Consider the following 57,671-nt stretch of genomic DNA (forward strand, 5'->3'; position numbering starts at 1 on the left):
CAGGTGAGAACGGTCCGGTATTGCTGGAGGACGTGCATCTGATCGAAAAACTGGCCTCTTTTGACCGTGAGCGCATACCTGAGCGCGTGGTGCATGCCCGCGGTGCCGGTGCCTACGGCGAGTTCGAGAGTTACGGCGATTTCTCCCAATTTACCAAAGCTTCCCTGTTCAACGGCAAAGGCAAGAAAACCCCACTTTTCATACGCTTCTCTACGGTGGTGCACGAGCAGGGCTCCCCTGAAACCTTGCGTGACCCGCGTGGCTTCGCCGTGAAGTTCTACACCGACCAAGGCAACTACGACCTCGTAGGCAATAACCTGCCAGTGTTCTTTATCCGCGACGCCATCAAGTTTCCGGACATGGTGCACTCTTTCAAGCCGTCGCCTATCTACAACAAGCAGGACCAGGAGCGCGTGTTCGACTTTTTGTCGCACCAGCCGGAGTCTACCAATATGCTGACTTACCTGTACTCTAACCTGGGCACGCCAGCCAGTTACCGCGAAATGGATGGCTTTGGGGTACACGCCTTTAAGTGGGTGAACGCACAGGGCGAGGTTACTTACGTGAAGTACAACTGGAAATCGCTGCAGGGCGTGCGAAGCCTGACAGCGGCTGAGGCGTCGCAGGTGCAGGCCAAAGACCATACGCACGCCACCACCGACCTGTATGAGCAAATCGGCAAAGGCAACTTCCCGAGCTGGGAACTCACCGTGCAGATGATGAAGCCGGAAGATTTGGACAAGTTCGATTTCAATCCGCTGGATCCAACCAAGATCTGGCCTGAGTCCGTGGCGCCGAGCATCAAGATCGGTAAAATGACCCTGAACCGCGTGCCGGGCAACTTCTTCGAAGAAGTGGAGCAATCGGCTTTCTCGCCGGCTACGCTGGTGCCAGGTATAGAGCCTTCCGAAGACAGGCTGTTGCAGGGCCGCGTATTCTCTTACTTCGATACGCAGCGTTACCGCCTGGGTGCTAATTTCCAGCGCATCGAGGTGAACGCGCCGAAGGTAGAGGTGAACAGCAACAACCAGAACGGGGCCTTCAGCAACCGTGGCAAAAACTCCAACATCAACTACGAGCCAAGCGTGACCAAGCAGGGCACTTACGTGGACAGCAAGCAGCACGAATACGCTACCCGCAAGATCGACGCCGAGACCATGCAGCGCGCCATCAGCAAGCAGAACAATTTTGCGCAGGCTGGTGAGCTGTACCGCTCACTTTCCGAAGCTGACAAAAAGCACCTGATCAGCAACCTGGCAGGTGACCTGGGCCAGATCCGCAACAAAGTGATCGTGCACAAAATGGTCAGCCATTTCTACCAGGCGGATGCCGACTACGGCACCCGCCTGATGAAAGCGCTTAAACTGAACAAAAACGACGTGATGGCCCTGGTGGCAAGCAAGTAATAACAGGAACAGGCTGGGTACAAAAGGCTCAGCCTGCTTTCCCTGAACCCTGGCTGTTTGCAGAGCAGTCAGTAGATCAAATCACCCCGGTAAAACCCTTTCCCATGAAGCATACGCTACAAGTTATCTCCATTTCACACCAAACTGCCACACTCGAACAGCGGCAGGCGCTGCAATTGAGCAGAGAAGAGGCCACAGCCTTTATGCAGGAGCTGAAAGCGGCGGGACTGGTAGAGGGCGTGCTGGTGCTGACGACCTGCAACCGCACCGAGGTTTACTATGAAACAACAGCAACCGAAACTGCCGCTGTACAGCAGGCGCTACTTCGGTTTAAAGATTTAAACGCAGCTGCCTTCGCACCGCTCTTTACCTACCACAGCTACAGCGAAAGCACCCTGTACTACCTCCTGGAGGTGGGCCTTGGCTTGCGCTCGCGGGTGCTGGGTGATAGGCAGATCATTGGGCAGCTGAAGGACAGCTACCGCCTGACCAACGACCTTAAACTGGGGAGCCCTTTGCTGCACCAGGCGCTGCAAACGCTGTTCCGGGCGCACAAGCGGGTACACAACGAAACCGATTTCCGGGTAGGAGCTGCCTCGGTGGGCTATGCTGCCTTAGAGCGCCTCACAGATTTCTTTCCCAGAAAGGACTTCGCAGCCAAACGCATGCTGATCATTGGCACGGGGCAAATGGGCACCGACATCGCCCGCTATGCCAGCTCCTTTGGCTTTAAAGACATCGTGCTGACGAACCGTACCGATGCCCGCGCCGAATTACTGGCGCAGGAACTGGGTGTGCAGCACATTGCCTTCAGAAACTACACACAGGAGCTGAACAGCTTTGATGTGGTGGTGAGTTGTGTGGGTGGCGGAGCACAGTTACAGGCGGCGGCTTTCGGCGAAGCAAAAGGCAAGCGCGTGCTCCTCGACTTATCGGTGCCGCAAGGTATAGCGCCTGAAGCAGGGCAGTTGACCAACACCACCCTGGTGAACATCGACCAGATCAGCCGCCGCACGCAGGCAGTATTGGTGACGCGGCAGGCTGCCATTGCGGCAGTGGAGCAGATTATAGCTGAAGAAACAGAAGTTTTTTCCCTGTGGCTGCAGGACCAGCCCGTGGCGCAGGCCATCGGCGAACTGAAAACCTTTTTTGCAGAAGTATTGGGCAGCGAGCTCCAGAAGCACATTAGTCCTGCCGACAACGCAGCGGCACAGGCCATTGCCAAGGCCACGCTTGATCGACTGATCCGGCGCCCGGCAGGCGCCCTGCGCACCTCCGAAGGTATAGCCCGTGAGCAACTTTTGCAGGCCATGCAGCAATTGTTCAGAACGGCACCTTCCGATAAGCAAATAACAGTTTAACACGAGCTTAACCGCTGGCTATACCTACGCATGCGGCGGCCTGTAACATATACCATTTAACCCATAACTTATACCTGAATACCATGTTCAAATCATTCATTTTCAACTTACTCTTCTTACTTATACCTGCCACCATTTTCGCGCAGACCACCGACCTGATCGGGGCTGCCAGGGCAGGCGATGTGGCGGTGATACGCGAGCACCTGCAAAGCAAAGCCGACGTGAATGCGGCCGACCAACGCGGCTTCACACCGCTGATTATCGCCGTGTATGGCGGTCACCATGAGGCAGTGGAAGTGCTACTGGAAGCTGGTGCGAATGTGAACCAGCAGGATGCCTCGGGCAATACCGCCCTGATGGGAACAGCCTTTAAAGGATACTCGGCGCTGGCGGAGCTGCTCATCAGCAAAGGGGCCGATGTGAATGTGCAGAACGGCAACGGCGGCACCGCCCTGATGTTTGCCAGCATGTTCGGCCGCAATGACCTGATCGGGCTGCTGGTGAAGCATGGCGCCGATAAAAGCCTGAAAGACCAGCGCGGCCTCACTGCCCTTGACCTGGCCAGGCAGCAGGGCAACGAAGAAGGCATTAAGCTGTTGCAATAGTTTTATAGTTGCGTTTAAGGTGAGTGGCCTGTGCTGTGAGAGCGGCACAGGCTTTCGCTTGACTAGCCCTTTACAGGTATAGCCGGTGCGTGCCTTTTTGCGCAGGTATAAACATTCTTAAGGCTTTTCCTGTACTTTTGCTACGTATACCTGTTGGTGTTTACTGATAACTGTTTACTGATCACTGTGACTATGAATTATTTCGAGTTTTACCATATACCTGAGAGTTTCCTGCCCGACGAGAAAGCGATCAAAAGTCGCTACTACGAGCTGAGCCGCGAGTACCACCCCGACTTTTACGCGAACGAGGACCTGGGCACGCAGCAGAAGATCCTGGAGCTCTCCACGCTCAATACCAACGCCTACCGCACCCTCAGCGATGCCGACCTGCGCATGCAGTACATCCTGAAAGAGCACGGCCTGCTGGAAGAGGGCAAAAACGAGCTGCCGGGCGATTTCCTGATGGAGATGATGGAGATCAACGAGGAACTGATGGAGCTGGAGTTCGATTTTGACGCCGCCAAACTACACGAGATAGGGGAGAAGAGCTCGGGCACCATGGCTGCTTTAGAAAATGATATCCTGCCGGTGCTGCAGCGATACCCTGAGCTTCATGGAGTTACCAAAGAAGAGGCCTTGCAGGAGGTAAAAACCTACTATTTGAAGAAAAAATATTTGTTGCGTATTCAGGAAACTTTATCTAAGTTTGCAACCCGTTCCTGATAGTCGATCAGGAACAAAAGTTCGACTCCGGCCCAGGGTGCTATACCTGAAACCAGATAGAACAAAATGCCTTGGTGGCGGAATTGGTAGACGCGTTGGTCTCAAACACCAATGAGGTTACACTCGTGCCGGTTCGACTCCGGCCCAAGGTACAAAAACGAAAAAACCCACTGAAATTCAGTGGGTTTTTTCGTTTATAGATAGCAGAAACGATGGCAAAATCTCTATGATTTTACATTTTTTAAATTTTCTGCTTTTTGACGCCATTGATCCGCAAGATCTTTATCCTTTCTAACACCTTTGCCCCCCTTTTCATAAAGATTCGCTAAATACAGCATCCCTTTAATGTTTCCCATTTCAGCTGCTTTTTGAAACCACTCTAAAGCAACTATATAGTTTTTCTTCACACCATTACCTTCGACATGGAGTACCCCCATGTTCACCATTGAATCTGCATTGCCCTTTTCTGCTGCTTGTAAAAACCAATTTCTTGCCTTTTTATAATTCCTTCTTCCTGCTTTGCCATCTGAATATATGTAACCAACTGCATGCATAGATTTATCTTCACCCAAGGCAGCACTCTTTTTATACCACGTAAGACCTTCACAGTAGTCAACACTTACACCGAGTCCTTTAACATACATTGATGCAATGTTATGCATAGCTACCGCTTTTCCTTGTTCAGCTGCTTCTAAATACCAATTCATAGCGACACTTTGATCCTCTGTGACACCTGGGCCACCTCTTGAGTATATGTTACCCAAGTTAATCATCGAATCAGCAAATCCCTCCGCTGCAGCCTTTTCATACCACTCAATTGCTTTTGTATAGTCTCTATCAACTCCTAATCCGTTAGCATAAAGAACCCCTAGGTTATGGTATGCTCCTACTTCACCATTATTGGATGCAAGCAAAGACCATTTTAAAGCTTCATTGTAGTTGACTGCAGTACCACGGCCCATTAAGTATGCGATTCCTAAATTAGCCATAGCACTACCGTTGCCTTTTTCTGCGGCCCTTCTAAACCATCTTAATCCTTCAGAAGTATCTGTCTCTATGCCAATACCTCTACTGTACCATATTCCTACAATAAACATTGCATCTGAATTACCATTTTCTGCTGCTTTAAGAAACCACTTGAATCCCTGTTTAGCGTTTTGATCTACGCCTAAACCTTCAGAATACAACCGGCCAATTTGAAGCATTGCGTTTGATATTCCCATTTCAGCAGCTTTAAAGTAATACTGCATCGCTTCTCCATACATCTCTTCAGTTTTGGCAGAGTTACCTTTGATATATATCGGAAGTGCTTTTAGTGCTGCATTAAGCTGAAAAATACCCTGCTGATTTTCTTTTTCGCCTCTGTTAAACTTGATGTACCTATCTACTTCGAATAGTAAGGAATTATTGAGAGTACTATCTACATAGTCATTACTTTGAGTGAGATTGTGAAGTGCATGTATTTTCACTAAAGCAACTTCGGGATTCCATTTTTTCAACAGCCTTTCTGCTGCGATTGCTTTTTCAAAAGCTTTAGAATACTCAGCATTTTCTAATGCGAGCTGCGCTTCACTATAGTTATCTTCCCAAGAGTCAGACTTGGTTTCACTTTGCGCATTTGCATTTAATACTGCTATAAAAAAAATAAACAGGAGCACTATGATACTTCTCATACTATATAGATTTCTTAGTGGTTCTACTAAATATATATAAATTCTAATAAAGTTTTATGGTACTATAGTCTCTAATATAAAGACGTACTCATGATGAGGATCATGTTAGTAGTAGTAAATTAGGTGGTAGAACATCAGTTAGAATCTGTTGATATTAATAAAATTATATTAACACGTCACTATACACCCTGCAAAAGCATGTTTCAAACCACAAGCAGCTATCAAGAACTTTTTAATGTCCGGCCCAAGGTTTAAGTAAACTAAAAACGCCCTGCAGATGCTAATCTGCAGGGCGTTTTTGTGCGTTTTTAAAAGAGTACTTTCACTCCAAACTCCGTTTCATCACATAGTAGGTACAACTACTTCCTTCATGAACCCTGGGATAGGTATCGACTAATTTCCAGCCTTTGCTATTCATGTAGTTCAGAGCAGCCATAGGGGATATGAAATCAATGTTATTTCCTTGAGTATCTTTCAAGACCTCTTCACCGTTGCCGAAATCAACGTGCGCATGCACTTTAGTACTGAAAAGAGCTTTCACAAAGAACCTGAGCTCGCAGTACTCTTCAGTTCGTTGAGCAGTAGTTGTAACAAGAGAGGCAGGTACTGCCTGTGCATAACTCCAGGTACATGCCAGGATAGTAAGTGCGAACACGAGGGATAATTTTTTCATAGGTATAACGCATAAGGTTCTGTTAAATATTAGCAAAAACCTATCCAATTGAATGGCTGGGTATACCTGTAACCGCTGGAACCTTCAAGTTTTTGCTCTACACATTTGTGCAGCGTGTCTTCCTCTAAACAGCTGAGGTCCCATTGGCTGCTACTCGTCCGATGGGCTCGACAGTATTATAGTCTTCATCCCGTAGCTTCACAGCACAAAAGCAAAAGTGTTTCAGATATTCATTTTATATATTTTTCAAAGAATAATTTAAAGGACTTGATTCTGAGTTTATTGGAGGTTGACAGGAGGGGGAAAGAAGCGTTAGCCGTAATTTCTTTGTTAAAACATCATTGAAGTGCTTTTTAAAGTATACCTGGTTTTTGATAAGTATTAATACTTATGGATTAATACTTTATGATAGAATAAAACCACCAGGTTTTCAGATTATAATTTTCCATTATGATCAATATATAGTTAACAACCTATATATCAACTTCATAAATTTGCTGGTATAACATCGGATTTTCATTGATAAAATTCTACCAACCAGTCAATTTATGAAACCCAGTATTGCTTTCTCCGGCTCGACAAGAAGCGGGATTGGCTATGACGTTTTCAAAACTTATTTGAAAAGGCTGTCATTGCTTCTTTTCTTTTTAGGGGGGCTCGCTTTATCGCATGTTGCCCATGCCCAAACCCAGTATACTCACGATTTCTCCACCCCTGCAGCTCTAAGCGGTAAAGAAGAAAATGGATTCTACAACACAAAGGCTATTATTAATATTGGCGGGGTAGAGTATGAACTGTCAGGTATAATAAATGGTAATTGGGAAAATAGAAGTAACGGAGGTGCCAACAATAGCGGCAGCTTATACTTTAGTACCGCTGCGACAACCGGCTTTACTATAAAGCGTAAAGACGGCCAACGATTCAAATTTTATGGACTCTGGCTAAGCTATGACTGCTTCAGTGATGCAACATATTATCCACCGCCACACCTTACCGTAACTTATACAGGGAGCAGTCTGCCGCAGGAGATATTTAATGATCGAAACCGACAGGGGTTGGTGCTTTCAAAAGATGTAGAAGTTAGCTCAGTAACATTCTACTTTTCAGGTCTCCATACCTTAAACCTCGACAACCTGGTAGTTGGTCCTGCTGGCGCTCCCTTGTCCGGTAATGCCAACCTCTCCAACCTGACCCTCTCAGGCACTACGTTGTCACCGGCATTTAATGCCAATACAGTTAGCTACACGGCAAGTGTAGCCAATACCGTAGCCTCGGTTACAGTCACTCCAACCAAAGCAGATGCCAATGCTACTGTGAGTATCAACGGAACCGTGCTGGCCAGTGGCGTGACCTCCAGAGCAGTTAATTTGAATGTTGGCTCCAACTCAATTCCTGTTGTCGTAACAGCGCAGAACGGGACCACTAAAACCTATACTGTAAACGTAACACGGGCTGCACCTACCGTATCAGCTCCCCCTGTGGCTGGGTATGTGAATGCGCTTCAGTTCGACGGTGTAAATGATTATGTGGAGATTCCGTCCCAACCTTCCAACCAGTTCGATTCTGAAACAGAGTTTACTGTTTCGCTTTGGTTCAAGGCAAACAGTATGAATAGAGCCGGTCTTTTCAGCAGACCTTCAGGTGGTGGCGATATGCAGTTCTGGCTGAGTGCAGAAAACGGTACATTTACCCACGGAATCGACAAGCATGGAACTGGCTGGACCTGGCTCAGTACCGGAACAGCTTATAAACTGGGAGAGTGGGTACAGGTAACCACTGTAAGGCGCAATGTTGGTGGCGAGCGCAGAATGGAAATCTATGCCAACGGCGTTTTAATTGGTTCAGATAGAGTAAACTACACATCTTCAGCATCCAATGCATCCATACGCATTGGTACTGTCATTAATGCAGATGAGAGCTTTGCCAACGGGCAGATAGACAACGTGTCGCTTTGGAAAAAGGCGCTGACTGCAGAAGAAATCAAAACACTTGGAGCCACTACCCTGAGCGGCAACGAAGCGGGGCTAGCAGGTTACTGGCGCTTTGATGAGACATCGGGCACTACAGCGTATGATGCAACAGCAAACGCAAACCATGGCACACTCAGAAATATGGATCTGGCAACTGCCAGAGTTAGATCAACGGCAGGTGATATCATTACCAAAAAGAATGTAGCCTACGCTGGTAAACTGACTGGTAGTGACCCCGAGAGTAAGCTTTTGAGCTATGGCATAGTTACCAGTCCATCTAAAGGCACGCTCTCACTTAATCCCAATACAGGAGCCTTTACCTATACACCAAATACTGATGCGGTTGGTACTGATAATTTCTCTTACAGGGTCAGCAACGGAACAACCACCTCAAATACAGCTACTATCAATGTAACGATCGTTGAGCTGGCCGCCCCTTCAGTTCCGGACCTGCTCAGCTCCAGCGATACTGGTATAAGCAACAGCGATAACATCACGAACGATAACACGCCAACTTTTTCCGGAACGGCGACGGCTGGTTATACCGTCACCCTGTATTCCGGTGGTAGTGCGGTTGGAACTGCTCAGGCTGATGCCTCTGGTAAGTGGACAATAACAAGCAGTAGCCTGGCAGATGGAGCCCACAGTATGACGGCAATAACGGTGGACGGAACAGGAAGTCAAAGCCCCGCTTCAGCCGCCTTAACTGTAGTGATTGATACAACGGCTCCTAACACTACCATAACCGCTAGCCCTGCTGCTGCTACAAACGCCACCAGCGCTACCTTTACCTTCACAAGCGACGAAACTGTCAGTACCTTCCAGGCAAGCGTGGATGGCAGTCCGTTTACCATTGCTGCTTCGCCGCTTACACTGACGGGCTTGAGCGAAGGCACGCACACCGTACAGATACAGGCCATGGATGCAGCCGGAAATCTGGATCCTACGCCGGCCTCCTATACCTGGACGGTAGACGCAACGGCTCCGGCCGTAACGGGCATCACCCGCCACAATCCAGCAACAGCAACCACCAACGTGACCTCGGTTACCTTCCTGGTTTCCTTCAGCGAGGGAGTTACAAGTGTTGATGCAGACGATTTCTCTTTGGCAACTACAGGGGGGGTAACAGGCACCGTTTCAGGCGTAAGTGGTGCGGGAACTAGATACGAGATAACAGTCTCTAACATCAGTGGAAGCGGCACCCTGCGTCTGGATGTAATGGCAAGTGGAACCGGGATCACAGATGCAGTCGGGAGCGGGCTCAGCGGAGGGTATACCGCTGGTCAGACATATACAATAGACACCACCAGTCCGGTTATCACCTCCGTTTCTGTACCTGCCAATGCTACGTACAGCGCAGGTCAGCACCTGGACTTCACGGTTAACTTCAGTGAAGCCGTGACTGTAGCTACCGAAAACGGTACCCCAATGCTCGGCCTTACCATAGGCGCTGCTTCCCGGCAGGCAGTTTATCAGAGCGGCTCGGGCACAACTGCGCTGACCTACCGCTATACCGTGCAGCCAGGCGAGATTGATACGGATGGTATTGCGCTGGCAGTTGGTATTACCCTGAATGGCGGAACAATAACCGACGCGATCGGCAATGCAGCTGTCTTGTCGCTGAACGGGGTGGCCTCAACAGCCGGTGTTCTGGTAGATGCTGTTGCGCCAACCATCACGTCTATCACCCTACCCAACGACGGCACTTACAACCTGGAGCGGGAGCGCTACTTGCTGTTCAGTGTAGAATTCAGCAAAAACATGCAGCGCACGCAGGGCTCATACCTTGAGCTACGTGTCGGCACACAAATCCGCAAGGCTACCTTGGACTGGGCTTATGAAAGTTCTGCTTATTATGCCTATTCGGTGCAGGAAGGCGAGCAGGGGGCAGGCCTGGAAGTGCTGGCCCTGAAATCGGACGCTACAATGCCAACCGATATGCAGGGCAATGTACTGAGCACAGGCTCAACGTTTCCTGTCACGCGCAGCAATGTGCGTGTAGACGGTATTCGTCCTCTTATCACAGGATTGACGGTGCCTGCCAATAAGATTTATAAGCAGGGCGAGCACCTGGACTTCACGGTGCGCTTCAGTGAGAAGGTAGAACTCCGCGAGGCAGGACCTATATTCGGTCCCCTGAGCGCCAGGGCTGCAAGCGAGCCGGAACTGGAGCTGCCAGCACCACCAGCGGACGGAAATCCTTTTATTCCGCTTAAGATAGGTGAAAAAGTAGTGCTGGCCCTGTACAACCAGGGAAGCGGCACCGAGCAGATCTCCTTCCGCTATACCGTGCAGGAGGGAGAACTGGACATGGATGGAATTGAGGTAGCGCCATTGATTATGACGGTGGATAACCTCATCCCCGGCCCAAGACCTATGGCAGGTAGCACGCCGCCTGCCGGAAATTTCACCATCACCGACCTGGCAGGTAACTACGCCGATGATCTGATGTTTGATGAGGTGCCTGTTACCACTGGGGTGCTGGTAGATGCCGTGGTTCCAACCCTGCAGTCTGTCAGCATAGCCTCTAAGAATAGCAATCCGGCCGTAGCAAAAGTTGGCGATGTGATCACGTTGCAATTCGTGGCCAGCGAAGCGATCCAGCTAACGGTGCTGATTGCCGGGAATGCGGCAACAGTAGTGAATGTTTCTGGTTCGGAGTATCGCGCGACCTACACCATGACTGCTGCCAGCAACGAAGGCAACGTACCATTCAGCATCAACTTCAGCGATCTAGCGGGCAATGCAGGTGCAGCTGTCAGCGCTACCACTAACAGCAGTAGCGTTACCTTCGACAAAACAGCGCCGACCGGAACGCTCGCCATCAACGGCGGGGCTACCCACATGGCCGCTACGGAAGTTACGCTGAGCATTTCGGCAACCGACGCCCTGACCGGCGTGGCCGACATGCGCTTCTCCAACGACAACACCACCTGGAGCGACTGGATGCCTTTCGCGACAAGTCAAGCCTGGACACTACCTGCTGTAAACGGCAACCGCCAGGTATACGCCCAACTGCGCGACGGTGCCGGCAACATCGGTACGGCGGAGGCGCAGATCATCCTGGACAATGTGCCGCTCACGCTCACACTCACCAGCGATGTGCAGGCTGCTACCAACAAGCCATTCGATGTAACCTTCACATTCAGCAAAGCCGCTACCGGTTTCACGATAGCAGACCTGACAGTGGTAAACGGCACGGCTTCCAACCTGGTGACCGCGGACAATAAGGTATACAAGGCGACCATAACCCCTGCTTCGGAAGGAGAAATAAGAATAAGTGTGGCAGCCGGTGTAGCAGTTGATGTAGCGGGCAATCTGAATGCCGCCTCCAATTCCATTACGACACTGTACGATACTACGCGACCTGCTGTGGTTGTCAGCACAAGCGCTTCCAGTCCTGTTAACAGCGCCTTCACAGTTACTTTTGAATACAGCGAAAACGTGTCAGGTCTTGCTGCGACAGGTATAGCCGTTAGCAACGGTACGCTTTCTCAATTCAGCCAGGTGGACGGTCGACGCTACAGTGCGCTGGTAACGCCTGTGACAGCCGGTGAAGTAGCCGTACAGGTGCCTGCCAATGCAGCGGGCGACGCGGCTTCAAACGGTAACTTGCCTTCCAGCACGCTCGCCGTGGTATATGATGCTGACCGTCCAACCGTGGTGTTGGCTAGTACTGCCCCGAACCCGATCAACAGGTCTTTCCAGGTAAGCGTTACGTTCTCCGAGCCTGTAACAGGATTTACAGCGCAGGATATAACAGTGGTAAACGCTACGCTCTCCGGCCTGACCACAACGGATAACCAGCACTATACCGTGGAGGTAAGCCCGCTGGCAGATGGACTGGTAACGGTTTCGGTGCCGGCTAATGTAGCCCAGGACGCGGCAGTCAATGGCAACACGGCTTCTGCAGTACTCTCCAGAACCTTCAATACTACCAGACCTACACTTGCCCTCTCCACTACTGCAACCAACCCAACCAACGCTGCTTTTGAGGTGAACTTCACTTTCAGCAAAGAAGTTAGTGGCTTTGAAGTAGGAGACATTGCAGTGAGCAACGGAGCGGCGGCTGCCTTCACGCAGGTTTCTGCTCAGGTATATACAGCCCGCATCATACCAACTGCGGAAGGCGAAGTAATTGTGAGTGTGGCAGAAAATGTGGCCCAGGACGCAGCCGGCAACGGCAATACGGCAGCCGCTGCATTGAAACTGAATATTGACAAGACACAGCCAACTGTTGTACTGGCTTCCAGTGCACCTGAGAAGCTGAACGCCGCCTTCGAGGTAACTGTCACCTTCAGCGAAGCGGTAACCGGATTCACTGCTGCTGATGTGACGGTTGTAAATGGTACGGTGACAGCCTTCGCGGCGAAAGGTGACAAGGAATATACCTTGCAAATCACACCGCAAGCGAATGGGGAAGTGCGCGTATCTATTGCTGCCGGTGTGGCGCAGGATGCAGCGGGTAACCTAAACCTGGTCTCCGATCAGCTTACCCGACTCTATGACACGACAAGGCCAGCCGTTATAGTGGCCACAGCGGTGACCAGCCCTGTCAATACCGCCTTTACCGCGCGCTTAACCTTCTCAGAGTCTGTGGAAGGCTTTGAGCTGAACAACATAACGGTAGAGAATGGAAGCGTTTCTAATCTAATTAAAGAAAGCGCTACGGTATACACAGCCCTGGTGACACCAAGTGCAAATGGTGTGGTGACAGTTTCCGTGGCTGAGAACGTGACGCGGGATGCGTTTGGTAACGGCAACCTGGCCTCCGACCGACTGCAGGTAAGCTACGATGTGAGCCAGCCAGTGCTGGTACTGTCCACGACGGGCGCGGATGTGGTGAATGGCCCATTCGAGGTAACCTTTACCTTCAGCAAAGCAGTGACAGGATTTGAGTTGCAGGATATCGCTGTGACTAACGGTGCTGCTTCTGCCTTTACGCAGGTGTCTGCGCAGGTATACACTGCCCTGGTAACACCACTGGCCGATGGCGAAGTAGGTATAGCGGTAGCAGCTGACGTAGCTCGCGATGCTGCCGGAAACGGTAACCTGAAGGCTGATGCTTTAACCAGAATGTACGATGCTACCAAGCCAACCTTGGTGCTGAGCACAGAAGCCAATAGTCCGATCAACGCTGCCGTCGAAGTCGTGTTTACGTTTAGCGAGCAGGTTTCTGGTTTTGCCCTGGCTGACGTAGCAGTGACTGGAGGAACTGTATCGAACCTTGCACCTGCCGCAGGCGGCAAGGTATACACCGCTACCATCACGCCATCTGCTGAAGGAGAAGTGTCCGTAAGCGTTGCTGCAGATGTGGTAGAAGATTTGGCCGGTAACGGCAATCTGGCCTCTAACACACTGCGCCTGCAGTATGACAAAACCCGTCCGGCAGTCACGCTGGCTACCACGGCTCCGGCCCTGACCAACGCCGCTATACCTGTCACGATCGAGTTCAGTGAAGTTGTAACCGGCTTAGATCTGGCTGACATCTCCGTCACCAACGGTACAGCTGCTGACCTGACGAAGATAAGTGAAACAAGGTACAGCGCCCTGGTGACACCAGCTGCTGACGGAGAAGTAAGCATCGTCCTTGCCGAAAACAAAGTAGCGGACGCAGCCACGAACGGCAATACAGCCTCTAACCAACTGACCCTGACTTATGATGGCAAGGCACCTGCTGGCTACGCCATCGCTTGGAGCGCTGACCGTGTGGATGTATCGAACCTGGAGGATATGGCGCTGCTGCTCACAGGTGCTGAACCGGGTACGACCTATACCTATCGCATCACCAGCGCCCAGGAAAACACAGAAGTTTCCGGTACGGGCGAGGTGACAGAGCAAAGCGTGCGCATCGAGAACCTTGACCTGGAGAAACTCCAAGATGGCACGTTGACCGTGCAGCTATACCTGACGGACAAGGCCGGAAACAAGGGAGCGGAAGTAACGGCGCAGGTAGTGAAGATTACCCGCAACATCGCTTCTGTGACGGAGCCAGCCATAATCGAGGTGCCGATCCGTACGAAATTCGAGCAGGTTTCGCTGCCGGCAACTGTAGCAGTTACCTACTCTACCGGCGAGACAGCGCAAGTGAAAGTACGCTGGGAAGCCGGTACCTACGATGGCACCAAAGCCGGACCTTATGTGCTGACCGGTATACTGGAACTGGCCGAGATGACGACCAACCTGGATAACCTGACTGCCAAAGTAACCGTGGAAGTGCAGCCGAACAAAGTGCCAACTGTACTTGCCTTCAGCGCCACCAACTTCAAACCAGATGCGACGGCAGCAGATGTGATCGGTACGCTGACTACCACTGACCCGGACGACACCGAGTTTGTCTATACCCTGGTAAGCGGCGAGGGCGATGTCCATAATGCACTCTTCGAGATCCGCAGCGACCAGGTATACCTGAAGTCGAACAACGGCCTGTCAGGTATGACTTCCTTCACCATCCGCGTACGCAGCACCGACCCATACCTGAACACGATCGAGCGCACCTTCACGCTGACCAAGCAGGCCTATGACCGCACCGTGGACCAGCTCAAGATCGTCAACGCTTTCTCTCCGAACGGCGACGGCATCAACGACAACTGGACCATCCCGGAGCTCCGCTTCTACAACCAGGTCTACATCCAGGTGTTCGACCGCTCGGGTGTGCGCGTGTTTGAGACTACTGATCCGGAGAAAGGCTGGGACGGACGCGGCCCGAACGGACAGATCCTGAAAGGTGCCTTCCTCTTCACGGTGGAGGTGAAGGATATCAACTGGGTGAAAAGAGGTGTGGTGACAATCCTTAGCAAGTAATCAACATGAAAAAGTTAATCCTATCTATACTATTCGTTGCTTCTGCTCTGGGCGTGAGTGCCCAGAACAGAAAGCACATTGCCAACTTTCAGCTGTTTCAGCAATACTACAATCCTTCGCTGACAGGTTACGAGGGTTCCATGCTCAAGGGCTTTCACCGCAACCAGTGGACCGGATTTGAGGGAGCGCCTCGCACCTACTTCGCCTCCGCGGAGCTGGACCTCGCGGACCTGACTGCCTGGCGAAAAAGTGACATGCTCCGAACCCGGCAGGATGATTACTATAACCGACAGGTTGGTGCCAAGCATGCTTTCGGTCTATCAGTGCTGCAGGATGAGTTCGGACCCTTCTCCGAAAGTCAGGTGCAGTTGGGCTATGCCTCGCGGGTGCGCCTTTCAGAAAGGCTGAGCCTGCGCTGGGGCGGTGCCATCGTTTACAATGCCCAGCGCCTGGACGGCAACAGGCTGACGGTGGACAACGAGAGCGACCCGGAGTTTCAGGGTGTGCTGGGGCAGCGCCTACGGCAGGGCAAGCTCGACCTGAACCTGGGCTGGACGCTCACGGCTGATAACTTCTACATCGGTTATGCGATGCAGGACGTGACCAAAGGGGGGATTGTGTCGGGTGGAGACGAGTTCCTGCAGGACCTCTATACCCGCAAGCACCTCGTGCAGGCGGGCTACCGCACGGCGATCTCCGATGAGTTTGGCTTGGTGGCCAATGCCATGTTCCAGTATGACAACAAGTTGAAAGAGAGCGCAGAGCTGCAACTTAAGGCCATCTTTCAGAACATGGTTTGGCTGGGAGGCAGCTACCGCCAGGACCTGGCCTGGAGCGCTACCGCCGGGTTGCGTCTGGATCAGTTCCGCATCGGCTATGCCTACGAGATTCCCATTCAGAATGCCCGCCACGTGAGCCGGAGCACGAACGAGATCTCCCTCACCTACAACCTGATCCCGGTTAAATATCCGAAGTACGGCAGACAAATAACCATCTGGTAAAGCGAAGTGAACATGAAGAAGATTGTATACACCATTGGATTGATTTTAGGGACCCTGACCGTAGGGCAAGCCCAAATAAAACTTCAGGAGACGAACGTTGAAATGGCCGGCGTAGCGCTGGTAGGAGAGGACATGCTGCTTGTGACCAAAAAAGAGGACGGCGGCCAGTACCTCTACACCGCCCGTCTCGGCGAGACGGAGACTACGGAGCGGGCCAATGCTCTTAATGCCGGCCACATCAATGCTGTGGTTGGCGGCAACCTGGCGGCGGGCGAAGTGTACGTCTACCATAAGTCGGGCAGGAGAGAGGAGCGAATCACAAAGTATACCTGGACAAACGGCGAGTTCGTAAAAGGCGAGGATATTCCTGTGCCACGTCTGCGCAACCACTCTTACAACCTGGGCCTATACCTGACCGAGGACCGGCGCCATCTCTATATCGCCGCCGAACTGGCAGGCTCACAGGGCTACGACGATCTATACCTGAGTGAGTGGAATGGCAAGTCGTGGTCACGCCCGCGCAACCTGGGCAAGCAGGTCAACTCAAACCTCGCGGAGTTCGCTCCTTTCGTACGCAACGATTCTTTGTATTTTTCCCGTCAGGAAGGCGAGACAGCCTACATCTACGGAGCCGCTTTGCGTGATGGTCAGCCAGGAGCGGCAGTGCGCTTAACTGGTATGGTGAACGAAAAGGAAACCTACAATGCCTACTTCAGGAAAAGCGCTGACCATACCTTATGGGTGACCGGCACTGCCAAGGAGCAGCCGCGCTATGTTGCTTACCTGCTGGGAGACCTGCCTGCTACTGCAGTCGCAGCGCCTGTTGAGGAGCCTGTTTCTGAACCACAGGTAGAAGTGGTGCCACAGCAGATCGCACTGGAGGAGGTTGCTCCAGCTGAGTCAGAAGTTATTGCTGAAGAGTCGGTGAAAGCTAAGCCTATGCGTGCCGCGACCCCATCGCTGGTACTCTATAACGAGTTTAACCGCGTGCACCTGAGCCTAAGCGAACTGGCTGGTTTGTCGCGCTTCCTGCGCCAGCAGCCAGACGGAACAAGTTTTGTCATCAAAGGCTATTCGGACGGCTACGGGGAGCCTGCGGCAAAGCAGCGGGTGAGCGAGCAGCGTGCGCAGAGTGTGAAGGAGTACATCCAGCGCTACTTTGGAGCCAAGGATTTCCAGGTAGAAATAGAGGGGGAAGTACTCCCGGGCAAGGGCAAAGCGCACCGTAAGACGGAGCTATACCTGGTGCAATAGTGCGATATTGTTTGTTGCTGGCAGGATAGGAATGCAGGAAGTTACTCTTAAAAGAAGTAGCTTCCTGCTTTTTTTATGTGGCACGGTTTGTCCCAAAAAGACTGTTCTTACGCGTAATCCTTCCAGTGCGCACTAGCAGGAAGTGTAAATTATTTCCGGGTCAGATTTATACTTGAAAAAACCTCTACCTGTAATTGACAACCTCTGCGCGTTGAAAACTTCAATTTACCCATTCTAAGACAGCAAAGCTTCGATATCTTATTTTTAATATATATAAAATATATGTATTTTGTAGTACTTTTTAGGTTGCCACTAGATCTGCGGTAATGTTTGTATGCAGATTTCCTGTCTGCCTGCAAAACAAACTTAACTTAGTTTCTATGAAGTACGTGCTGCTCTCAGGCCTGTTCCTGTTCTCGTTTTTTATTCCGGAACTGAAAGCTCAAAGCCAGAAAGGGGAATTAAAAGGCCTCCTCCTTGATGAAGCAACCAAAGGGGCTCTCCCTTACGCCACAGTCGCCGTGTATACAGCTGCAGACACCGTCATGGTAACATACAGGATGAGTGACGAGAAAGGCAGCTTCCGTGTACCCGGTCTTCCGCTGGATCAGCAGCTCCGGGTAGTAATTACTATGATGGGCTTTAAAGTATACAGAAAAGAATTCAAGCTCACACCGGACCAGGCATCTCTCGACCTTGGTGTCATCAACATGGAGCAGTCGTCTAACCTGCTCAATGAAGTGCTGATTGTAGCAGAAACTCCCCCGGTTCTGGTCAGGAACGATACACTTGAATTTAATGCCTCCTCCTTCAAAACCCTGCCCACCGCCTTAGTGGAAGACCTTTTACGCAAATTGCCAGGTGTTACTGTCGATCAACAGGGCAACATTATGGTGTATGGCAAGTCAGTACAGAAGATACTTGTGGATGGGAAAGAGTTCTTTGGCAGCGACCCTAAAATAGCCACACGCAACCTGCCGGCAAATGTGATCGACAAAGTACAGGTAATGAACGACCCGGAAGCACTACGCCGCGACCCCGATATGCCTTTTATGGAAATTCCGCAGGTAATTAACCTAACCTTTAAAAAAGGAATTAAGAAGGGGGCCTTTGGCAAACTATATGGCGGTGCAGGTACAAAAGAAAGATATGAAGTGGGGGGGATTGTCAATATGTTCCGCGACACCTCGCAGGTAAGTATTATTGGGTACTCCAATAACCTTAACAGGGCCAGTTTTGACTTTGCCGACATCAGGAGAATAGGAGGTTTTGCCCGTAGCGGCTTTAACAGTATTGGGATGAATAGTAATGGAGGAATCTCGGTTAATGGGATTTCTTTTGGAGGTATGGGCCAAGGTATACAGCAGTCTTCGGGTGGGGGCGCCAACTTTAACACGGTAACAAAGCGGGGTACTAAAGTGAACCTGCAGTACTTTTTTGGCGACAGCAGAGAAGATCTGAACCAGGTGGTTAATTCGGAGCAGTTTCTGAAAAGTGACACCCTCAACAGCCGCAGAAACAGAAGGCAAATCAGCAGAAGCGAAAGCCACCGCATTGGCGGAAAGATAGAGTGGAAACTCGGCCCCCTTACTACCTTAAGTATAAATCCAAGTGTTCAATTCTCTTACCATAACGCTAACCAAAACGCTTATACGAACACCTTCCGGCACAACGGAAACCGACTGAATGAAAGTACCAATGAAGAAAATATAAGCGGAGAGGGCATGGGCTTTGGGAACCTCCTTCAATTTGAACGCAGCTTCGAAAAGAAAGGAAGGCGACTGACACTATTCAGCAGAATGAACCAGTATTCTTCATTACAGGACCAAATTAACGAAGCGGAAAACATTTTTTACCAGCCCGACCCAACAGCAACGTTACTTGATCAGTTGCGGAATACCGATCAGAACGACTTCGAGGTATACAATACGCTCTCCTACACGGAGCCTCTCAATGAGGCCGTAAGCGCTACTTTCACGCTAAATTCAGAGTATTTCAATAATGACAATGTGTTAGCCACGTACCTGGCAGATCCCGAAACCGGAGCGTATGATACTATTGTGCCAGGGCTGTCGAACGGGCTCGATAGAAGCGGATGGCGAAACTATTTTACCTCAGGCCTTAGATGGAAGATTAAGGATGTAACGCTACAGCCCGGTATCCGCTTTACTGCATTAAACATCAACAACAGGTTTCAGACGATCCCAGACATTAAGCAGAATTACTTTTATGTATTTCCTAACCTCAATGTAAACTGGAAGCAATTAAATTTTAGCTATAATGTAAATCTGCAGGAACCCATGGCAACCTACCTGCAACCCGTAGTGGATAATACAAATCCGCTGTTTATTTCCTATGGAAACCCATCCCTAAAGCCCACGGTAGCCAATACGCTTAGCATGAACTACAGAAAATTCGACAACAAGAAGTCTATCAACTACAATGCGAACATGTATGGCACCGTCCGAAACAATTTCATAACCAGAGCCCGGACGATTGATGAAAACGGTGTGCAGACGAGCAGACCTGTTAACACAGACGGTAACTGGATGCTGAGTGGAAGAGGTGGTTTGATGAAAGATTTTAAGTATGACAAGAATAAGTTTTCGATCGGAGGCAACATGCAGGTTAACTATGATAGATCACTTATATTGTTAAACGGTTCTCAAAGCTTCAGCCAGAGCTGGAATTTCAGGCCTGGAATGGAGGCCAGGATGAACCTGGATGATAAGCTGGAATTGAGCCAATCTTTTGATGTGAGCCACAGACGTAGTACTTACGAAAACAATGCCTTTAATAACTTAAGCATCAGCACCCGAATCTCCAAATCGGAGATAGTGGTGCGAATGCCGAAAAGAATTGTTTGGGAAGCTACTTTCGACTACTGGTATAATTCTAACATGGCGCCTGGCCTGCAGAACAGCTATGGCAGACTGAACGCAGGGGTTACGTTGCTGTTCATGAAAAACGACCGTGCCCAACTGAAACTCTCAGTTTACGATCTGTTAGATCAGAATATTTCAGCCAACAGGCTTATAAGAGAAAACCTGATTGAGGATTATCAGACCGAAATGCTAACACGGCACGGAATGCTCACTTTTACCTATAACATCCGCAATTTTGGCGGCAAAGTCGGTGGTAGACAAAATTCTCTTTTCCGGTTCTAAGGTAAATAGCCAGCTCCAGCTAAAGCACCGCATTAAAAATCCTGCAGAATTATATTTTGCAGGATTTTTAATGCGGTGTTATAAAAGAATGAGCGTGCTGCAGCTTAAACTTCCAAAAGCCTCCTTTTCTATAACCAAGCCAGCTGTTGCCTTTTTTTTCAATATAACGGCTCTTCTATATTACAATCCGGGAGCTTTCTCCTAAATTACATACCTCCAAAAGACCGCTCCTGCGTGTAATTCGTAAAGAGTAGGCATTACACTTACCTTATAACAAAAACACAACCATGGCGACAGGACTTCTTGCGCTTTTAGACGACGTAGCAGCACTGGTAAAAGTCAGTGCGGCAAGCCTTGATGACGTGCCCACGCAAGTGGCAAAAACGACCGGCAAAGTATCCGGCATTGTGATCGACGACACGGCCGTGACACCCAAATATGTAGTAGGCCTTGACCCGAAGCGGGAGCTTTCCATTATCTATCAGATTGCGAAAAGGTCGCTTATCAACAAAGCGATCTTTCTGGGGCCGGCTGCGCTGGTGCTCGGCTATTTTTTGCCAGTGGTTATACCTTATTTGCTGATGATAGGCGGTGCTTTCCTTTGCTTCGAGGGTTATGAAAAAGTGCACTCCATGTTCAGCAAAACCCACGAGCCGACCGACGAACCCACCGAAGAGATGGACGTGATCACCCCGGAAGAACTGGAAAAGCAAAGGGTAACCGGGGCTATACGCACTGACTTTATTTTATCCGCCGAGATCATGGCGATTGCCTACGCCACCGTAGCCGACAGCACCCTCGTCAATCAGATCGTGGTGCTGTTCGCGGTAGCTATTTTTATTACCGTTGCGGTATACGGCTTTGTGGCGCTTATCGTGAAGGCCGATGATATTGGCGTGCACATGGCGCAGGACAAGTTCCACCCGACTACTCAGAAGATCGGCCGCGGCATTGTGAAATCCATGCCGAAATTCCTGACTATACTTGGCTACGTGGGTACAGCGGCCATGCTGTGGGTAGGGGCCGAGATTATTGCGCATGGCTTGCCGTTTATGCATCACCCCATGGAAACTCTGGATCACTTATTCCCTGACATACCTGTGCTTGGTTGGCTCGTGAAGGTGCTGGTGCTGGCATTGGGTGGTTTGCTGCTGGGAGCTGTAATTGCGCAAATTGTGACCCTGGGCAAAAAACTATTCAAACGCCCTGCCGAAAAGGTAGCACACTAAGCTACAGTTTCAATAAAACACAAAAGGTCGCCTATACTTAGGCGACCTTTTGTGTTTCTATCGTGTCTGTACTCTGTTGGTTAAGCCCTGGCAGTTTTCGCCAGCTGCTGCTTTTCCTGACTATTTTTTTTCGGCTTTTTCTTCTTGTTCCACCACACCAGGAAACCAGTGATCGGTAGGCTGGCGCTGATCAGGCTGATAAGAAAAGCGAGGATCTTGCCTGGCAATCCCCACACGATGCCCACGTGCATGTCGTAGTTGAGCATCACCAGCTGGTCTGCCAGACTGGCCTCTGAGTAGCGGTCGCCCTGCACGCGGTAGAGCTCCAGGGTATGCTGGTCGTAGTAGTATTCGTTCCGGTTATACCAGGTGCCAAATTCCTGGTAGGCTGTGAGCTCAATCGCGTCTTCTTCGTCTTCCAGGATTGGCGTCATGTACCAGCCTTGTGCGTTTGGCTCCAGGGCCAGCGTCTTGTACCAGGCTTTGTCGAGCATCGAAACGGTGTCGTCGGCGAACATACCCGCCTTGGAAACATCAGAGTGCGGGTGATGGTGTCCGGGCTTCTCTTCGCCGCCTGAGGTTAGGTAATACAGGCCATTGCCAAACCACTCAAAGCTCCACACCAGACCCGTCACGGCCAGCACGAAAGCCAGGATCAGGCTGTAAAAACCCACCACATTGTGCAGGTCGTAGTTCACCCGCTTGAACTTACCGTTCCACTTGATCTTGAAGCTCTTGTTCAGCTCAGATTTGCTCAGTTTTTTGGGCCACCACATCACCAGACCCGTGAATAGCAGCACCACAAAGATCAGGGTGGCTATACCTACCACCGGGCGTCCGATCTCGTAAGGCAGCCACAGGGCGCGGTGCCCGTCTATGATAAAATGAAAAAAGTCGAATTGTCCGTCCCCACTGCTCTGCTTTTTTAGAAACTCACCGGTATAGGGGTTGATAAAGATGGCGGTGAAGTCTGCCTCTCTATTGCCCCCACCCATATACCCGACTGCGGCAGCCCCTTCTTTGTTGCTGTAGGTTAGGCCGGTTGGCTTTACGCCAGGCATGTAGACTGCTGCCGTATCCAGCAACTGACTTGGTGGCACAAAAGGCTTATCCTGTGCCTCTACAAAGCGCCAGGGCTCCAGGGCATCTTTGATGTCCGGCTCAAAGACATAGATACAGCCCGTAATGCTGACGATGAACACCACAATGCCCGATGCAAGGCCAAGCCAGAGGTGCAGCCAGTCATTCACCCGTCTCAACACACTTTTGCCGCTATTCTTCTTGCTTTTCATCTTATTCAGAAAGGAATTTTAAAGAGAGAATACCCGCTCCATCGTACATCGATGAAGCGGGTATAAGAGTCAATGTCTGTTAAAGTTTGGATATACCAGCCACAAAGTTGGCTTCCACTTCAGCTCCTTTGGTAGCCGAGTTGGTTTCGGTGTCTATTCTGTACACAAAAATGCTGTTGCCTTCCGGAACGCTCATGTACACATACTTGCCGTCCTGCAATGCTGCCAGTCTGCGGCCGCTGCCAGCATGCTCCGGCAGGCCATCGATGTAATTAAGGGTTTTGCTGTTGAGGTCGATGATCGCGGATCGCAGCGGGCCGTCTGTCCAGGCTGCCTGCTGGTTTCTGGCAGCTGTGTTAACCTCAATAAATGCTTTTCCGTTGCCCAGGTACTTCAGGTGCGAGATGGTTTTTCCGCCGGTCAGCTGCTCCACATCGAAGAAGTAAGTCTGGTCAAAGGTAGTCTCGCCATTTTTGATACGCAGGATACCGGGCTTGTTGGTCACCTGGCTGTAGCCGTTTGCCGGGTTAGAGTGCGACAGGGCATACACATCTCCCTTTTCATCTTCCGTCAAACCTGACTTGGTGTTAAAGCCACCGATCGGACCAGTACGGGTATCCTCGATCACTTTCTGGAACTCTAAGCCCGGGTAGGAGAAAACTGCGATCTGCGCTTTGTCAGTATGCGGGGTTGCGTAGGTAGTCGGGTCGCTGATGTAGTAGCTCAGGTATAGGTTGTTGCCACTGATGGCCATCCCTGAATAAGAAGGTGCCTTGAGGTTGGTAATCGCAGAAACAAGGTGCTGCTTGGTGGCAGTAACCGTTACGGTGTTGGCGCTGAAGGTATGGAACTTGATCACGTCGGAAGTCGATGCCATTTCCACGCCCACCAGGGTATTATCGTCAGCCTTGATAATATCAGACAGGCTGTTGGGGAAGGAAACGTTGCCGATCTGCTTTAGCTCACCAGATTCATTTTTAGAGATACCCACCACATTCACGTCATCCAGACCGCCGATACTGTAGATCGTGTTGTCGATCTGCGTGAAGTCGTAGTAACCCGGCTGCTCTATGCCTTGTCCTTTGGCAGTAAGTGGGCCTGTCATCAGGTCACTGAAAGGAACGGTGTAATACGTAAAGCCTCCGTCGCTGCCCTGGATGGCAAGTGACATCACAAATGAGCTGTCAGCATCCGGGGTCGGGTTATCGTCGTTGCTGTCGCAGGAGGTGAACAGTAGGGCAGAGCAGAGGCTCAGGACTGGTAATGCCAGTTTGCTGGCGTATTTAAATGAAAGCATATGATTTGTTTGAATTTAGATTATAGTTAAAGGACATATCTGAATTTCAGGTAAAAAGCACGGCCGGGTTTCTGCAGATAGTACTTATCGTATAGCAGGGCATCGGTCAGGTTTCGGCATTCAATCGCAACGTTATACCTGCCCTCCCGGAAACTGCCGGAGAGTTCGAGGTTGTGCGATGACTGTGTCGGGATCACTTTTTTTGTATCTCGGGAGCCTAGTTCTGCCCAGCTCAGGAAGTACTGCTCCACATAGTTGTAGAAGTAGTTGACATTCCAGACAGACCCCGGCACGAGCACATCCCGGAAGGTAAGGCCCGCATTGGCGTTGCCGAACATATAAGGGGTGTTGGGTAAACGGAAGCCTTTTTGAAAGTTCCGCTGCCACCCAGTGTTGGTATAAGACTCGTTAAATACAAAGTCGGCCTGGTCGGTGATGTCCTGGAAGGTGAAGTTGCCGCCCAATCGTAGCATGTCGCGCCACTGGTAGCGCAGACTGCCTTCCACGCCCAGCGTTCTTGTTTCGCTCAGGTTGTCATAATAGGTCTGTGGGCTGGCTACTCTTACTACCTGGTAGATCAGGTCTTTAGCTTCACGGTAAACAAAGCTGCTCTCGAGGTTGATCTGATGATCCTGACCTAGCTTAAAGCCATAGGAGGCTCCGGCGTTAAAGTTGTCGCTCTGCTCCGGGCCCAGGTCAGGGTTTGGCTGCACAAACAGCCCGTCTCCAAAAATTTCGGTGGCCCAGGGCATCCGGTAGGTATGTTCGTATGAAGCCTTCAGCTGCAGGTCCGGCAGCAGGAAGTAGGTGGTAGCCAGGCCGTAGCCGAAGTTCTGCTTGCTCGATTCCAGGGCTTCGGTACGCTGGGTTTCAAGGGCAAAGTCATACTGTTTGCTCGTTCTGGCATGGAGGAAGTAGGCTTTACTGAACAGCGTAGTGCTCCACTTTTCATTCAGGTCAAACTTGTAAGCCAGGCCCAGCACCTGCTTGTTCAGCGATCTCGGAAACTGGTTCTCAATTCTGTCCGGATTCTCAGCGTCGAAAGCCTTGCGGCGGAAATAGGAGTAGGCGTAGTTGAAGGCCAGTGAATGCTTCGGACTCAAGGTATAGCCTGCATTCAGCTGGCTGTTAAAGTCGTTGTCGTCAAACGTGGTATAGGTGCGGGACAGCTCTCCGTTATTGGACCCCGGCGTGTAAGTAGCTTGTCCCAACCAGTTGTAAGTAACGCCGCGCAGGGTGTCGATCACTTCGCTTTGGGTGATGTTGTAGGCTGTGTAAAGACTCACATTCAATCCGTCTACCAGCAAATTGTCTTTGCTATACCGGAGGGTAGGTACCACCGAACGGCTGTTGCGCATGATGCCACCGTACACGCTGTTCATGGTCGCGCCGGTCTGCACCTGCTTGTCATTGCCCGAAGCGATCACGCCAAAGAGGAGGTTGTCAGCGTACTTTTTATTGACCCAGCCTGTTTCCAGCTTTACAGTGCCGGAGCGGTAGCGGTCATGGAATCGCTCTACCTCAGTCGTGTCGATGATGTTGCTTCCTTCCCTGATCGGAACCAGTACCCGGTAGTTATTATCAGAGTAGTTGTAGTTCACATTGCCCCTGAAGGTATAGCCGTTGGTCGGGTTGGTATAGGCACCATTCAGCGACAGCCGGTGGGTATTAAAAGAGCCGATGGAATAGGAGGCGTCCAGGAACTTAGCTTTTCGGTTGGTGATGATGTTCACGGCACCGCCTAACGCGTCCGTACCCAGCCACACGGGTACCACCCCCTTGTACACCTCGATCCGATCGATGGAATTGACAGGGATGTCACTCATCTGCAGTGAGGAGCCAAAGTTGTCCATCGGGATGCCGTCGAGGAAGAACTTTACCTGATCCCCTGAAAAGCCATTGAGTGAGAAACTCAGGTTAGAGCCCAGGCCACCTTCTTCCAGCACCCTGACCCCAGCTACCCGATTCAGTACTTCTTTGGCGTCAGATGTGCTGTTTTGCAGCTCTCTCGTTGAAATGGCGGTGACAGCATAAGGCTGCTCGTTTACCTCTCGGGTGGCAGATTTACCGATGATCTCCACGCCCTTCATTTCAAAGGATTTCTCGCGGAGGCTGACATTTAGTTCTAAAGTTTGAGAGGGTTTGAGCGAGATGCTTTTTTCCTGCGTCTCAAAGCCCAGGAAGCTAATCAACAATGTGTAATCGCCCGGGGAAACATTGTTTATTTCGTATCGGCCTGCGGCATCTGTGGTAATGCCTTTCTGGGCCTCCCTGAGTACTACACTTACACCTGCCAGCGGTTCTCCGGCGGAAGTACTGACGCTACCGGAGATACCTGCTTTGGCCAATTCCTGGCCCCAGGCTGTGTTGGTGAAGCATACCAGCACCAGAAGGCTAACAATCGAACCGATGATTTTGATAAACTGCCGCAATGCCTGTATTATTTAGAATCATTTTAAATTGAGGCAAAGCTATGACAGAAAATTTAAGGTTCAAAAAATTATTTAGATTAATTCTAAACAAATGAAGTGGGTGCTGATCAGCTGCGGTATGCCATTCGGTTTTTAGCGGTTTGTCAGTGTCCTGAAGACCGAACGGGAGGACAAAAGTAGAGATAGGGATGAATTGATGCGAACGCAAACTTACCTGGATAATTAGCCCCGGCGATGAGGTGAATACCTGCTCTGAGGTATAACCCACAGGTATGGCACCACTTCGTGCAAATGCTGCTCCTGTCTGAATGGGAATGAAAGCACTTTAAGTTAATAAGGAATACTTGTGTTGTCCAGGGACTACATCTGCTCCTGCCTATACTTGTGTGCGGTTTCAGCTACCAGTTTCAGGATGTTTTTCAGGACGGGACTGTTGTCATTTCTGCGCCAGGTGACATATAGGTTCATCTGGTAGGGGAGTTTGATAAAGCGCACATTAGGCAGGGCACTGAATGAATAAGAGTAGGGTAGAATGGTTACGCCGAGCCCCTTGGAAACCAGTCCCAGCACCATGCCCCCGAAATCTGTCTCGATGCGCACATCAGGGGTGAAATGATGGTCCTCAAAAATCTGACGCAGGCCCGCGGTATAAAACGTCGTCTGGGCCAGGTTTGACAGAATGAATTTTTCGTTTTCCAGGTCGTGCAGTCCTGTAAAGTTCTGCTCAGTAAGTCGGTGGCCTTGCGGCACGGCCAATGCATAAGACTCCGAATAAAGGCACTCCGACTGCAGCGCAGGGTTCTCGGCAGGGTCACGGCGGAAAGCCATGTCCATCTGGTAGTTGAGCAGCAGTTGCTCAAAGCTGATGTCAGTAGGCTCCACCAGTTCTACTTTCAGTTCGGGAAGGGCATGGGAGATGCTCGTGATCAGGTCAGGCATAAAGCCATAAACAATGGAGCCGGGATACCCGATGCGTACTAAGCCAAAGGCACCTTCGTGAATCTTCCGGGCCTGCAGGTGAATGCGGTTTATCTCATCGAGCAGTGGCAGCCACTGCTCGCGCAGAAAAGCTCCTGCCTCGGTGAGCTTCACACTCCGCTTCGTCCGCTCAAAGAGCTGCACCCCCAGTTCGTCTTCCAGCGCTTTAATCTGTCGGCTGAGGGCTGACTGCGTGATGAACATGCGCTCGGCTGTGTTCCAAAAGTGCAACTCCTGCGCCAGTGCCAGAAAGTACCTAATCTGCTGTAGCTCCATCAGCTGTGATTCATTTTTTGCATTAGTCAAGCGAATAAAAGCATTTTTAAGCCCATTTGCACCAGTTTACTTTGCAATCATAAATTATTAGTCACTAAAGCTATGCTAACACTACGCAAATACATGGGAGAGGCAGTCGGTTGGACGGGCGCTTTCTTTTCGCTTTCGGCCTTTAGCCTGAACAGCATGGGGCTTACACACGGACAGTCGCTGGAGTACCTGGGGATGAACATCGTCGGATGCTTTTTTATGATCCTGTATGCTGTCTCCAAAAAGGCGCATGCAAGCTCGGTGCTGAACACGATCTTCCTGCTTGTTGCCGTCATCGCCTTAGTCAGGGCTTATTTCATGCAACCTTAGTCAGCATTTCTGATAAGATAGAACTTACAGGCTCCCCGGAGCAAGCGATCCCTGCAGATGAAAATCTGCAGGGATTTTTTTTGCTGACCACACTCGCCGAAGCTGCTTTGCATTTGATTGGCCATTAGATGCCCGGTGTTCTTATTAATTATTGATTAACAATGGTTTATAAACGTAAAATCCAGGTATGGGCTGCTGTTTTTTTTTATATGCCGAGGCAACCCTTTTTGATCAAAGTCCGTGATGGGAGCGCAAATTCTGGAACAGTGAGCAAGACAGAAAGCAAAGTGTTGGACGCGCTGCTCCGTCAGTGTCTGAAACAGGACCGTGGGGCGCAGAAAGAGCTGTACCGGCTCTTTTTCGGCTATGCCATGAGTATCTGCGTCCGCTACTCCACGACTGCAGAAGAAGCCAAGGATGTGCTGAACGATGGTTTTATGAAAGTGTTCACCAGGCTGAAGCAGTATGAGCCGCACAAGCCATTCAAGGGCTGGGTACGGCGGATTATGATCAATACAGCTTTAGACAACTACCGGCATAACCTGAAAAACTATTATCTGCAGGACATTGAGACAGCGGAGCCGGCGTCTGATCCTTTTAATGTAGAGCAGCAGCTCAACTATGAGTACCTGATCTCACTGGTGCAGCAGTTATCGCCTGCCTACCGGGCCGTGTTTAACCTCTATGCGATTGATGGCTATACACATGAAGAGATAGCGGAAACGCTGGGGATAGCAGTAGGCACGTCGAAGTCAAACCTGGCCAAGGCCAGGGCAAATTTGCGGGAGGCATTACAAAGAAGCAAAATCGATGAGCACAAACAATATGTCTGACGAGGAGCTGGACAACCTGTTCAGGAAATCAGCCGAGCGCTACGATCCTCCCTTTGATGAAGAGGCATGGAAGGCGATGGACCGGAAACTGGACCATGCCCAGGGCGGACTGGCCGGTCTCTACCGACTGTGGCCCCTCGTGTTGTTGGTGCTGCTGGTAACGGTAGGCACTGTTTGGAAATTGATGGAAAGAGACGCACCACTTCAGGAAAGCACGTCTGTCGCGGTAAAACAAGAGCCCGGACTAGGGTCAGAAATCGCGGCTATACCTGACCATGCCAAAGGAGTAGAGCACGCCACTGTACCAGCACCTGAATCACCCGCTGCGCTATACCCTGCTGTGCAGCCAGGTGCCGGTACAGTGGCCCAATCTGAGCAGAAGCCTGTGCAAAGAAGCAGCGGCCGTGCCCTATCTGAGAGCCAGGCTATACCTGTCAGTCGGGGCGCCATCATGGAGGAGCCTTTGCCAACTGCAACGAGCAGGATGCAGCTAGCCCGAGTGGATATGCCGCAACTTGCTACAGGTATAGCACCGCAAAAAGTTGCGCTGCCTATACCTGCTGAAGATTCTATACCTGCAGACAGCAGCCAGTCTGATAATAGGGGAGAGCGGGTATTCCTGCGCAGTGTGCGGGTGATGCTGGTTGCAGCGCCAGACATGACCACCGTGCGCTTCAAGGATCCGGATGCGGTGAGTGCCAATGCCGGGATGCTGTTCAGTGTGCCCATCACCAGAAGGCTGAGCCTGGTGTCGGGGGCTGTATGGGCCAACAAACGCTACAACGCCACACCCGCCGACTATGCACCCTCCCCAGATTATTGGGACGGCAAAAGGCTGCCTGATCTGATTGCGGCACAATGCAGGGTGCTCGATATACCTATCAACTTGCAGTACCAGCTGCTGGGCTGGGGCAAGAACGTGCTGACGGTGCAGGCCGGGCTTTCCAGTTATCTGATGCTCCATGAATCATATACCTATACCTACCACTACAATGGAAGAGAACCTTACAGCAAAACCCGGGAGTTCTCGAACGAGAACAGGCACTGGTTCGGAGTCCAGAACTTATCGGTAGGGTATACGCGCCAACTGTCTCCTGCCTTCTCGATCGGGGCAGAGCCTTTCGTTAAGATTCCGCTAGCAAGTATAGGCGAAGGGCGAGTGAAGCTCACCAGTGCAGGAGTGTTTTTTACAGCCGGCTTTACATTTAGGTAGAAAGATCAACTGTTTAGGGGGACTTAAACGCACCACGATATGACACAGCTGCGGCTGCGTCAGGAAGAATCTCTTTGCTTACATTTTTGAACCACATCAATTAATTTAATGAAGATGAAAACGTATCGAATCAATTTTGGAATACTACTTGGCGCACTGCTGAGTATGACATTTATGTTTAGCGCTTGTGACGACGATGATGACACCACTGTTATACCTGACGCTGAGATTGTGACCCTGAACGAAGTGGCGCTAACCGGAGCTAACGAGGTGCCACCTGTCAATACACAGGCGACGGGTACCTTCAGGGGCACTTATAACATGGATACTAAAGTGATAAACTACACCATCACTTTTCAGGGCATCACACCTACTGCCATGCACTTTCACAGGGGGGCAGTAGGCGTGGCCGGACCAATCACTATACCAATCAACCCCGGCACTGACCCATACTCCAGCAATAACCCTTATTTGAGCCCGTTGGTTGGCGCAACGCCGCCGCTCACAGCTACGCAGGAGGCAGAACTGCTGGCAGGTGAGTGGTACATCAACATTCACAGCAGCCAGTATCCTGATGGCGAATTGAGAGGCCAGATTACCAGATAAGAAACAGTATAGGTGCCCGGCTGTTCTGCTCACTGGCAGCCTGGTGCCTGTACCGCCTCACCCTGTAACATAGGGACGACTTATTTCTGCCCGGCTTTAATTCTGTTTTAACTATTTTTTTTTAATTTTAAAGAATTAAGGAACAGCGGTTTCAGCATTTAGAAAATCCGCTAATCAGAAAAAGGCTTTTCTATATGATTGAAATCCAAGACAACCTCCTGAAAGACTTGGAAGCCGTAAGGCAAATCCCCATCGTCCCGAGCATGCTTGAAACGGTCTGTCAGCTTACGGGAATGGGCTTTTCGGCAGTCGCACGTGTAACAGAGGACAGATGGCTGGCCTGTAGTGTGCGTGATCAGGTGCATTTCGGGTTAAAAGAGGGTGATGAACTGGAGATTGCCACAACCCTCTGCAACGAGATCAGGGATCACCGGCAGCCCATCGTTATTGACAATGTTTCAGAAGACCCGGCATACAAAGATCACCATACCCCCAGGATCTATGGCCTCCAAAGTTACATTTCGGTTCCCATCATTCTGAAAGACGGTACTTTTTTCGGGACGCTCTGCGCAATCGATGCTAATCCGGCCAAAGTCAACAACCCCAAGGTGATAAATACTTTTAGGATGTTCGCCGACCTGCTGGCCTTCCACTTGCAGAGCCGTAGCGTGCTGGAGCGCAGCTATGTTGTTAACCTGGAACTGCAGCGTAAAAACAGCATGCTGCGGGATGCCAACTTTGACCTGGATAGTTTTGTGTTCACCGCCTCACACGATCTCAAGTCGCCGGTAGCCAACATCGAAGGCCTGCTCTCGATCCTCTCTGATGCTGTTTCAAAAGAAGAAATGGACCGGGAGGAGATCAAACAAATCACTGCCATGATGAAGACCTCCCTCAAGCGTTTCTCCGCCACAATAAGGGACCTTACCACCATTGTAGAGCTTGACAAAGCAGGTGCAGACGAAAAGGCAGCGGCTCTTGATCTCTATGATATCATGGAATCTGTGAAGCAGGACCTGCAAAGTCTCATTGTCGAGTCTGGTGCGGAGATTGAGGTTATCGCTACGGATAGTCGATTAACGGGCTTTTCACTAAGGAATTTTAAGAGTATCCTCACCAACCTTGTCAGTAACGCTATCAAGTACCGCTCTCCTGACAGAACGCCAGAGGTAATTGTAAAACTCGAAAAGTCTGATGGCAAATCCTATTTGTCGGTGCAGGACAATGGACTAGGTATACCAGCCAAAAAACAGCACAATGTCTTTACGATGTTCAAGCGCTTGCATAACCATGTGGAGGGCAGTGGCATCGGTCTGTACATTGTAAAAAGAATGGTGGATAGAGTGCAGGGAGAGATAAAGGTTGAAAGTGAATTAGACAAAGGCACGACCTTTACGATCGTATTTTAAGAGGTGAATTTAAAGCTTTCCCTTTCGGGGCTTCCATATTACAAGACAGGGGCCCGGCTGAAAAGAGGTGCCCCTGTCTTGTAAGGTTGGCAACTCTGCCCTGGGTATCAGTGATGGTCAGATCGGCGGTATTTACATTAAAAGAATCTCCGTTGACGGTACCCACATCACCTGAGCTCAGGTCGGTTGAGTATACACGGCCTTCCACCACATGGTATAGCAGAATCTGTCTGAGGGCGTATTTTCACGAGTTGACAGGCTTTTTCTCCCGGCTGTACCATTTCCGCTTAAACCAGAAGGCCACATTCACCAGTAGAATCAGCGCCGGCACCTCTACCAGCGGACCAATCACACCGGCAAAAGCCTGTCCGCTGTTGATGCCGTATATGCCAATGGCAACTGCTATGGCCAGTTCAAAATTGTTGCCGGTGGCTGTGAAAGAAATGGCCGCGTTTTGGGAATAGTCGGCACCCAGCAACTTGCCCAATATAAAGCTGATCACAAACATAAGCGCGAAGTAGAGCACCAGCGGCACGGCTAGATGCAGCACATCAAACGGGATCTCCACCATCAACTCGCCCTTCAGGCTGAACATGAGCACAATGGTGAAGAGCAAAGCGATAAGTGTGATAGGTGAGATAAACGGGATGTATGTGTTGTTAAACCAGTCAAGTCCTTTTAGCCTGATAAGTCCGTAACGGCTGATGATGCCGGCAAAGAAAGGTATGCCGAGGTAGATGAGTACACTCTCGGCAATTTGCCCGATAGTAATATTGATTTCGGCACTTTGTATTCCAAACAGCGGAGGCAGTACCGAGATGAACAAGTAGGCATAAAGGCTGTAGAAGAAGATCTGGAAAATACTGTTAAGCGCCACCAGTCCGGCTGCATACTCCCGGTTACCTTCTGCCAGTTCGTTCCATACCATCACCATGGCGATGCAGCGGGCTATACCAATCAGGATCAGACCGATCATATACTCGGGCTGGTCATGGAAAAAGAGAATGGCCAGAAAGAACATCAGAAAAGGGCCGATCACCCAGTTCAGCAGCAGCGACATGCTCAGGATTTTTACATTCTTGAACACTTCGCCCATTTTCTCATACCTGACCTTGGCCAGTGGCGGATACATCATCAGGATCAGGCCGATGGCAAGCGGAATATTGGTGGTGCCGCTCGACAGTGAGTTGATATACCCGGATGAGGCAGGTATAAAGTAGCCGATGCCTATGCCTAGAAACATGGCCAAAAATATCCACAGTGTGAGGTAGCGGTCGAAAAACCTGAGTTTTTTGCGCTGGTAGGTTGGGGTACAGTTGTTAGCACTCATATCATTATTGTATTAGCAGCCCTTTCGCAGGTTCTCAGCATAGACATTAGGCAGCACCGATTCCTCTACAGCTCTTGCCGCTTTCTCAAAGTCATAGGCAAAGCGGATAAACTCTACTTCTATAGTGTCCTTGTTCAGCACTGAGCTGTGCTCGTCTATGGTCAGCATCACGTAGCCACCCCGGTTATCGGCATTCTTAGGCTTGCCTACCGAGCCGATGTTGATGGCATGGCGGAAGTGCGGCTGTCCCGCTTCGTCAGAACTAAGTATGCGGTGGTAAGGCTTATGGGTATGGCCGAAGCACATGATGTCGGCGTCAGCGTCTTTCATGATGCGCAGCAGGCTTTTTTCATCGCGGTCTTCAAACAGATACTCGTTTATCTTGCGTGGGCTCCCGTGCACGAGCAGCAGATTCAGATTGTCGTTGTTCAGCTGAAACTCCAGTTTTATGTGGGCAGGCAAAGTGCGCAGATAGCGACGCTGCTCCGGTTTGATGATCTCGTTGGTGAATGAGATGGAGACTGCCCCATTGGCTTTCTCTACTTCCGTTTTGTAGGCGCAACCGCAGTCGTTGCTCTCTCTGCCGATGCCAAAATCGTAGTTGCCGGCAATGGTTGGGATGTTGCGCTTCCGGATCGCGTCGATCACCTCATTTGGCCAGACGTTGTACCCGACCAGGTCACCGAGACAGTAGATAAAATCAGGTTTACGGGCGTCAACGTCTGCAAAAAAAGCCTCCAGGGCTGGCAGGTTGGCATGTATGTCGCTGAAGAGTGCTATTCTAGTCATGACAGTCAGGATATGTGCAGGTATAATTCATTGCAATATTACGATTAATTCAGAGCCAAGGCAAGCTCAGTAAGTTATCGTTTTGTAATGAGCTTAGCCCCGCTCCACTACGACATACCTGGCCGAGAATCCATTCTGTTTATAGAGCAGCTGCAGGGCGGTAATAAGGGAGGCTATACCTGTGGATTTGGTTTGCTGACCACCAAGCGGGCGAAGGTAGTTTTGAAAACCGCTTCCCGGCAGACGCATCACGATACGCCGGGCGTCTGACTCCTGTACTTCGGTAAGGGCCTTGGCAAGCACTACCTGGCGCATGTAGGGGAGAGCCGACTTCATGCTGCGGTAATCAGAGAAGGCGTAGAGGCGGCAGTAGGAGCTAAGCTTGACTGAGTTCACGCCTCAAAAATAGGGGATAAATCTTTACCAGCACATCATATCAACCAGGTTGATATGATTGGTGTAGGGCTCAAGTGCCCGCTTCGTGGCAAGTCCTCTGATCAATCCGATGATATTGGTTTCGGGATTGCTCCATACTTCAGCAAAGAACTCGCCCATGTCATAGAGCTGTATCCGATAGCCCCGGCGACCCCGCTCAGCCAGATAAGTCCCGTGTGCCCATATCATCTCCAATCTGCCAGCCAGTGTGTGGGTGTTAAAAAAACTGAGACTCATGCTGTGCTAAAAGTATTCGGGTGAAAAAGCAGGTTTAATCGTTGCTGGGCTCGTCAGGGTTGTCATAATCCCAATAAACTTCGATAGTAGCAGGCTTATCCAGGTAAGCAGGTATAGGCGTGTAGATGATCAGTTCCCATCCAATCTTCTGCATGTCTTCGCGGTGCAGGCGCCTGGCCTGCCACATCAGCCGCTCATGTATTTCCTGACCTACAGGACGACGGCTCCCAATATAGGGGCTCCCCTCTTCGAATTTAAATGTGGTAGTATGCATAAACTACAATTTTTACAGCTATACCTTATACTACGTAAGTTGTTATGATTTGAGGTTCAGTTTATTGAGAATTATCTGAGGGGGAGATAAATAGGGCTAATTAGTTAATATTATAAGGGATGCGCAAAATTGAATATAGTGCTTTCTTTAATTAGAACAATTAAATATATAAAACGTAATAGGGTGCTAGCGACTTATTTTCTGCACTGCGAAATCCTCTAAAATCATGAAGGAGATCACCCTATGATTAGAACCTTAACTCTATTTGTATTGCTGATAAGCGCCTACCCCTCTTTTGCCCAGTTTAATTCTGTAACTACCTTAAGCCAAATCCCTATTACTACGAATACAGGCGAAAAGCCTCAATCGAAAGTGTGGGTACATGCAAATAAATTTTGGACGGTGCTGCCGGATAGTGAAGGTACCCATGTTTGGCGACTTGATGGTACAGTCTGGGTTAAGGATTTGAAGATTTCAGATAAGACTACATCAAAAGTAGATTGTAAGGTAGTAGGGGATGTGACGCATGTGCTGTTGTTTCAAGGTGTAAATTCTGAATTAGTATCAATAGAATATGTACCTAATAGAGAGACCTATGGTTTGTGGAGTGAAAGAAACGAAGCAACAACCATTACTTTAGGGCAGCATGTTGAAATAGCTACATTGGAGGTTGATAGTCGCGGTAGAATGTGGATAGCATCAGCATCGGAGAGTAGCACTTCTGAAGAAGACAATGATATTTTTGTGCAGTGGAGTGATTCGCCTTACTATGTCTGGAGTGACCCAATCACTCTTGCCACCCGTGTTAATTGGGATGACATATGTGTTGTCATTGCCTTACCTGGAAAAGTAGGTGTATTTTGGTCAAATCAGAATACAACAAAATTTGGGTTCAGGACGCATGACGATAGAGACACTCCTGATGCTTGGTCTGAAATAGAGGATGTTGTGCACAACACAAATGGTAATACGAGCGGAGGTTTGGCCGATGACCATATGAATATGGCTATAGCAAGTGACGGAACATTATACTGCGCCATTAAAACAAGTTACAAGAACAGTAACCAACCATTATTAGGGCTTTTTGTGCGACGGCCAACTGGTACATGGGATAATTTATATAGTATAACTAAAGCGGGTTCAAGAACAAGGCCAATTGTAATTCTGAATGAAGTTGAAAAGATAATAAGAGTTATTTATACAGATAATGAAAGTGGTGGAAATATAGTATATAAAGAGTCACCCCTTGATGTGATCAATTTTCCAGAGGATTTTAACGAGACTATAAATAGATCTAATGGGCAAGCATCTAACAGAGAGCACATCTTAATAGAAGGATTCTACAACAATGTAACCAGTACCAAGGACAATTTTACCGACAAGATTGTTGTCATGGCCTCTACCTCAAGAAATGCTCCAGCCCCATACTATGCCGTCAGTGTCTTAGCAACCTCGGAAATCATCCCGCTCCCGGTTGAACTTGTAAGCTTTACTGCCAGGCTGTCTGCTGACGATGCGGTGTTGGAATGGAGAACAGCCTCTGAGCAGGACAATGACCATTTCAGTGTGGAGTCGAGCACAGATGGCCGAACATTTACTCCGGTCGGTAAGGTGACTGGCAATGGAACTACTCAATTGCAAAGACACTATTCCTTCACAGACAAGAATATTTCGAGGTACAGAGCGGAGGGCGTTTACTACAGGCTCCGGCAAGTCGACTATTCGGGTGAGTTTGAGTTCAGCCCGATCAGGTATGTGCGTGCGCCGGGACTTCCTGATGCCATCACCCTCAGGGCATTCCCGAGTCCCTTTGATAGCTACCTGCAGGTACAGGTTGCTTCAAATGAAGAACAGGGTAGTACCATTATCCTTTACAATGCACAGGGGCGGGTTATCCAATCGCAGGCAATCACTTTGAAGAGAGGAATTAACACTATCTCATTGACGGAGCTTGATCTGGCGAGCGGTATTTACCTTCTGAAGGTCACTACGGGTGATCAGCAGCAAGTACTGAAACTTGTAAGTGAGTGATTGCTGTGAACCTGCCTTTGTGGCAAAGTAAAGGTCTAATTGCCTTCAGTCTTTTCGACCTTCTCAAACAGCATAAAATGTTGAATCGGCAGGAAATCCTCCTGACGCTGCAAACGGAATCCGTTAGCCTCCAGCTCTTTTTTGATCTGTTCGGCCGTCATCTTGTGCAGTGCCCTGATGCGTACATCCGGATCTTCGGCTTTGTATTCCAGCAACAGCAGTTTACCGTCAGACTTCAGAGCACGATGGATGGCCTGTAGTATTTCTTTTGGGTAGGAGAGTTCATGGTAGACATCCACCATCAGGGCAATGTCAATAGCACCTGCAGGCAGGTTTACTTGCTGGCTGTCGCCCTTTACAACGATCACGTTGTCAGCGCCTTCTTTACTCCGGCGGGATTCTAACGACTTTACAAACCGGTCTTGTACTTCGACGGCGTATACCTTGCCCGCAGGTACTTTAGGCGCTATCTGAAAGGTATAGAAACCAGTGCCAGCCCCAATGTCGGCCACCACAGTATTGGGCGCCAGGTTCATGTTTTCGATGGTACGCGGTGAGTTCTCTTCTTCCTGCCGTGAGTCGCGGTCGAGCCAGTTGCCACCTGTGGCTGTCATAATAGCAGCAATCTCCCGGCCCATGTATACCTTGCCAGTACCTCCTGACGATGGCCTTTTGTAGGTATAGCCATCGGTTTGCGTGCTGCTGTCAGGTTGCTGTGCCTGGCAGGCGTGGCAGCTGCTCAGGCACAGGGCGATCAGGAAGGTATACAGAAAGGTGAAGCCTGGAAATTTGGTGCGTTCGATCATACGGTATATTTCTCTAGTCGCTGGGTCAGGTCGTCTATCAACTGCTCTGTCCATTTCTCAGCCACCAGTTCATAGTCTGCTTCATCCCAGTTTTGCAAATAGTCCTTCTCCAACCAAACGTTGTCCTGATTCGGGCCGATGGTGTAAAAGTTACGGTCGAGTTTAAACAGCAAATCCTTGGTTAGGTCAAAATTGTCGGCGCCCACCCGCTGAAATCCCTCCAGCCGCAGTCGCAGCCCCATCTGGCTCACGTTCCCCTTATCTAGGCTGATCTCAGTCGTGGCATCAGAGCCTGGTTCGCGCGTCCAGGTGTCAACTAATTTCTCTAGTTTGAAATCATGAAAAAGCGGAATAACATCCGCCAGGTGCTGGTGAATGTGCTGCGCCAGTTCGGGCAGAACAGTGTCATAAAGCTTACGTAAAGCCTGCTTGTCTTTGATTGGGGATTCTTGCATGGTAAAGGGGTATTCAGTCCTTCTTATACGAGCAGGCTGCAGTTTTTGCCACCCCGTGAGAGGGATACTTTACAAACGTATGCGGATGGCATAACAGGTATAGCGGTGAGGCCAAATAATTGCTGAGTGGGGCATGTGGCCAATTTTTTGTATCTTGGGCTGAAATTTTCTCATTCATATAAAACTCTATGAAAGACCAAATCATATTAGCCGGTAAGGCATCCGGTGTCGCGGTCCTGTTAGCGTTGGCAAGTTGTACTTCGTCGCAGACGCCTCAGACTCAGGATACCCAGGTGACAACCCAACAGCAACAGGCCGTTGAAACCAACCCATTGCTGCAGGAGTGGACAGGCCCTTATGGCGGTGTGCCTGCCTTCGACAAAATGAACCTGGCCGACCTGAAGCCAGCCATGGAGAAGGCAATGGCCCTAAACCTGGCCGAAATTGAAAAGATTGCTAACAACACACAGCCCGCCACTTTCGAGAACACCATCGAGGAGATGGAGCGTGCCGGCAAGGAGTTGAACCGCGTGTTCACGTACTATGGCATCTGGAGCAGCAACGTGTCTACGCCTGAGTTCCGCACCATCCAGCAGGAAATGGCACCGAAGATCTCTGAGTTCAATTCCAAGATCTCACAGAACGAGAAGCTGTTCCAGCGCATCAAGGTGGTGTATGACAATGCCCAGAAAAACCCGCTGCCAGCCGATCAGCAGCGTGTGGTGGAACTGGTGTACAAAGGCTTTGAGATGGAAGGTGCTAACCTGAGTCCTGAGCAGAAGCAGCGCTATGCCGCTATCAACAAAGAGCTTTCGACTCTTTATACCAAGTTCTCTAACAACATCCTGGCTGACGAGGAGAAGTATGTAGTGTACTTCACCAAAGACCAGCTGAGCGGATTGCCGGAGTCGTTTGTGAAAGCTGCTGCCAAAGCTGCCGCTGACCGTGGCAAGGAAGGCCAGTATGCCGTAACCAACACCCGTTCGAGCATGGACCAGTTCCTGACTTACTCTGACGAGCGTGCGCTTCGTGAGAAGGTATGGAAGAACTACTACTCCCGTGCCGACAACAACGACGAGAACGATAACAAGCAGAACATCGTGGACATCCTGAAACTGCGTCGCGAGCGCGTGCAGCTGATGGGCTACGACAACTATGCACAGTGGAGACTGCAGGACCGCATGGCCAAAACGCCTGAGGCTGCGATGGACCTGATGATGGCGGTATGGCCATCCGCCATTGCCCGTGCTAAGGAAGAGGTGGCTGACATGCAGCAGCTGGCAAACAAAACCAGCAAAACCAAGATCACGATCGAGCCCTGGGACTACCGCTACTACGCCGAGAAAGTGCGTCAGCAGAAGTATGACCTGAACTCTGACGAGGTGAAGCAATACCTGGAGCTGGGCAACCTGACGCAGGCGATCTTCTTCACAGCTGGTGAGCTGTTCAATTTCAACTTCACGCCAGTGCCGGAAGGTTCTGTGCCAGTATTCCATGAAGACGTGAAGGTATGGGAAGTGACCGACAAGACGACCGGCGATCACATCGGTCTGTGGTACCTCGATCCGTTTGCACGTCAGGGCAAGCGCTCTGGTGCCTGGGCGACGACTTACCGCGCCCACACCACATTTGATGGTAAGAAGACGGTATTATCTTCGAACAACTCCAACTTCGTGAAGCCAGCTCCGGGTGAGCCTGTGCTGGTATCATGGGACGATGCGGAAACCTTCTTCCACGAGTTCGGCCACGCGCTGCACTTCCTGGCGTCTAACGTAAAATACCCGACCCTGAACAGCGGCGTGCGTGACTATACCGAGTTCCAGTCGCAGTTGCTGGAGCGCTGGTTGTCTACTGACAAGGTGATCAACCAGTTCCTGAAGCACTACAAGACTGGTGAGCCGATGCCGAAAGAGTTGGTGGCCAAGATTGAGAAAGCCTCTACCTTCAACCAGGGCTTTGCAACAACTGAATTCCTGGCATCAGCCTTAATGGACATGCACTTCCACCTGGCCGATCCGAACAACCTGGACCCGGATAAATTTGAGAAAGAAACTTTATCTAAATTAGGTATGCCGAAGGAAATCGTGATGCGTCACCGTTCACCGCACTTCGGTCACGTATTCTCTGGCGAAGGTTATGCCACCGGTTACTATGGTTACCTGTGGGCCGACGTGCTGACATCTGATGCCTCTGAAGCCTTTGCGGAAGCACCAGGCGGGTTCTATGATGCTGAGGTTGCTGCCAGACTGGTGAAGTACCTTTTTGCACCACGCAACTCCATGGACCCGGCTGACGCTTACCGTCAGTTCCGTGGCCGCGATGCCAAGATCGATGCGCTGATGCGCGACCGTGGCTTCCCGGTACCAGGCCAGCAAGGCAAGAAGTAAATTAGTCGGTAAGGCCTACCTGCGCCTCACCAGACGGCATAAAAACAGCCGGGGTCATTGCATAGCAGTGGCCTCGGCTGTTTTGTTTTACAGAGGTAAAGCTCGCCTTATGCTCCCCGGGCAACCTTTAATTACCCGCACCGTCATAAATGTATCGTACGTTAACTGACCGCTGATCCTATTGAGAAAAAAGCTACAATACTGCATATTTCTGTTGCTGCCGTTACTGCTTGTTTTCAGCAAAGTGAGTCTGGCGCAGGCGCCTGAAGAGAAGCCGGAGGACAAACCCATGCTCAAACTGGGAGGGGCACTGCGTTTTAACTACAATCTCTCTACCTGGAAAAAAGATCAGCTGGAGCGGGGCGGTGACTTTGGTTTTGATCTCTTTCGCATCAATGCAGAAGCCGCTTATAAGGGCATTAAACTTAATGCCGAGTTTCGTCACTACTCCCAGGCATTCGGTGGCGCTTTTCTAAAGCAAGGCTGGTTCCAGTACGATTTCGACGAAGGCTCCCAGCTGCAGGTCGGCCTCAACCAGGTTCCTTTCGGCATCCAGCAATACAACTCCAACAACTGGTTTTTCAACATGACCTATTATGTTGGTTTTGAGGACGACCATGACATGGGCGTAAAATACATCCGCGACAGCGGCCGCTGGCAATGGCAGGCGGCTTATTATAAGAGTGCCGAAGAGTTTGTGTTTGGGTTGGCAGAACCGAGCCCCAACCGCTACTCTTATGATGTGACGGGCCGCAACAAAGAGAACAACCAGCTTGACTTCAAACTGGTGCGCCGGCTCGGCGACAGCCTGGCACACGAAATCGGCTATTCCCTGCAGGGCGGGCTACTCTACAACATCGATACCGAGCGTAACGGTACACGTTACGCAGGTGCGGTGCACTACGAATACAAGTCATCCCACAGCCCCTGGAACATCAAACTGCAGGCCATGCTCTACCGCTTTCAACCAGCCTACGCAGATGGTGCCGACCTCGACTTTGTGGAGATGGGAGCCTATGGCGCCAACTACAATGTGGCAAACCGGGGGGAGATCTACACGGCAGGTATAGCCTATCACATACCGGTAGAAACAAAGCTTTTGCAAGGCATAGACCTATACAATAATTATGGGTACTACAATAAGCGGGAAAGCGACTATGAAAACGCCCACATGAACGTGTTGGGTGCGCTGTTTACCGCAGGGCCCATGTACATCTACACCGATGCGGCATTTGGCTACAACCATCCCTGGCTGGGGCCGGAGTGGACAAATGCCTTCACCACAGGAACCCCAGGTGACACAAAGTGGCATATGCGCTTCAATATCAACATGGGGTATTACTTCTGAGACTTAAACCGAACAGCATGAGTAAAGTTAAGAGCCATATTAGGAAATCATTTGGACTGGAGGTAAATGGCCCTGTTTTCTGGTCATCTATCGTGATCCTGATCATCATTATTGCGCTTGTACTTATTTTCAGGAAAGGGGCAGAGACCTTTTTTGCCGCTGCCCAGACGGCGGTGACGGCTAATGCCGGTTGGTTGTTTATATTGAGTGTCAACCTGTTTGTGGCTTTTTGCTTTTTTATCGCCTTCGGTAGGTTTGGGAGCATCAGGTTAGGCGGCAAAGATGCCAAGCCGGAGTTTTCGACCTCTGCCTGGTTTGCCATGCTATTCAGTGCAGGTATGGGCATAGGGCTTTTGTTCTGGAGTATAGCTGAGCCCATTAACCACTTTCAGACACCACCGATGGGTGAGCCCGGCACACCGGCTGCGGCGCGGCAGGCGATGAACTTTACCTTTCTACACTGGGGGCTCCATGCCTGGGCGATCTATGCGCTGGTTGCCCTGGCCCTGGCTTTCTTTACGTATAACCGGCAACTGCCCCTTACGGTGCGGTCTGCCTTCTACCCCTTCCTGGGGGAGCGCATCCACGGCATCATCGGGCACGTGATCGACATCCTGGCAGTAATTGCGACTTTGTTCGGTCTGGCCACATCTCTTGGGCTTGGCGTGAAGCAGGTGGCTGCCGGTCTCAACCACGTGTTCCCGGTCATCGCAAACGATATCACAACCCAGATCATCCTGATCGCGGTCATCACAGGTATAGCCACTGTTTCGGTGGTAACGGGTGTAGACAAAGGCGTACGCATCCTCAGTGAGTGGAATATCCGCATTGCGCTCCTGATCCTGATCGCGGTGCTAGTGCTTGGTCCTACGGTCTTTATTCTGAGTTCCTATGTGCAAAACACCGGTTACTACCTGGGCAATTTCCTGCAGCTCTCTTTCTGGAACGAAGCCTTCTCAACGAATAACTGGCAAGGCTCCTGGACGGTGTTTTACTGGGCCTGGTGGATTTCCTGGGCTCCTTTCGTGGGCATCTTCATCGCCCGCGTCTCGAAAGGGCGTACGATCAAAGAATTTGTGCTTGGGGTGCTCATTGCCCCATCGCTGCTGTCGTTCCTGTGGATGACTGCTTTCGGAAGTACCGCGCTGCGCGATATACTGGCCGGAAACAACGCCATAGCCGATGCCGTTGCAGCCGATATTTCAACAGCTCTCTTCGTGTTCTTTGAGCAGCTTCCTTTTTCAACCGTACTCTCCGTGATCGGCATTCTACTCATTGCAGGTTTTTTCGTCACCTCTTCAGACTCCGGCTCTTTAGTGGTTGTGAGTCTTACCTCAGGAGGTATTCCTAACCCGCCGGTAGGTACGCGCGTCTTCTGGGCGCTTTCAGGAGGGGCTATTGCGGCGGTGCTGTTGCTGGGAGGCGGCTTGCAAGCCCTGCAGACTGCCGTTATTATAACAGGGCTGCCCTTCGCTATTATTCTGCTGCTGATGTGCTATAGTCTGTATCGGGGGTTAAGCGAAGAACTGGAGGAAGAGCTGAAACTGGGGCAGGCGAGTGAGCGGAAGGCTTATCAGCAATTAGTGGCCGAAATGCTGGCCAAAAGAGCCCAGAAACAACATGCGCCAAAAACAGCAGGAGGGGAGAGTAATCCAAATAAACCATTAGAATAGAAAAGCGCTATGATTGCAATTAATGCTATGATGGTCTGCCTGGACCTTAGTGATATAGATGAAAAGCTGGTCGCTTTTGCACGCGCGATCTGTGAGCGACTACCTGTTGACAAGGTGTACTTTGTGCACAATATCAAAACTTCCGAGCTAAGCGAAGACTTCAGAGAGTGGTTTGGCGAGGTGGACCTGGCAAGTGAGATCGAGGGAAACATAACCGATATCGTGTCTGAGCATTTCGCCAATGCCGCCCCACATGAGATACTGGTCAGCGAAGAGCCCAACACAGAGGTTATTCTGGCCGATCTGGTCAAACGCTATAAAGTGAAGCTGACGCTGTTAGGCAAGAAGTCGAAAGGGAAGAGTACAAATGCATTAGGCACCAAATTGTTGCGCATCCTGCCGTGCAGTATACTGGTGTTCCCGGAGACTGGTGCGTTTAACATTGAAAAGGTGCTGATCCCCATCGATTTCTCCAATACCTCAGTGCACGCATTAAGGCTCAGCAAAAATCTGTCAGACCAGTTAGGCTTGCAGCTCGAGATCATGCATGTGTACCGCCTGCCAAGTCAGTTCTTTCCTCTGATCTCGGAAGAAAAAGCTGTGAAAAAGGCGGAAGAAGTGGTCAAGGAGAAGTTCACTGCCCTGCAGAAGCAGCACCCGGAGATAGTCGGTATACCTTATACCCTGGTCAGAGCGGCTAATAAGAGTGTAGCTGAGCGTATTAGCCTTCATCTCGAAAAAGGTAGGCATGGCATGCTGGTGCTGGGCCTGAAAGGTAATAATCCGATCCCGTCCCTAAGCCTTGGGAGTGTGCCTACCGAGATCTACAACTCAGATATCAACGTGCCGCTTTGGCTGGTTTACTCTGAGGAGGTGATAAAATAAATTCGATGCGGGATTGCCTTTAAATGGCTGTAACAGCTTTTTTCAAAAATAATTTCAGCAATTATGATCTGTTTCGCAACCTTTCGGTAACATGGTCGTAATTTCTGAGATTAATAAGCACCAATGACATTAACAGAGCAGGATATGTTATCCGGTTTACATGGTGTGCTCCCAGATTACCGATTGCCAATTATGGACGAATTTTCTCTTTTTACCAGCAAGCTGCAAACTTGCGATCTGATTGTACTGACAGAAGCGGACGAAACCCGAACATATTGTCGTTTCTATGCGAATGGCCTTTATCAGGACAGAATGTTTATATCAGATGTCTCTGTAAAAGAAAACCTGACGCTACTCAGCAGTGAGGAAGATGTGATTGATTGGAATGGCGTGCAAAACCTTCGTAAAAAATACTGTGAAGCGTTGCATTCAAGCGAAGGTATAAAGCCGGAGAGTTCAAGAGAACCGGTCTAGCGACCGGACATCCAGGCGTTTTTATTGCGCTCAGAAAACAGTCCCCAGGCGTATTTTCTGGATAGTTATAGCTTATAAAAAAGCAAAGGCTCCTTTGTGGGGAGCCCTGCCTCTTCAAAGGATTGCCACATAGGCAACCTTCAACTTTTAGCCGCTGCAAATATAGAGATAATTATACCTATATCCGGTGCTATTGGTGAAAAAAAATAATATTTTTGAACTTTCCTGTTGTAATGTTATTTAATCTGATTTGCGTGATGCTTGGGGTTTGATATTGAATCAGGTAAAGGGCAGGAAAACATAACAAAAAGAGGGAGCCTTGGCTCCCTCTTTTTGTTTCTCATATAGAGATTATAGTAGACGCTTCTTACTTGTCGTTTTGATAGCCAACCAGCTTGATCATCTTATTGTAGTTACCCAACAGTAAGAAGGAAGGAGCCCACTGCCCTACGAATAATGCTTCTTCGTCTTTCTTCATAATTTTCAGTGTCGCTGAAACGGCCATAGAGCCCAATGCTGCCCATAGGAATACATCTGATGGGATACGGGAAGTATAGTCTTCGATGGCTGCAGCCACTGGTCCTTCTTTATGCTGTGGATTAGTTCTGTCAGCTTTGTTTTTCAAATCCTGTGCGTCTCTTTTAAGATCTTGTGTGTCCATAGTTCTTATTTTGTTTAGATGGTACAATACCATACAGAACGAAATAGAACCATGATTGTTTGCAAAAATTGAAAAATATGGGGTATACGCAGCCAGGGAGGGCCATCAGACACTATATTATTGCAACAATATATGTAAATTGGCAGCCTGAAACAGGGGAAGGCCACAGGTTGCCCTTTTCCCGAGATCGAACCCAATAGATAGCCTATATTTTGGAGCTTTCCGCACTTCTTGAACCGCTGGCCGGCACGCCCCAAACCTATCTAGCATTGGCAGTGCTCCTGCTGCCGCTGCTCGCCTTTGCGGTGCTATACCTGGCGGGCAGTAAGCTGCCCCGTCAGGGTGACTGGTTGGGGATCGGTGCCACTGGATTAGCCTTCACATTTTCGATTTACCTCTATACCCAAACCTGGAACACAGAAGTTTACCATAGCCGGACCACCTGGTTTAGTCTGCCGGGCAGTTTTATAGCAGACTTCACAGCAGGTATACTACTTGATAACCTGACGGTACTGATGCTGGTCATCGTTACCTTCATCTCCATGCTGGTGCAGCTCTTCTCGGTGGGTTATATGCACGGCGACAAAGGGTATAGCCGCTACTTCGCCTACCTGGGCCTCTTCACCTTCAGTATGCTGGGTATTGTGTTGGTCGATAACCTGCTGCTGCTCTTTATGTTCTGGGAGCTGGTCGGTCTGTCGTCTTACCTGCTCATCGGCTTCTGGTATGAACGGCCTGCTGCCATCGCGGCCAACAAAAAAGCATTTTTAGTGAACAGAGTTGGTGACATCGGCTTGCTGCTTGGTTTGTTTGCCTTCTATACCTATTTCCGCACCTTTGACCTGGAAGCCTTGCGCACCATGGTGGGAGCAGGAGAGTGGCTGAACGGCACTTTTGTGACAGGCTATACCTTGCAGGGCATGGCCTGGTCTGTTGAATTGAGTCCTTTGTTTCTGACATTGGCCGGGCTTGGCCTGTTTATGGGCTGCGTGGGCAAGTCGGCCCAGTTCCCTCTGCAGGTATGGCTACCTGATGCCATGCAGGGCCCAACGCCGGTATCCTCGCTCATACACGCTGCGACCATGGTAGCGGCTGGCGTATACCTGGTGGCACGCTGCTACGCTTTCTTTACAGTGGATGCGCTTACGATCATCGCTATCGTAGGTGCTATCACGGCTCTACTGGGAGCTATCGCTGCTCTTACCCAATACGACATCAAGGCCATGCTTGCCTTCTCCACGATCTCACAGCTGGGCTACATGGTGATGGGCATGGGCACGGGAGCACACGATGCTTCGCTCTTTCACCTGACCACGCATGCTTTCTTTAAAGCGGCCCTTTTCCTCAATGCCGGTATTATCATCCATGCCATGCACCGGGGGCTGCACCATGCGCACTTGCCAGTTGGAGTCGATCCGCAGGATATCCGGAACATGGGTGGCCTGCGCAAGGCCATGCCGCTCACTTTCTATACCTACCTGCTGGCAGCTGCCGCGCTGGTTGGTTTGCCGCTATTTTCAGGTTTCCTTTCGAAAGATGCCATCCTTTCAGGCAGCTGGGCCTGGGCACAAACGATGAGTCAGACCAACGGGAACAGCCTCTACTTTATAGTGCCTGTGATTGGGTTTGCAGTAGTGCTGCTCACGGCCTATTACATGGGGCGGCACCTGTGGTTTATGTTCTTCGGTACTTTCCGTCTGCCGTTCGATGTGCAGGCGCTTCGCCTGTCGGCGAGTCAGGAGATAGAGCGGGTAATGCTGCTACCTGTGCTGCTGCTGGCAGTGCTCTCGCTGGGTATCTTCTTTTCGCTCAACCCGCTGTCCTTTGCCGGAAGCTGGGTAATGCAGGGCATTGGTCTGAACCAGCTTTCACAGGAAGGCGCTTTGCTGGCCGGTAGTCTGGTAGAGGCCGTGACGGTGCAGGATGCCGCCAACGGAACGGCTCATCTAGTGATCGGGGCGCTTTCCGCTTTGCTGGGTATAGCAGGTATAGCCCTTGCCTTTGGCAGGTACAAAGGCAAGAGCAGCGAAGCATTGCAGCAGGAGCAGCCTCAGGGTGCGCTGGCACACCTGTCATACAATCACTTTTACCTGGATGCGGTGTACGACAGGGTGCTGGTGCAGCCAGTGCTTTGGCTATCGCGCATGCTCTATCGTTTTGATAAACGGGTAATCGACTACACGCTGGAGTATGCCAGCAAGTGGCTGGTAGTGTTCTCCAAGATTGTGAAGTGGTTTGACAAATGGATCGTGGACGGCAGTGTGTGGCTGATCGGAGCGATGGCAAAAGTGCTGGGCCGCTTCGGTCGCGGACTCCAAAACGGCAAGGTGCAGTCCTACTACGCTTACTCCCTTTTCGGATTTATTCTGATAATACTATACATCATGCTGAATTGATGTTAATTTCGCGAATTAAAAAGATTTGAGAATTTGGAGATTTGAAGGTTTGGAGATTGGAGAATGTGCTAATGGGTGAATAGGAAGGCTTTTCTTGTCATCTCGACGATAGGAGAGATCTGGAGCTTCTCAAAACCTTCGCAGTATTCCAGATTTCTCTGAGCTGTACTCGCCCCTTCGACTCATGTCTGGAGCATATTCGAAATGACAGCGAAGCATTGCAATCGATAAGATGCATGATTTACTAAGGTATAGCCGAAATCTAAAAGGAGGACTGACGATTGCGCAAGCGACTTTGGACCAAACAGGTTTCAACTCTTATCTTTTAACTCTTAACTAAAGAGTTTGCTTTTAACTAAAATAGAAAGCGTTTAGCTTGATGAATTATACTCTTTCCAGCCTTATTTTTCTCCCTCTGCTGGCAGCACTTGTGGTGTTGCTGTTGCCGACACGCATGCAGCAAGGTATAAAAGCTGTGACGCTGGGTGGCACGCTGCTGCAGCTGGCCGTTGCCGTGTGGCTATACCTGGGCTTCGACGGCGCCTCAGTAGCAAATGGACAAACAGGCTATCAATTTGTGGAGAAGCTCAACTGGATCGGCTTTTCGCTGGGCAATCTGGGGCGCTTCCAGATCGAGTATTTTGTGGGAGTGGACGGTGTAAGCATCGGCATGGTGCTGCTCACGGGCATTGTGGGGGTGATCGGGGTGATCTCGTCCTGGAACATCAATAAAAACGTGAAGGGCTACTTCCTGCTATACCTACTGCTCATGACCAGCGTGATGGGCTGTTTTCTGGCCCTCGACTTCTTCCTCTTTTACCTCTTCTTCGAATTCATGCTCCTGCCGATGTACTTCCTCATTGGCATCTGGGGTGGCCCAAAACGGGAGTATGCTGCACTTAAGTTCTTCATCTATACCCTGATCGGTTCGCTTTTTATCCTGGTCGTGATGATCGGGCTCTATACCTCTGTGATAGATCCGGAGGCGACGGCGCAGCAAATGGGGCTGGTAGGGCAGAATGTCCCGGCTAGTCTGGACCTGATCCGTCAGATGCAGCAGATGCTGCAGCAGGGCACGATTGCGGAGGCCGACATGGTGCGCACTTTCAGCATACCGGCCATGATGGAGCCGGCCAACTTTATACCGGGTAGTCTGCTGCACGTGTTTTCGGGTGTTACGTTGTTTGACCTTCCACTTCGTTTTGTGGCCTTCCTGCTGGTGCTGGCTGGCTTCCTGATCAAGGTGCCGTCGGTGCCGGTGCATACCTGGTTGCCCGATGCGCACGTAGAAGCACCTACGCCAATCTCAGTACTGCTGGCTGCTATCCTGCTGAAGGTGGGCGGCTACGGACTGATTCGGATTGTGTACCCTGTTTTCCCGGATGCCGGGGCTTACTTCTCGACCTTTGTTGGCGGACTGGGAGTGCTCTCTATTATCTATGGAGCGCTCTGTGCACTGGCCATGAACGATCTTAAAAAGCTGATCGCTTACTCTTCGGTGTCACACATGGGCTTTGTACTGCTGGGGCTGGCTTCGCTCACCAACGAAGGCGTGAACGGTGCCATCTACATGATGTTCAGCCACGGTCTTATCTCAGCCATGCTCTTCCTGGTGGTGGGCGTTATCTACGACCGGGCACACGACCGCATGATCCTCAATTTCCGGGGACTTGCCAGGCGCATGCCGGCTTATACCGCTTTTGTCGTGGTGGCCTTTTTTGCCTCGCTTGGTTTGCCTGGTTTCTCAGGTTTTATCGCCGAGCTGTTGGTGCTGCTGGGTAGCTTCAGTGCACCGGAGGCGACGGGTATGTTGCCGCGCTGGATGGCAGTGGTCGCGGTGATCGGCTTGCTGCTGTCGGCGGCCTATTACCTGTGGGCACTGCAGCGCATGTTCTTCGGTAAGTACTGGATCTTCCCGGAACTGCGCGAGAAGGCCATTATCTCAGATCTGACTAAACGCGAGTACCTGATGCTGGTGCCGTTGGCGATACTAGCACTGCTCTTCGGCATCTTCCCGCACCTGCTGCTCGACAAGACAGGCATGTCCGTGACGGGCTTTACGGAGCTGGTGCTGCGAAACGGACAGGAGCAACTGAACATCTTGCAAGCGATTTTACACAAATAACAGATGCGCCTGACGGGATGTCCCTTCAGGCGCCTTGACTTATACCTTATACCGACACGTGGAAGAACAGGCAGCATACCTCACCCAGGCCATCGACAGCATTTTAGCTGGAGCAGGCTCGCTGCTGCCCGAACTGCTGCTGGCCATCTTTTTCCTGCTGCTGGTTACGCTCGACCTGTTTAAGTCTAAAACAGTAAAGCGACTACTACCCTGGGTGGCACTGACCGGTCTGTTCTCGGTACTGGTGCTGCTGGTGCTGGACAGACACGTGGCTGAGGTGCAGTTCCTGAACCTGTTGCGCTCCGACGGCATTGCACGCTACGCAGGTATACTCTTCAGCCTGACGGGGATCTTCACCATCCTGCTCTCGCTGCAGAACCCGAAAATAGAAAAGCGCAAGCAGGGTGAAGGCCGTGGTGAGTACTATGCCCTGATCCTGATGCTCGTGCTGGGACTCAACCTGATGGCCAAGTCCGTGAACCTGCTGATGGTTTTCCTGGCGATCGAGGTCGTTTCCATTGCCTCCTATATTCTGACGCTTACGCTCAAAGAAGAGAAAAGAGCCGTGGAGGCAGGCCTGAAGTATGTGCTATACGGGACGTTGTCGGCCGGGGTGATGCTCTACGGCATGTCCTTTTTCTATGGCCTCACCGGTTCGCTGGATTATACCTTGGTTTCGTTCTGGCGCAGTCTGCTCGAAGCCAGTCCGCTGATGGTGACGGTGGCGGCCATACTGGTGTTTGCTGGCTTTCTGTTCAAAATATCGGCTGCGCCTTTTCACTTCTGGACGCCGGATGTTTACCAGGGAGCGCCCATGCCGATTGTGGCACTTTTCTCCACTGGTCCTAAAATGGCGGGCATCATCGTCATCTTGCGCTTTGTGGCCGCCTTTGCCGACCCAACCATTGCCAATGCTTTTTCCGATGTGCAGCTGTTCTTAGGTATAGCCGCCCTGGCAACACTGGCGGTCGGTAACTTCACGGCGCTCTGGCAGCGCACGCCACGTCGCCTGATGGCTTTCTCTTCGGTATCGCATGCCGGTTTTCTGCTGATGGCGCTGTTGGCTTTTGGCAGTGACTATACCGTGAGCGTGCTGTTTTACATGACCGTGCTGCTCTTTATGAACTTCGGCATGTTCCTGTTCCTGCAGATGGCCGAGGATAACTGGCAGGTACGTACACTCGAGGATTTTCAGGGGATGGGTCCCCGCATGCCGTTTGCCGGCATCATGGCGTTGCTATACCTGCTTTCGCTCACAGGACTTCCGCCTCTGGCCGGTTTCATGGGCAAGCTGCTTGTCTTTAGCAATGTGTGGGAAGCTTATACCTCAACCAGTCAGCCGATGCTACTGGTGCTGCTCGTGGCTGGCATCCTGCTAACAGGGGCGGCTTTGTTCTACTATATCAAAATACCATATTACCTTTTCCTGAAAAGGAATCAAACTAACGAAAATTTAGTTATTTCACTGTCAAATAAGCTGCTGCTGGTTTTATTTGCTTTGCCGCTGCTGGTCTTCTTTTTTAAGCCTGACCTGTTGCTGCACTGGATAGAAAAACTGCTGGCCTAGATACTTTTACAACCCTATGAGCGATTCTATTAAGCACGAGTGTGGTATAGCCCTGATCAGGCTCCGAAAACCAATCGAATATTACGTTGAAAAGTATGGCACTCCGATGTACGGTGTCAACAAGCTATACCTGCTGATGCAAAAACAGCACAACCGCGGACAGGACGGTGCAGGGGTAGCCAGTATTAAAATAGACGCGGGACCGGGTATGGAGTACATCAGCCGCTTCCGCTCTGTGAAGACCCGCGCCATCGACAGTATTTTTGGCAAGATCGGCAAGGAGTTCAAAAAACTAAAAGAAGATCAGCCTGAGAAAGCACTGAATACGGATTGGGTATGGCAGAACCTGCCTTTCCTAGGTGATGTATACCTGGGCCACCTGCGCTATGGTACCCATGGCATCAACAGCGTGGACAACTGCCATCCGATGGTGCGCGAAAACAACTGGCGCAGCCGCAGTCTGGCCGTGGCTGGCAACTTCAACATGACCAACGTGGACGAGCAGTTCCACAAACTCATCGAACTGGGTCAGCATCCGAAGCAAAAATCTGACACCATCACGGTGCTTGAAAAGATCGGCCACTTCCTGGACGAGGAAAACCAGATGCTGTTCGAGTCTTACAAGGACGAATACTCCAACAAAGAGATCACTTCGCTGATCGAAGATAACCTGAGCCTACAGCGCGTGCTGAAGCGTGCCTGTAAGGACTTTGACGGAGGCTACGCGATGGCAGGCCTTACGGGCTACGGCGCCTCTTTTGTGGTGCGTGACCCGAACGGCATACGCCCGGCCTATTATTACATGGACGACGAGGTGATCGTGGTGGCATCTGAGAAACCGGCCATCAAGACCGCTTTTGACATAGAATACAGTGAAATCCGGGAGATCACGCCTGGTCATGCCCTGATCGTGGATAAGGCTGGTAATGCGGACCTGAAAGAGATACTGCCGCAGCTCGAGAAAAAATCCTGTAGTTTTGAGCGCATCTACTTCTCCCGTGGCAACGACCCGGAGATCTATGAAGAGCGCAAGAACATGGGCCGTCGCCTGTGCCCGCAAATTCTGGAAGCGATCAACTACGACCTGAAAAATACGGTGTTCTCTTACATTCCGAACACGGCCGAAACCTCGTGGTTGGGCATGATGAAAGGGATAGAAGATCACCTGCGAGCCTACCGGAAGCAGGCCATCCTGAACCAGGAGCTGAGCGAAGAGCAGCTTGATGAGATCCTGCAATTTAAACCGCGAGCCGAGAAACTCGTGATCAAAGACGTGAAGCTGCGTACCTTCATCACGGACAACGACAGCCGCGACGATCTGGTAACGCACGTGTACGACACGACTTACGAGGTGGTGAAGAAAGGCATCGACACGCTGGTGGTGCTCGACGACTCCATCGTGCGCGGCACGACGCTGGAGAAAAGTATCATCAAGATGCTCGACAAACTGGAGCCGAAGAAGATCATCATCGTATCGTGCGCTCCGCAGATCCGCTACCCGGACTGCTACGGCATTGATATGTCGCGTGTGAAAGAGTTTGTGGCCTTCCGTGCTATGCTGGCTCTGCTGAAAGACCGTGACATGTACTACAAAGTGGACGAGATATACGACAAAATACAGGCCGTGCAGGGTACGCCAGCCATCATGGAGACCAACTATGTGAAGGAGCTGTTTGACCTGTTCACGCACGATGAACTGTCAGCCAAAGTATCGGAGATCGTGAAAGCGCCAGAAGTGAACGCCGAAGTACAGGTGATCTACCAGCGTATTGAAGACCTGCACCTGGCCTGCCCGAACCACAAAGGCGACTGGTACTTCACTGGCAACTATCCGACTCCGGGAGGAACCCGTGTAGTAAACCGTGCCTTCATGAATTTTGTGGAGAACAAGGCCGTACGTGCTTACTAACCAGTGTTAAATTTTGTATCAAAAGCCTGTTCTACAAAGGACAGGCTTTTTTTTGCCTGTTGATTCATAAGAGGTATCAAAAAGGCTGTATGATCGTTGTGTTCTGAACAATTCTGCCGTTACCGCCTTTTAACCAAAGCGAGGCCTGGTCGTTAACTTAAAACAGGCCAGGCGCTATCACTAAACATGGAGCACAAACAAAGCTTTTGGGTAAAGATAAAAGAGATACTGAAGGACTCATACAAGAACTTTCAGCGGGGCGAGCCTATTGTGTATAGTGCAGCCATCGCCTTTTTCACAATCTTCTCCCTACCTGCTATTTTGATAGTGCTGACGCTGGCTGGCTCCATCTTCTTCTCTGAAGAGACTGTTCAGGCAGAGATCGTCAAGCAAATGGAGGATCTGATGAGTGAGGAGGTTGGCAAGCAGGTAAGTGACTTGTTGGATAATGTGACACAGATACCAATTGGGTTTTGGAGCGTCCTGATCGGGGTGGCCGTGGTGGTGAAAAGCGCTACTATTATTTTCTTCATTATGCAGAAAGCCCTGAACTCAGTCTGGCAAATTAGGGTGAAGCATGATGTCAACTACCTGAAGCTGCTTCGCCATCGCCTTGTGACATTAGGCATCGTAGCAGGGCTGGGGTTCCTGCTGATGACGAGTCTGATACTGGATGCAGCGCTGATGGTGTTCAACGAGGAGCTTTACGACTTGCTGGAGGAGCACCTGACCTCAGCCATAAAACTGATCAAGACTGCTTTTTCAATACTGGTTGTGCTCACTTTTTTTACGGCCATCCACAAGATACTCCCCGATGCCAAAGTGCAGTGGCGGGACGCACTGGCCGGAGGCATCATCACCTCCATTCTGTTTCTGATCGGCAAAGAGGTGATTGACTATATTCTGAGCAGTGTAAAAGTGGTCGGCTTCTATGCTGCGGCAGGATCGTTTGTTGTGGTGTTGCTCTGGGTATTCTACTCCTCTGTTATCCTGATGCTTGGTGCTGAAGTAACCAGAGCTTACGCCAACAACCACGGACGTAAAGTGGAACCTTCCGAAATTGCAGAGAAGTACGAGAAGGTGAATGGGGATAAAAGCTAAAAAGGTGCCTCTGTATGGAAGAGACACCTTTTAGAGAGTGTATTATTGATTAATCAATTACCTCGTTGAGCCACTCTTGGGCCAGAATTTCCTGTATCGAATCTTGGAGCACCATCCGGTTTTGCAGTACGTATCGGGCCCATCTTATTTGAGATGATGACTGGTACAGCGCCCGTCACGATTTTACCGTCCTGCACATCCGACTTTTTATACAGGGCAACAGTAAACCAATCATCAACATAGGCCTCATCCTCAAAGGTAAAGCAATCCATGTAAGAAATGGTATTATTGGCTGCATCTAAGATGCCCTGCTTAAAGTATGATGTTGTCTCTGTTTCGCTAGCGTATTGGAACTCCCCTTTCACATCGATGTAGTACTGGCTGAGATCAATATTGGATGAGTACTTGATAATGTAGTCATACTCATAGCAGCTGCCATTAGAACGTAGCCTTTTAGGCACTACACTGGATCCGGTTTGTGACAGGCTCAGTTGAGGAGCACTCGCTGCAAAGTCCACCGAGTTCGCAGTGCAGTCACCGTGATTGTTAACAGTTGCCCGGACTTTGCCGTTTTCCTGTCCATATACCCAGTTTACTTCGGCTATTCCCTGAGCATTTGTGCTAGTTGTGTTCGTGCTTAAAGTGCCACCACCTTCTACTACTTCCCAACTAACCTGGGCATTCGAAACCGGATTACCTGAGGGGTCTGTGACCTTTACCTGTAATGGAGAAGTCATGGCCTGGCCTGGCATGCCGAGTTGGTCGTTGCCGTCATGCACCGCAATAGCGTTACATACAATGGGGTCGTCATCATCACAGCTTGTGAGGGTAGCACATAAAATTAGGATGAAGGTGAATCTTATGCTGTTTAAGAGCTTCATGAAAGAATAAATTGGAGATGTAAAATGGGATAGGACTTCAAATAAGCGCAATGCTACATAAAAGAAGCATTGAGTGGTGAGTGCCTATAAATACGGTTTTATCTTTTTATTGTTATATACAACTACCTTATTTATTCTTTAACTGCGATTTTTTAGGATAAGGGAGGGTTTATTTTGTCAGGTCAACTATCGCCATGATGGCGAAGGCAACGGTGCCGCCATACACGGCAAATTTAGTGATAGGGGAGGCGTTGGAGAGAAAGGCAGTATGCTGGTTGTACTTGATAACGCCCATAAGCGTTAGGGACAGGTATAGAAACAAAGCCAATGGAATGATATTGAAAAGGATCTCGAGGATGTCATTAGCCATAGGTACTGCTGTATTTTGTTAGTGATGTTGCAAATATAGGTATAAATGACAGGCAACAGTATCTTTGACCCAAGCAATACGAATAACTTAAGACTTCCCTGCTTTATGACCCTAAACAAAATCTGCAAAGCCTTCCACGAACTAACTCCCACTGAAATGTATGACATGCTGCGGCTACGCAGCGAAGTGTTTGTGGTGGAGCAGACCTGTGTGTTCCTTGATATGGATGACAAGGATCAGCTGTGCTATCATGTGCTGTTTTACAATGAAGAGAAGGTGTTGATAGCCACCTCCCGCTTAGTGCCAGCCGGAGTTTCTTATCCTGATATGATGTCGATCGGCCGCATCGTGACGAGCCAGTTGGTGCGTGGCACAGGGGTTGGCAAAGAGCTAGTTGAGATGTCGATTGAGGAGTGCTACCGCTTGTTTGGAAAAGGCCCGATCCGGATCGGGGCACAGCTTTATGCCAGAAAGTTTTACGAACGCTTCGGATTCGAACAGTCGAGCGAGGTATACGACGAGGACGGTATCGACCATATCAAAATGGTGAAGCAGGTATAGCAAGTAGTTGAAGTATAGTGGTTTTTTATTATCTTGATGTATAATCCCGCCACAATATGAAAACAAAGATATACCCGTATGCTTTGCTGTTGGCTCTCGTCTGCTTGCTAAGCAGCTGCACCAAAGAAGAGGATGACTACATCAGTAAATACTGTCCCGGTTCTTGCACCGAAGTAAGTGGGCAGGTGCTGCGGGGCAGTGGGCAGCCCATCAAAAACATGCAATTGCTCGTAACCTGGCAAAACCTGCGGACATTCAAAGGAGACGGTGGCGGCATTATTCGGAAAAAGGCCGTGACCTACACCGACGATAACGGAAACTATACCTTGCGTTTTCTGCTCCGCGATGATGAAATGGAGGAGGGGCACATTGAGGTAGCACCTCAGGGAAGAGGTTGCAGCCAGGTGAATTGTC

43 protein-coding genes, 1 tRNA gene and 1 pseudogene (2 of these 45 running past the window's edge) are annotated in these 57,671 nt (G+C 50.3%); 28 read left to right on the top strand and 17 right to left on the bottom strand.

Features of this window, described 5'->3' with window-relative positions; genetic code table 11:
- From BW972_RS12045 to BW972_RS12065, 5 genes are all read left to right on the top strand, one after another.
- Window positions 1–1,406 carry the 3' portion of a catalase gene (locus tag BW972_RS12045; protein WP_076422321.1) on the top strand. The gene continues 124 nt to the left of window position 1, outside the view, so the window shows 1,406 of its 1,530 coding nt (coding positions 125–1,530); its start codon lies off the left edge, out of view; its stop codon occupies window positions 1,404–1,406.
- 104 nt (window positions 1,407–1,510) lie between these two features.
- Window positions 1,511–2,767, top strand: a complete 1,257-nt coding sequence (gene hemA, locus BW972_RS12050) for a glutamyl-tRNA reductase (protein WP_076422322.1) — start codon at window positions 1,511–1,513, stop codon at window positions 2,765–2,767.
- Window positions 2,768–2,850: 83 nt separating this feature from the next.
- Complete coding sequence (locus tag BW972_RS12055; protein ID WP_083674161.1) at window positions 2,851–3,372, top strand: ankyrin repeat domain-containing protein; 522 nt, start codon at window positions 2,851–2,853, stop codon at window positions 3,370–3,372.
- 192 nt (window positions 3,373–3,564) lie between these two features.
- Window positions 3,565–4,095, top strand: a complete 531-nt coding sequence (hscB, locus tag BW972_RS12060; protein WP_040574213.1) for a Fe-S protein assembly co-chaperone HscB — start codon at window positions 3,565–3,567, stop codon at window positions 4,093–4,095.
- Between the two features lie 68 nt (window positions 4,096–4,163).
- Window positions 4,164–4,247 (top strand) — tRNA-Leu (locus tag BW972_RS12065).
- Window positions 4,248–4,319: 72 nt separating this feature from the next.
- Here BW972_RS12065 and BW972_RS12070 read toward each other — a convergent pair.
- Window positions 4,320–5,768 (bottom strand): tetratricopeptide repeat protein, encoded by a 1,449-nt coding sequence (locus tag BW972_RS12070; RefSeq protein WP_076422323.1) that lies wholly within the window; start codon window positions 5,766–5,768, stop codon window positions 4,320–4,322.
- A 322-nt stretch (window positions 5,769–6,090) separates the two neighbouring features.
- Window positions 6,091–6,441, bottom strand: a complete 351-nt coding sequence (locus tag BW972_RS12075; RefSeq protein ID WP_007661242.1) for a hypothetical protein — start codon at window positions 6,439–6,441, stop codon at window positions 6,091–6,093.
- 1,058 nt (window positions 6,442–7,499) lie between these two features.
- Between BW972_RS12075 and BW972_RS12080 the strand changes: the two genes are divergently transcribed.
- From BW972_RS12080 to BW972_RS12100, 5 genes are all read left to right on the top strand, one after another.
- Complete coding sequence (locus BW972_RS12080) at window positions 7,500–15,215, top strand: Ig-like domain-containing protein (protein WP_159439859.1); 7,716 nt, start codon at window positions 7,500–7,502, stop codon at window positions 15,213–15,215.
- Between the two features lie 5 nt (window positions 15,216–15,220).
- Window positions 15,221–16,216 carry a PorP/SprF family type IX secretion system membrane protein gene (locus tag BW972_RS12085; protein ID WP_076422325.1) on the top strand — a complete coding sequence of 332 codons (996 nt, stop codon included), beginning with the start codon at window positions 15,221–15,223 and terminating at the stop codon, window positions 16,214–16,216.
- Window positions 16,217–16,228: 12 nt separating this feature from the next.
- Window positions 16,229–17,470: an OmpA family protein gene (locus tag BW972_RS12090; protein WP_007655674.1), complete on the top strand. Its 1,242-nt coding sequence runs from the start codon at window positions 16,229–16,231 to the stop codon at window positions 17,468–17,470.
- 380 nt (window positions 17,471–17,850) lie between these two features.
- Window positions 17,851–20,637 carry an outer membrane beta-barrel protein gene (locus BW972_RS12095; RefSeq protein ID WP_076422326.1) on the top strand — a complete coding sequence of 929 codons (2,787 nt, stop codon included), beginning with the start codon at window positions 17,851–17,853 and terminating at the stop codon, window positions 20,635–20,637.
- A gap of 287 nt (window positions 20,638–20,924) precedes the next feature.
- Entirely contained in the window at window positions 20,925–21,866 is a 942-nt protein-coding gene (locus BW972_RS12100; RefSeq protein ID WP_076422327.1) for a DUF808 domain-containing protein, read from the top strand.
- 80 nt (window positions 21,867–21,946) lie between these two features.
- On the opposite strand, the gene BW972_RS12105 is transcribed toward BW972_RS12100, so the two are convergent.
- From BW972_RS12105 to BW972_RS12120, 4 genes are all read right to left on the bottom strand, one after another.
- A complete protein-coding gene (locus tag BW972_RS12105; protein ID WP_076422328.1) occupies window positions 21,947–23,158 on the bottom strand; it encodes a PepSY-associated TM helix domain-containing protein in 1,212 nt (403 codons plus the stop codon).
- A 79-nt stretch (window positions 23,159–23,237) separates the two neighbouring features.
- The gene (locus tag BW972_RS12110) at window positions 23,238–24,455 is read right to left on the bottom strand and encodes a DUF4374 domain-containing protein (protein WP_076422329.1); all 1,218 of its coding nucleotides are present in this window, start codon (window positions 24,453–24,455) and stop codon (window positions 23,238–23,240) included.
- A gap of 26 nt (window positions 24,456–24,481) precedes the next feature.
- On the bottom strand, window positions 24,482–26,887 hold the full coding sequence (locus BW972_RS12115; RefSeq protein ID WP_076422330.1) for a TonB-dependent receptor: 2,406 nt from the start codon (window positions 26,885–26,887) through the stop codon (window positions 24,482–24,484).
- A gap of 360 nt (window positions 26,888–27,247) precedes the next feature.
- Window positions 27,248–28,171: a LysR family transcriptional regulator gene (locus BW972_RS12120; RefSeq protein ID WP_234986369.1), complete on the bottom strand. Its 924-nt coding sequence runs from the start codon at window positions 28,169–28,171 to the stop codon at window positions 27,248–27,250.
- A gap of 72 nt (window positions 28,172–28,243) precedes the next feature.
- Between BW972_RS12120 and BW972_RS12125 the strand changes: the two genes are divergently transcribed.
- The 5 genes from BW972_RS12125 (at window position 28,244) to BW972_RS12145 (ending at window position 32,562) form a co-directional block, all read left to right on the top strand.
- The gene (locus BW972_RS12125) at window positions 28,244–28,501 is read left to right on the top strand and encodes a CBU_0592 family membrane protein (protein WP_076422331.1); all 258 of its coding nucleotides are present in this window, start codon (window positions 28,244–28,246) and stop codon (window positions 28,499–28,501) included.
- 266 nt (window positions 28,502–28,767) lie between these two features.
- The gene (locus BW972_RS12130) at window positions 28,768–29,334 is read left to right on the top strand and encodes an RNA polymerase sigma factor (protein ID WP_007655686.1); all 567 of its coding nucleotides are present in this window, start codon (window positions 28,768–28,770) and stop codon (window positions 29,332–29,334) included.
- A complete protein-coding gene (locus BW972_RS12135; RefSeq protein WP_007655687.1) occupies window positions 29,312–30,547 on the top strand; it encodes a hypothetical protein in 1,236 nt (411 codons plus the stop codon). The genes BW972_RS12130 and BW972_RS12135 overlap by 23 nt, the downstream gene beginning before the upstream one ends.
- Window positions 30,548–30,661: 114 nt before the next feature.
- Window positions 30,662–31,153: a CHRD domain-containing protein gene (locus BW972_RS12140; protein WP_159439860.1), complete on the top strand. Its 492-nt coding sequence runs from the start codon at window positions 30,662–30,664 to the stop codon at window positions 31,151–31,153.
- 194 nt (window positions 31,154–31,347) lie between these two features.
- Entirely contained in the window at window positions 31,348–32,562 is a 1,215-nt protein-coding gene (locus tag BW972_RS12145; protein WP_007655691.1) for a sensor histidine kinase, read from the top strand.
- Here the strand turns inward: BW972_RS12145 and BW972_RS20205 are convergent.
- The 6 genes and pseudogenes from BW972_RS20205 to BW972_RS12170 form a co-directional block, all read right to left on the bottom strand.
- Window positions 32,546–32,791, bottom strand: a pseudogene (locus BW972_RS20205) (fasciclin domain-containing protein); the annotation flags it as partial. The gene BW972_RS12145 and the pseudogene BW972_RS20205 overlap by 17 nt on opposite strands.
- A gap of 15 nt (window positions 32,792–32,806) precedes the next feature.
- Window positions 32,807–33,892 carry an ACR3 family arsenite efflux transporter gene (gene arsB / locus BW972_RS12150; protein ID WP_076422333.1) on the bottom strand — a complete coding sequence of 362 codons (1,086 nt, stop codon included), beginning with the start codon at window positions 33,890–33,892 and terminating at the stop codon, window positions 32,807–32,809.
- Window positions 33,893–33,904: 12 nt separating this feature from the next.
- Window positions 33,905–34,681 carry a metallophosphoesterase family protein gene (locus tag BW972_RS12155; protein WP_076422334.1) on the bottom strand — a complete coding sequence of 259 codons (777 nt, stop codon included), beginning with the start codon at window positions 34,679–34,681 and terminating at the stop codon, window positions 33,905–33,907.
- Between the two features lie 93 nt (window positions 34,682–34,774).
- Entirely contained in the window at window positions 34,775–35,077 is a 303-nt protein-coding gene (locus tag BW972_RS12160) for a hypothetical protein (protein WP_076422335.1), read from the bottom strand.
- A 24-nt stretch (window positions 35,078–35,101) separates the two neighbouring features.
- On the bottom strand, window positions 35,102–35,353 hold the full coding sequence (locus BW972_RS12165; RefSeq protein WP_076422336.1) for a hypothetical protein: 252 nt from the start codon (window positions 35,351–35,353) through the stop codon (window positions 35,102–35,104).
- A 34-nt stretch (window positions 35,354–35,387) separates the two neighbouring features.
- Entirely contained in the window at window positions 35,388–35,627 is a 240-nt protein-coding gene (locus BW972_RS12170) for a hypothetical protein (protein WP_076422337.1), read from the bottom strand.
- A gap of 243 nt (window positions 35,628–35,870) precedes the next feature.
- Between BW972_RS12170 and BW972_RS12175 the strand changes: the two genes are divergently transcribed.
- Entirely contained in the window at window positions 35,871–37,658 is a 1,788-nt protein-coding gene (locus tag BW972_RS12175; RefSeq protein WP_076422338.1) for a T9SS type A sorting domain-containing protein, read from the top strand.
- 35 nt (window positions 37,659–37,693) lie between these two features.
- Here the strand turns inward: BW972_RS12175 and BW972_RS12180 are convergent, their stop codons facing one another.
- Window positions 37,694–38,464 carry a class I SAM-dependent methyltransferase gene (locus BW972_RS12180; RefSeq protein WP_076422339.1) on the bottom strand — a complete coding sequence of 257 codons (771 nt, stop codon included), beginning with the start codon at window positions 38,462–38,464 and terminating at the stop codon, window positions 37,694–37,696.
- Complete coding sequence (locus BW972_RS12185; protein ID WP_007655699.1) at window positions 38,461–38,919, bottom strand: hypothetical protein; 459 nt, start codon at window positions 38,917–38,919, stop codon at window positions 38,461–38,463. Before BW972_RS12185 ends, BW972_RS12180 begins: the two co-directional genes overlap by 4 nt.
- A gap of 188 nt (window positions 38,920–39,107) precedes the next feature.
- On the opposite strand from BW972_RS12185, the gene BW972_RS12190 reads away from it, so the two are divergent.
- From BW972_RS12190 to BW972_RS12210, 5 genes are all read left to right on the top strand, one after another.
- Window positions 39,108–41,306, top strand: a complete 2,199-nt coding sequence (locus BW972_RS12190; protein WP_076422340.1) for a M3 family metallopeptidase — start codon at window positions 39,108–39,110, stop codon at window positions 41,304–41,306.
- 214 nt (window positions 41,307–41,520) lie between these two features.
- Window positions 41,521–42,654 (top strand): hypothetical protein, encoded by a 1,134-nt coding sequence (locus BW972_RS12195; RefSeq protein ID WP_083674164.1) that lies wholly within the window; start codon window positions 41,521–41,523, stop codon window positions 42,652–42,654.
- A 17-nt stretch (window positions 42,655–42,671) separates the two neighbouring features.
- Complete coding sequence (locus BW972_RS12200) at window positions 42,672–44,327, top strand: BCCT family transporter (protein WP_076422342.1); 1,656 nt, start codon at window positions 42,672–42,674, stop codon at window positions 44,325–44,327.
- Between the two features lie 9 nt (window positions 44,328–44,336).
- Complete coding sequence (locus BW972_RS12205) at window positions 44,337–45,212, top strand: universal stress protein (protein WP_076422343.1); 876 nt, start codon at window positions 44,337–44,339, stop codon at window positions 45,210–45,212.
- Between the two features lie 123 nt (window positions 45,213–45,335).
- Complete coding sequence (locus BW972_RS12210) at window positions 45,336–45,686, top strand: hypothetical protein (RefSeq protein WP_007655706.1); 351 nt, start codon at window positions 45,336–45,338, stop codon at window positions 45,684–45,686.
- A gap of 367 nt (window positions 45,687–46,053) precedes the next feature.
- Here BW972_RS12210 and BW972_RS12215 read toward each other — a convergent pair whose 3' ends face one another.
- Window positions 46,054–46,347 (bottom strand): hypothetical protein, encoded by a 294-nt coding sequence (locus tag BW972_RS12215; RefSeq protein WP_007655342.1) that lies wholly within the window; start codon window positions 46,345–46,347, stop codon window positions 46,054–46,056.
- 212 nt (window positions 46,348–46,559) lie between these two features.
- On the opposite strand from BW972_RS12215, the gene nuoL reads away from it, so the two are divergent.
- The 5 genes from nuoL (at window position 46,560) to BW972_RS12240 (ending at window position 55,445) form a co-directional block, all read left to right on the top strand.
- Window positions 46,560–48,743, top strand: coding sequence for an NADH-quinone oxidoreductase subunit L (nuoL, locus tag BW972_RS12220; protein WP_076422344.1), 2,184 nt, complete (start codon window positions 46,560–46,562; stop codon window positions 48,741–48,743).
- A 379-nt stretch (window positions 48,744–49,122) separates the two neighbouring features.
- Window positions 49,123–50,868 carry a complex I subunit 4 family protein gene (locus BW972_RS12225; protein ID WP_076422345.1) on the top strand — a complete coding sequence of 582 codons (1,746 nt, stop codon included), beginning with the start codon at window positions 49,123–49,125 and terminating at the stop codon, window positions 50,866–50,868.
- Between the two features lie 58 nt (window positions 50,869–50,926).
- On the top strand, window positions 50,927–52,435 hold the full coding sequence (locus BW972_RS12230) for an NADH-quinone oxidoreductase subunit N (protein WP_076422346.1): 1,509 nt from the start codon (window positions 50,927–50,929) through the stop codon (window positions 52,433–52,435).
- A 16-nt stretch (window positions 52,436–52,451) separates the two neighbouring features.
- Window positions 52,452–54,344, top strand: coding sequence for an amidophosphoribosyltransferase (locus tag BW972_RS12235; protein ID WP_076422347.1), 1,893 nt, complete (start codon window positions 52,452–52,454; stop codon window positions 54,342–54,344).
- A 186-nt stretch (window positions 54,345–54,530) separates the two neighbouring features.
- Window positions 54,531–55,445: a YihY/virulence factor BrkB family protein gene (locus BW972_RS12240; protein WP_076422348.1), complete on the top strand. Its 915-nt coding sequence runs from the start codon at window positions 54,531–54,533 to the stop codon at window positions 55,443–55,445.
- A 53-nt stretch (window positions 55,446–55,498) separates the two neighbouring features.
- Here BW972_RS12240 and BW972_RS12245 read toward each other — a convergent pair whose 3' ends face one another.
- On the bottom strand, window positions 55,499–56,182 hold the full coding sequence (locus BW972_RS12245) for an Ig-like domain-containing protein (protein ID WP_143732049.1): 684 nt from the start codon (window positions 56,180–56,182) through the stop codon (window positions 55,499–55,501).
- Between the two features lie 313 nt (window positions 56,183–56,495).
- Window positions 56,496–56,696 carry a hypothetical protein gene (locus tag BW972_RS12250; protein ID WP_007655320.1) on the bottom strand — a complete coding sequence of 67 codons (201 nt, stop codon included), beginning with the start codon at window positions 56,694–56,696 and terminating at the stop codon, window positions 56,496–56,498.
- Window positions 56,697–56,801: 105 nt separating this feature from the next.
- Here BW972_RS12250 and BW972_RS12255 point away from each other — a divergent pair, with 105 nt between their 5' ends.
- Together BW972_RS12255 and BW972_RS12260 are read left to right on the top strand one after the other, a co-directional pair.
- Complete coding sequence (locus tag BW972_RS12255) at window positions 56,802–57,257, top strand: GNAT family N-acetyltransferase (RefSeq protein WP_076422350.1); 456 nt, start codon at window positions 56,802–56,804, stop codon at window positions 57,255–57,257.
- Between the two features lie 56 nt (window positions 57,258–57,313).
- Window positions 57,314–57,671 carry the 5' portion of a carboxypeptidase-like regulatory domain-containing protein gene (locus BW972_RS12260; RefSeq protein ID WP_076422351.1) on the top strand. It continues 71 nt past the right edge of the window, so the window shows 358 of its 429 coding nt (coding positions 1–358); its start codon is at window positions 57,314–57,316; its stop codon lies off the right edge, out of view.

The sequence above is a fragment of the Pontibacter lucknowensis genome, assembly GCF_900156415.1.
In the GTDB taxonomy this organism is placed as follows: Bacteria; Bacteroidota; Bacteroidia; order Cytophagales; family Hymenobacteraceae; genus Pontibacter; species Pontibacter lucknowensis.

Excerpts from the sequence above, each read along its gene's own strand:
- hemA (WP_076422322.1), top strand. The coding sequence starts at position 1,511 with ATGAAGCATACGCTACAAGTTATCTCCATTTCACACCAAACTGCCACA.
- BW972_RS12055 (WP_083674161.1), top strand. The coding sequence starts at position 2,851 with ATGTTCAAATCATTCATTTTCAACTTACTCTTCTTACTTATACCTGCC.
- hscB (WP_040574213.1), top strand. The coding sequence starts at position 3,565 with ATGAATTATTTCGAGTTTTACCATATACCTGAGAGTTTCCTGCCCGAC.
- BW972_RS12070 (WP_076422323.1), bottom strand. The coding sequence starts at position 5,768 with ATGAGAAGTATCATAGTGCTCCTGTTTATTTTTTTTATAGCAGTATTA.
- BW972_RS12075 (WP_007661242.1), bottom strand. The coding sequence starts at position 6,441 with ATGAAAAAATTATCCCTCGTGTTCGCACTTACTATCCTGGCATGTACC.
- BW972_RS12085 (WP_076422325.1), top strand. The coding sequence starts at position 15,221 with ATGAAAAAGTTAATCCTATCTATACTATTCGTTGCTTCTGCTCTGGGC.
- BW972_RS12090 (WP_007655674.1), top strand. The coding sequence starts at position 16,229 with ATGAAGAAGATTGTATACACCATTGGATTGATTTTAGGGACCCTGACC.
- BW972_RS12095 (WP_076422326.1), top strand. The coding sequence starts at position 17,851 with ATGAAGTACGTGCTGCTCTCAGGCCTGTTCCTGTTCTCGTTTTTTATT.
- BW972_RS12100 (WP_076422327.1), top strand. The coding sequence starts at position 20,925 with ATGGCGACAGGACTTCTTGCGCTTTTAGACGACGTAGCAGCACTGGTA.
- BW972_RS12105 (WP_076422328.1), bottom strand. The coding sequence starts at position 23,158 with ATGAAAAGCAAGAAGAATAGCGGCAAAAGTGTGTTGAGACGGGTGAAT.
- BW972_RS12110 (WP_076422329.1), bottom strand. The coding sequence starts at position 24,455 with ATGCTTTCATTTAAATACGCCAGCAAACTGGCATTACCAGTCCTGAGC.
- BW972_RS12125 (WP_076422331.1), top strand. The coding sequence starts at position 28,244 with ATGCTAACACTACGCAAATACATGGGAGAGGCAGTCGGTTGGACGGGC.
- BW972_RS12135 (WP_007655687.1), top strand. The coding sequence starts at position 29,312 with ATGAGCACAAACAATATGTCTGACGAGGAGCTGGACAACCTGTTCAGG.
- BW972_RS12140 (WP_159439860.1), top strand. The coding sequence starts at position 30,662 with ATGAAAACGTATCGAATCAATTTTGGAATACTACTTGGCGCACTGCTG.
- BW972_RS12145 (WP_007655691.1), top strand. The coding sequence starts at position 31,348 with ATGATTGAAATCCAAGACAACCTCCTGAAAGACTTGGAAGCCGTAAGG.
- arsB (WP_076422333.1), bottom strand. The coding sequence starts at position 33,892 with ATGAGTGCTAACAACTGTACCCCAACCTACCAGCGCAAAAAACTCAGG.
- BW972_RS12155 (WP_076422334.1), bottom strand. The coding sequence starts at position 34,681 with ATGACTAGAATAGCACTCTTCAGCGACATACATGCCAACCTGCCAGCC.
- BW972_RS12165 (WP_076422336.1), bottom strand. The coding sequence starts at position 35,353 with ATGAGTCTCAGTTTTTTTAACACCCACACACTGGCTGGCAGATTGGAG.
- BW972_RS12170 (WP_076422337.1), bottom strand. The coding sequence starts at position 35,627 with ATGCATACTACCACATTTAAATTCGAAGAGGGGAGCCCCTATATTGGG.
- BW972_RS12175 (WP_076422338.1), top strand. The coding sequence starts at position 35,871 with ATGATTAGAACCTTAACTCTATTTGTATTGCTGATAAGCGCCTACCCC.
- BW972_RS12180 (WP_076422339.1), bottom strand. The coding sequence starts at position 38,464 with ATGATCGAACGCACCAAATTTCCAGGCTTCACCTTTCTGTATACCTTC.
- BW972_RS12185 (WP_007655699.1), bottom strand. The coding sequence starts at position 38,919 with ATGCAAGAATCCCCAATCAAAGACAAGCAGGCTTTACGTAAGCTTTAT.
- BW972_RS12190 (WP_076422340.1), top strand. The coding sequence starts at position 39,108 with ATGAAAGACCAAATCATATTAGCCGGTAAGGCATCCGGTGTCGCGGTC.
- BW972_RS12200 (WP_076422342.1), top strand. The coding sequence starts at position 42,672 with ATGAGTAAAGTTAAGAGCCATATTAGGAAATCATTTGGACTGGAGGTA.
- BW972_RS12205 (WP_076422343.1), top strand. The coding sequence starts at position 44,337 with ATGATTGCAATTAATGCTATGATGGTCTGCCTGGACCTTAGTGATATA.
- BW972_RS12210 (WP_007655706.1), top strand. The coding sequence starts at position 45,336 with ATGACATTAACAGAGCAGGATATGTTATCCGGTTTACATGGTGTGCTC.
- BW972_RS12215 (WP_007655342.1), bottom strand. The coding sequence starts at position 46,347 with ATGGACACACAAGATCTTAAAAGAGACGCACAGGATTTGAAAAACAAA.
- BW972_RS12225 (WP_076422345.1), top strand. The coding sequence starts at position 49,123 with ATGAATTATACTCTTTCCAGCCTTATTTTTCTCCCTCTGCTGGCAGCA.
- BW972_RS12235 (WP_076422347.1), top strand. The coding sequence starts at position 52,452 with ATGAGCGATTCTATTAAGCACGAGTGTGGTATAGCCCTGATCAGGCTC.
- BW972_RS12240 (WP_076422348.1), top strand. The coding sequence starts at position 54,531 with ATGGAGCACAAACAAAGCTTTTGGGTAAAGATAAAAGAGATACTGAAG.
- BW972_RS12245 (WP_143732049.1), bottom strand. The coding sequence starts at position 56,182 with ATGACTTCTCCATTACAGGTAAAGGTCACAGACCCCTCAGGTAATCCG.
- BW972_RS12250 (WP_007655320.1), bottom strand. The coding sequence starts at position 56,696 with ATGGCTAATGACATCCTCGAGATCCTTTTCAATATCATTCCATTGGCT.
- BW972_RS12255 (WP_076422350.1), top strand. The coding sequence starts at position 56,802 with ATGACCCTAAACAAAATCTGCAAAGCCTTCCACGAACTAACTCCCACT.